A 57,671-nucleotide genomic window follows, 5' to 3' on the forward strand; every position below is an offset into this window, starting at 1 on the left:
GATGCCAGGATTGCCGTGCTGGATATCCTGGAGGATAGATACGGGAATGGGGCTACAATCATTACTTCACAGCTTCCGGTGGATACATGGTATGCTTTTATTGATGAACCAACATTGGCCGACGCAATTATGGACAGGCTGTCAGCTTCTGCGCACAGAATAGCCCTTACGGGAAAATCTTTACGAAATAAAAAAAATCATTAAGTTTGAAAAATACCACTCTTGTTTAGTGGGTATAATGCATAGTTAGTGTATTTTATGCCGCTCAAAGAAGTGGTGTACTTTGCCGTGGAACACTGGTGTACTTTGTTCGGAATATCCAATTGTGACGCTTGGTAGTGTTTTAGCTTCCACTGGAATGTATTTTGGTTTTACAGAGAATAAAGGGAAAAGGTACATCAATTTCGTATGGATGGCACCCAGCGGACAAAATGGTGCTTTCAACAATGGTAACATAAGAGATTTAAGTTTGCTAATGAAAATGGATATAGATACCATACTTAAGTTTAAGGCAGATACATCTTTATCAAAAATTGGTAATGTTACAAATTCCAGTATAATAAATATAAGTGCTCCTATTACGGATCGAGAAATCTCTTATTTTTCGTTACACGAAATCAGTTTGTTACGTGTCGGTATAAAGGATGATGTAGGCGTAGATTTACAGTCAACCTTATTTACTAGCAAAAATAAAAAGCAAATACTGAAGGCAGCAAAATTCATATTGGAAAAATAGGTGCGATCTGAATTTTTGAATCCATTATCAGTCAGCATATTGATAATTCAGGATTTATCTCTATAATAGGTCATAAATTTTCTATTTACTGCAACTTTATATTTGATTTGCTTTGGAGATAATTTCTTCCTTTTCTTCATTACATCGCTGTAGAATTCATATTCCCATGCAGTGATCTTACCTGTCTCATTGAACATATCCAATGCTACACCTGTAATATTGCTCTCAATATCATGCTTTAATTTATTCAGGCTGATGAATACAGCCTCACCTTCATCCATATCCATAAATTTCTTAACGCAGCAATTTCCTACTTCAGTTTCATTGTCATTTATAAAATTAGTGATGATACATACATTGATAATACTCTTTTTTCCGCACAAACAAGCACTTTCAGGACGTTGGAATGCATGAGTGAATATCCACTCCCTTTTGGCACCTTCCCAAGTGCTCGATTCCGATAAGGCGATAATTTCTGATGTTAGTGTAAATGCGTTGTTCATAAATTTCTTGTTCTTTAGTATAAATATTATGTTATCTATTACTATAGATAAAAAAGTCAGATTTCATCTTGATGAAGGGATGGACAGTTTTCCACCCTCTAATTTGTATATCTACCTTACTTATCCCTTAACACATTACTAATGTATATCAGGATCAGAAAAAATCAAGTCCTGGCTTAAAATTTATGCTGATAATAATATCATCGTTTCATTCCCACTTTTATATTTGATAAAATCATATTTACGCCCATTGAAAAGCAGGTCTGCATCATTATATGGAGCTGACATCGACTGATTCCGTAAACGATAATTATCTACATCATCCTTTACTGTAGACTCTATAACTGTATAATTACCGAAATGATACTGCTGGTCACCTATGTACCAGGTTAATGTGTCTAATTCTTTTATATATTCCTCTGTTAGAATCGGTTGTTGTTTATTTATCATAATTGTTTTTTCTTTTATTTTTTTTATTGCTGGTGCTGGTTTAAGCAGACTATTTAAATCCGCAACGAATGATTTAAATTCAGGCCAATATTTTTCTACCGTTTTGCTACTGATGCTATAATTATTATAAATTTTTGCCTGGGTGATCTTTCCATGCTGGACAAGATCCCAGGATTCTATAATTGAATTAAGTTTATCTTTAGAATCTGTAGTTTTCTTTTTTGCATTTTCATTGCGGCACACTTCCAGCTTGTCTTCACGAGACAATCCAGCCTCTTTATTAAATATTATCTTACGATCAGTAACGATAGGCTGTAACCTGTTTTCATTCCTTTGTTGAATAACTGATTTTACTATACCATCCAAAACCTTAAATTCGAGTGGCTCCAGGCATACCAGCTTATTGACATTCCTCATAATATTTAAAGCAGTTCCATGCGGTAACCACTGATTTAAATAAACAAGATTGGTACAATATGAAATCAGGGACATTTTTCTACCATCTGAGATCTTATGAATTGGAATGAAACATTCAATAACCTTATATGGATTAATCCAATTGACTTGATAATTACCTTCAATCTGGAAATCATGCTTATTGGTATATTTAATTCCTTTATCTTTTTCCCCCCACTCTATTGTATATGTTTCTTTTCTTTCTTCTTCGATAGACAGGGGGGAATTTTCATTGATGAAAGGTTCAATAGCATCAAAAATGAATGAATCAGGATTGTATATTACATTTGGATCATAAGACAATACAGAATACTGAGTAGGTTTTTTTGCACCTTTATCAAAGAATTCAATTAATCCCAAATCGTTACATATAGATAAGTATGTGGTTGAAAAGTTGTTTAAGGTTAAACCCTCCACCTGCACTAATAGAGTGTATCCCTGACCACCAAAAGATTTGGCTGCCATGAGTATTTTAGTGAGGTCTAATGAATCGAAATCAAACGTTGGAACATCTATGTCAATCATCATGATACCTGTATTAGAAGTAATTGTTTTATTCGTTTTAATTCTATTAAAAAGGAAATTATAGGTTACGCATGGCATCGCTTCTTTGATGTCATCATATTCTTTGTCCCCTTTATCGTATTGCCTGGCTGCCAGTATTTGTACAGTATAGTCAGATTGTCTAATTAATTCAATCCATGCAGGAAGTGATATTGTGTTTTTTACTCTTTTGAACTTAAGGCACTCATAAGTGTTAATTTGTAGCATTTAATTTATTCATTTCAATTTCTCTTAATAATCGTAGGGGGCTTTAAGAGAGGGTGGGAGTTGCTTCCCACCCTTTTGAAACAATTAATGCTTATCACTAAGATTGATATGTATAACCTGAGTTACATATATAAATAGTCTTCAATTTCATATTTGATAACTTTTTAATAAAATATATTTTCTTCCTGTTATGTATACTAAAATAACTTATAATGATTTTTTTTCAAGGTTATAATGTAAATAGTTGAATATTTATTCCCCCCACTCTATCATAAAAAGAAAGAGAAAACATATACAACAGACAGGGGGGAATTTTGCTATATTGCATAAACCAGAATACTGAACCATGAGATCGGATTATAAAAAAATCGAAGAAGTAGCTGAAAATTTTCAGCATTATCTTACTTATACAGGTAATGAATCATCAGTAGCGGTGTACCTTAATGGTAAAAGACTTTTTTTAAACATAGATTACTCAATCACTGAAAGAATGGTAACGCTGAACGTTCCAGTCAAACCAGGTGATCTTTTCATATTATCTCATAGCTAATATCTAACTAATATGGAAAGAACATCTGAAGAAATAATGATTGCGGAAATTAACCAATACCTGTTGTCTAAAACAGAAAACACATACCGCCATACAAGTGGTAAGTCGGTATTCAAGACCGCTGGTAGAGAATATACTAGGTATCAATATGAAGTGGCTAACCACACTAATCGTGGCATAATTGACCTATTAGTTAGCATAGTTAAAAGTGATGAACCGAATCTAAGGATTTCTGGGTTTAAAATAGTTATAAGTCCTGAGCAGGTGTTTAACAACGAGTTCTACAATCTCAACCGTGATAGCGTAGATAAGGATATCCAAGTATTAGAGACTTATATTAACACCAAGCGATGATCCATAGTTATAAGAGTAATGGCACTAGTATCCTATATCTGTGCTATAGCAAATAACCTATTTATGGTAATTTTGCTATAACCCAACTCAATCTTGCTGTATGCATTTTGAGAAATAGCTAGTCTTTTAGCTAGGTAAATTTGAGTATAATTTTTGTGCTCCCTTATTTTTTTGATATTAAATGCAACATTTTTTGCGTTTAATTCTGTGTGGTTTTGCATGAGTGTAGATTTAGATATACTCAAAACATCATTCAAGAGAATTAAATGCCATAGAATTGTCATTATTAAAATGAATTTCCATTTGACCTCCTTTCACTTATCTAATAAGAAAATTGCATCTTTTTTCTAACTTCTGGAAATCACTCTCCAAAAATCAACCTTTAAAATATCATTATCGCAGATTATTATTCCCTAATCTGTAAATAAATCCTTATTTCAACATCCCGCTTTGACTTATAAATAAATGTTAACCTATAATATCAAGTATATCTTTTTATGATATTCTAGGAGATTAACAAATTTGTATTAGGCTAATTTTGCTTTTATATTTGCATTACAATAATTCAAACAATATAATAAATAATAATATGGAAATTAAAATGAAAAATAAACTTTTAACAGCTATCAGTACAGCCCTGATTACAAACCTTGATTATCACCTTAAATTTGACCTTGTCATAGGGGGAATGGCATCCCTTGAACTAGAAAAAACTACCAATCCACAAGAGGGTAATCACTTGATTATTTTCGATCTGGAAAATGAAAGCTCATTAGAATATATAGTTGCACTACCTAGAGAATCTGACTCATTTCAACAAGAAATCAGGAAAATGTTAATTGAAACGAATGTAAATGATCAAATAACAAAAGTACTTAACACCTTCGATTTGAATTAATATGATAGATAAAAAGAAACTCCAAAATTTATACGACTATTTTCAATCTCCTGCTATGGTGGAATTCACAAAGGATAATAATTTAGTGCTAACCCATGATCGGAAAGATCAATTTACATCTATTTATACATTACAGAATATTTTTATAGAAATTGATATTACACCATTACCCGAATATGGTATAACCGTTGTTGTCCTATGCAAATCTATAGAAGCCAAAAAATCCAATCTAGCACATATCTTAAAGAAAAGGTTGGAAGAGCTATACACGTTATTTAGAGCATCAATTATCCTTGACAATGAATAAACGCATACAAACCTGGTCAACAATTAAAGATGGCAAAAGAGTGCCCTATACTGGCAAAGTAAAATCATTCAATGAATACCAAGCTGAAGTAAGGACAGAAAAACTGCTGCAAAAGGCATTTACAGACCACCTTTTGCAGCAACTAGCCGAAGCAAGGCAAATACCTTTGAAAGAAGATAAAGCTGTGATAGAGGCTTTAAATGAGTTGAAGGAAATGGTAGTTCCGCTTACTGACAATATAGAATTTATTAAAAATAAGTATACTAAACCAGTACATAAACCATCAAAAAAGACTATCAGTAAAGCTGAAAAACAGGCAGCAATTATAAACAAAATAGTTACTAGGGGTAAGAAGCTGGATTAAAACCGCTTCTTATCCCCTAACTTGATGACATCTCTTTTTCGCTTACCGATGTAAGCGTTGATTTGGGCAGGGTCTTCGTGCCTGGCAATAAGTGACAATTGATCAGGTGACATATTATCAAGACTATTATAATTTCCAGTATGCTTTAATGCATACATTTTTAGCTTTTTTGATAATTCATATTTCGTCCTAAACGCATCCCACCTGAGAGTTAAAAAACTATCAGACATTCGTTTTAGGCTTGGTCTGCCATGACCACCAAACAGATAATTTTCATCTGCATCCCTTTCCCCGATATATCCAGTAATTAAATCCAAATGTTCTGTTTCTAATTGAAACTTCGCTGACAAGCCATTTTTGGTAGCATTTACTAGGACACCATTTTCCAACGTTTTTTCAGGAAGCGATAAAATGCCTGTTTTAAAATCAATCCATCCAAGTTGAATTCGAAGTTGCTCCACTTCTCTTATACTAAAGTCAAAAAGCAATTTGCTGGCAATATATAGATCAGCAAATTTCTGGTCTGAGCTTAGAAGAGATTGAATTTTTGATAATGTCGTATCATCAAATTCCTCATATCTGGTTTTCAGCTTCTTAGTGCTATATCTAAATGCCTTATGCACTGGATTATAAACTATGACTCTTTCCTGAATTAGAAAATCATAAAAATAAGTCAGACGTGATTGATAACTGTTGTATGTGAAGGGAGATAACTTACGTTTTTTCTCTATGTGCCGCATAAATGCGGTAATATCATTCACTGTAAATGATCCTGGCTTCTCATGCAAATGATTATTTTTTTTCAAATAAGCTTTATAGTAATCGAAAACATAACCAGTTGTATCTAGCTCTGCTTTTTTGATTTTTCCATTTTCAACATCAGTTTCTCTGTGCTGAAGCCAAGATTTGATGCAATCGGATATATTGCTATTTGGATTCAACTTAACATATTCTGGGTAAGAATTTGTGATAAAATTGTAGCCACCTTGGATCATAATTATAAGGGAATCTATCAAATCATTGGCTTGTTTAGTGTAAACATTCTCTTTCGCATACCTATCTATTCCAGTACTTTTCTTGATTTGTTTATTTTTTCCTGTCTCCTGATTAAAAAAATTAAAATGCACCTCTATCTTGTTGTTTTCGTTTACATTAGTGGGTCTATAGAGTTTAAACACATATTCGTTCCAAATCTTTAAAATTTTAGCCTTTCTCATAAAATTATCCCCTGTTTTATCCCCTATGGTTTTACAAACATACATAATACGATTTAAATTACTAAATAAGCTCATTTTTCAAATGTGTATAACTTTAAACTGTTTAAACCTTGTTTTTGGTTTTTTAGGCAAAATATGCCCTAAACTTGTTATTCAGGGGCATTTTACTAAATTTGGATAAACCAAAATATAAGAATTATGTACCAACTTACTGTAGCTCCTGATCAGGTCAATGAAATTTTAAGTCAGCACGTTTTAGCTGACGGATTTGATTTGACCTACGATATGGGACAAAGCCAGGGAGCATACATTTACGACTCAAAGTACAAGCGGACATTACTGGATTTCTTTACTTGTTTCGCATCTGTTCCCCTTGGATATAATCATCCGAAAATGGTTAATGATGCTGTTTTTACACAAAATCTGTTGCAGGCTGCAATGGCAAACCCTTCAAATTCTGATGTGTATACGCAGCAGTATGCAGAATTTGTAAAAACTTTTGGTGCGATTGGCATTCCTTCTTATCTTCCTCATGCTTTTTTTATTGCAGGTGGCGGGTTAGCTATTGAAAATGCGATTAAGGTTGCAATGGACTGGAAGGTTCAGAAAAACTTTGCCAAGGGTCATAAAGAAGAAAAAGGATTTAAAGTACTCCATTTCGAAAAGGCCTTCCATGGCAGAACTGGTTATACTTTAAGTTTAACAAATACGTCACCGGACAAAACTAAATGGTTCGCCAAGTTTGACTGGCCAAGGGTTTCTATTCCTACGGTAAAGTTCCCGCTGGAACATGATAATTTAGCAACAGCAATCAGCACGGAAGAGCTTTCTATTGCGCAGGTGAAACAGGCTTTTGCTGATTATAAGGATGATATTTGCGCAATTATTATTGAGCCAATCCAGTCTGAGGGTGGTGATAATCATTTACGTGAAGAGTTTTTAATCCAGCTCCGCAGCATTGCTGATGAGAATGATGCTTTCCTGATTTATGATGAGGTACAAACGGGCGTTGGTTTAACAGGCAAGTTCTGGTGCCATCAGCATTATAGTGAAAAGGCACGTCCTGATATTCTTGCTTTTGGTAAGAAAATGCAGGTTTGCGGAATATTAGTCGGAGATAAGGTGGATCAGATAGAAAACAATGTTTTCCGCGTCCCTTCAAGGATTAATTCTACGTGGGGTGGAAATCTGGTTGACATGGTAAGAGCAACAAAGATTCTTCAGATTATTGAGGAGGATCAGTTGTGTGAGCATGCGGCCGTTGTTGGCGGGTATTTGAAGGAGAATCTGGAAGGGTTAGCGCAGAGGTATGATAAGATCAGTAATGTAAGGGGCAAGGGCCTGCTTTGTGCTTTTGATTTCCCGAATGGCGATATGCGTAATGCGTTTATTCAAAAGGGCCTGGAGCATAATGTAATGTTCCTGGGCTGTGGTGCACAAACGGTTCGTTTCCGCCCTGCACTGATTATGGAGAAAAGCCATATTGATCTGGGTTTAGAGGTTATGGAGAAAGTGTTAGCTGGTTTATAAGATAGAATGCGAAATAGAAAGATTAATATTTTCCTGGGGGTACTGGTAGTGGTTTTAGTGGGATGGATGTTGAAGGGTACGTTTTTTCAACCTGGTGCGGGCGATCTTAAGGCTGGTTTCAAGGAGGTTGCTCAGTATAGAAATGAGAACAATACGGGCCCGGTTCAATATGTGTTCGCGGTAACGGTGAAGGATACGATCTGGTCGGAAATGGAAACTTATGGAAATTATAAGCCGCATCATAAGGGTGGAAATACAAAGGTTTATTATTTTCTGGAAGGAAGTAAGGTGCCGACGGAGTTAGGGGCTGGAAAGGTGAATTTTGATAGTTCGTTTGATGGGAGTTGTGTGGGGTTGTATGAGAAAAGCGCCATGGGGAACACGAGTATTACCAAACGGCCATTTAACTAGTTTTTCTTCTAAGATAGAAACAAAAAAACCAGTAAGCTATTTGCAGACGGATTTAACCGCGAAAAGCGATTAAACATGTCTGCAAATAGCTTACTGGTTTTTTTGTTTTCCACAGGGTTTCTCCTTACTTGGAAAATGTTGTTAAATGGATGGATTTGGGTTGTTTCGTGTTTGGTTGAGAAGAAAGAAAGAAAGAAATAGAAGGAGCTTAGAGAAGAAACTATAAGAAAGATTTTTGATGAACCTATGGGTCCATGGGTTCATCAAAATCTATTTGTAAGGATTTGGTGTTTGGGTAAAATTCAAGTTCGTTGTCTGATAACCGTTTGCCTGCTTTGTAGGGTTCGTACCCGAGTTCCTGGATGCAGCGCTGAGGCATAATATCACTGATATACATGCTTTGCGATTTAGTAGTTACGACAAGGGCGGGCTGTTCCATTGGGATGTGGTAACGGTAAATTAACCTGGAGGCGTTACGCAGGTTGGTTGTAGTATGCCTGGCGTGTGGTTCCATCAGAATAGCATTTTCAGGGATGTGTAAGGTTTGCATAAGAAATTTCTTCATTTCGCAGGCTTCGCTATATTTTGTTTTATAGGGGTGCACCCTCCCACCGGAAACCATGATGTATGGTGCTGCTTTTTTTTCGTATTGTTCTGCTGCGAGGCGGCAACGGAGCATCCCTCCTGCGCTGAGTTCTGTGTCGTGTTCTTCGGGGCCTTCTCCGGGCACAAGGATTAGGGTGTAGGGATAGGCTTTGAAATTTGTGTTTTTAATGGAGGTAAGGGCGGCTTTGTTTACGGTGCTGATCATGGGCTCGTAATCGGCTGCGTCATTTCTTTCATTGATTTCCAGCGCTGTCAGGGCAAATTGCAGGGAGGGTTCAAAGTATAGGGTGTTTTTTTTGGTCAGGCTTAGTTTTGCATTGGTGTTGACGAGCTCTGGATAGTTTTTGTCTTTAAGGTCAAAGCTGATGGAGTCTATGTTTGGGTAATTAGGCTTTTGACCGTTGACGTAGACGTTGATGGTATGGTTTATGGCGTTAGCGTCTTGTTCCCAGGCTTTGGTTAGCATTTCTACGGGTTTCAGGTTTTCATAGCTATTGTAACAGCCGGATGGGATGAGGTCATGGCTGATCAGAAGTGCGAGTGGATTGCCTGGTTTAAAGAGGGCTTGCAGACGGTTACTTACTGCAGCTATTTCTTCGGGACTGAATTTGATTGTTTGAGTGAGACAGGGGATGTCGCTGCCGCAGTTTTTTAGTGCGGCGCTGATGTTGGTGGTTTTGTTTTTTAGGAGATTGCTGAATATGGGGTCTTTTTGGATCAGGTTTTTTACCGCCGGATCTTTTTGTAAGAGGGTGAGCAGGTAGTAGTTTTTATATTGGACCGGGTTAGCTGTGTTTTGAAGGATGTATTGGTTGGATGGCCCATGATTTTGAGTTTGGGCAATGGCTGTTATTGTGATGAGCCAACCGCAAAATAGCAGGAAAGAAGCTTTCATAGTTTTTTTAGTAAAGTTGTTAAAATCGTAGCAGTTATTGTAGTAACTGCTACGATTTTTGTTTTTCTAATAACCGGAGTTCTGCCAGCCGTCTTTTTTGTTGATGTTGTCAATTTCTACTTGTGGTACTGGATAAAGACTTCTGAAGGTTGGAATACCAGGGAAGATTGTGGCCATTTGATTGGTTCTCACAATGTCAAACCAGCGGTCTGCTTCCAGAGCCAGTTCTAGTCTTCTTTCCAGGTACAGGGCTGTTCTGAAGTCGTTTTGTGTGGTGAGCATTGCAGGGGTTTTCTGGGTAATGCCTGCATTGGTACGTACGGCGTTCAGGGCTTTGAATGCGTCTGGGTTTCCGTAAGCGGCTTCGTTCAGGGCTTCTGCGTACATCAACAGGACTTCAGCACAACGGAGTACTGGGAAGTCACTACTGGTTTCATTGTTCACCTGAGGGGTATTAAATTTCCCCGGACGGCCGCCGGTGCCGGTTACAGCAAGGAGCGCTTTACGGTTATCACCGGCTTCAAAGAGGCTTTGTGGCAGGTTAATGATGTTGGTGTTGTTGTTATTTCTGTAGCGGTTGTCTTGGTTTACAAACTCTTTAACGCCTCCTGAAAGGTACTGAACGGCAAAGATGATGTCTTTACTGGTTTTTAATGTGTTAGGAAAGGTAGTGGTTTGTGGTACGGTCGCTAAAGTGGTCCCGGCATAAATGGCAGCGACTACGGGTTGCAGGGTTGAGGCTGCCAGCGTGTAATTCTTTTGATAGAGATAGACTTTACCTAAAAGGGCCGAGGCAGCGTAATTGGTTGCTCTTCCTCTTTGAGCATCAGCCCATGTGGCAGGAAGTTTTGCTGCTGCATCAGTCAGATCACCTATAATTTGCTGGTAAATTTGTGCGGGTGTGGAACGGCTGTTTTCACGGGCTTCTTCGGTTTTTTGAACTTTAGTAACCAATGGGACATTTCCCCAGAGTCTGGTGAGGTTGAAGTAGCTTAGGGCACGGATAAATTTAGCTTGTGCGATGATCTGGTTTTTTGTAGTTTCATTCATGGCGATGGCGGGTGCTCTGTCCAGAATAATATTACAGCGGTAGATAGCTTTGTAGTGTCCTTGCCAGCTGCCGGACAGGATATTGTTGGCCGAGGTTTCCGCAAATACTTCAATTTGATTCCGGACACCTGCTCCTGAACCGGGATCATTGTCTGTAACATTATCTCCCCGGATTTCGCCAAGGGTCAATAGGTTATTTCCGTAAAGGCTATCTGTTTGTAAAGCATCGTAGCAACTGATCAGGCCTCCCTGAAGTCCTTTTTCATCTACGTAAAAGGTGTTTTCTGTGTAGGAATCCAGTGGCTTTAAATCCAGGAATTTCTTGCAGGAAGTGGCTGTCAGCATTAAACCACCAATAAGAATGTATATATAATTTTTCATGGTTCTGATTTTATAAAGTGATGTTGATACCTAAGGATATTGTTTTTGAGGTTGGATAAACGCCGTAGTCTTCGCCGTTTGTGGTAGCGTCAGGGCGGTTGGTTACCTCTGGATTGTATCCTGAGTACTTCGTGAAAGTAAAAGGGTTTTGTACCGAGAGATATACTCTGAGTTTGGTTAGGGTCATCTTCTTCACCAGGTCAGCAGGGAAAGTATAGCCTAAGGCGATGTTACGGATTCTTAAGTAGGACCCATCTTCTACATGCCAGGTAGAGGTTGTACCGTTACTGCCTTTTGCGGCACGGTTAGCGCGTACGTCCTGACCGCTTCCAGGGTTGCTTTCTGACATCCAGCGGTCCAGAGAGCTGACCATATTGTTCATGTTCCCTTCTTTGTTCGCAAAATATCTGCGGGAAAGATTCAGGATTTTATTGCCATAAACCCCTTGCATAGAGATATTCAGGTCCACGCCTTTATATTCTGCTGAGGTTGCGAAGCCGTAAGTGAATTTAGGCAGGTAATTTCCAACAATCTCTCTGTCTTTTGTTAAGTCAATTACACCATCGCCATCCACGTCTTTAAATTTAAAATCACCAGGTTTTGAGGTATTCAGGTCATAGTTTCCTTGTGTGTCTGTGTAATGAGGGTAAGCGTTAACTTCTGCCTGGTTTTTGAATACACCCAAAACCACTGGCAGGTAATAAGAACCAATAGGCTCACCAACCCTGGTAATGAAATAGGCATTCGCAACAGATCCAGTCTTGATAATGTCTGCATTACCAGGGCCGAGTTCTACAACTTTATTGATGTTCTTCGAGAAATTCGCGTTTGCTGTCCACCTCACGCCGCCAAATTGCTGTTGTGTACCTAAATTAATATCAATTCCCTTGTTGTTGACCTTACCGATATTCTTAAGCTCAGTAGAAAAACCTGTAGAGATAGGGACTGGTACATTCAGGAGTAAGTTATTGGTATTACTGTTATAAACGTCAACGGATAAGGTCAGCTTGTTTTTGAAAAAAGAAGCATCAAACCCAAGATTCAACTGGGCCGTTTTTTCCCATTTCAAGTCATCGTTAGGTTGCGCAAATGGTGCAGCACCGTTAACAACCGATGGCGTTGCGCCCCCGAATACATAACCGTAATTGGTCATGGCTCCTTGTGAGCCATAATTCGGGATATTAAAGTTACCGGTCAACCCGTAACTTGCCCTTAATTTTAAGTCAGAAATTGCTTCTGAGTTTTTCAGGAAGTCTTCTTCTGATAACCTCCAGCCAAGGGATGCTGATGGGAAATAGCCCCATTTATTGTTCTTTCCGAATTTGGATGATCCGTCTGCTCTTACTGAACCGGTAAACAGGTATTTCCCTTTATAACTATACTGCAATCTTGCAATGCCGGAAGCTAAAGCCCATTGGGTACGGGTAGAAGTTCCATTAGTCACCAGACCTGCGCTGAGGTATTCTACCTGATCGCTGATAAAACCTTTGGAAGCAAAAGCGTAATTTCCACTTAAGTCATCTTTCTGGTTAGACCAGCCCAATAAAGCATTGAGGCTGTGATCGCCAATTGTTTTGGAATAGTTTAAGGTGTGTTCTAATAACCAGTTGGTTTCTTTAATCGTTCTGGATGAACCTGTAGCCTCAGATAGCGGATTTCCAGCGGTATTGGATTGAGGAAGTGTAGAAGGTCTGAAGGTATCTTCTGAGCTGTTGAAAATATCAGCCCCCAGCTGAAGTTTATATTTCAGGTCTTTGAATATTTCGGCTTCTATAAATGCACTTCCTGTCATTCGGTGTGAGCTTACGTCATCCTTTTGCAGATTCGCCAAAGCAACGGGGTTCCAGGCTTGTGTTTCACCGTTACCGCTTGCAACCGTATTGTTAGGCAAAGTGGTTATAGTGCCGGGACTCCAGGAGTTTTGTGCGAAACTATAAGTTCCATCTGTATTATATACGGGGAAAATAGGGGAATAATGTAAAGCCGATGCAACGATTCCGCCGCCATTAGAATTGTAAGCGCCATTTGCATTTACCCTTTTCTCGTTGATGACAGATGGATTGAAGTTAACGCCATATCTTACTTTGCCTTTTTTTCCTTCGAGGTTTAATCTACCGCTATAGCGCTTGAAACCGCTGTTGATAATGATACCGTCCTGATTAAAATATTCCAGAGAGGCATAATATTTAAGGAGTTCACTCCCGCCGGCAGCAGAGATAGAGTGATTTTGTATGGGTGCTACTCTAAAGATTTCATCCTGCCAGTCGGTATTGGTTAAACCTTGCTGGCCTTGAAGATAAGGTAGAATTTCTTGTGGGATTACTGTATTGGTATTGTTCGAAGTATTAAATAAGCGGATACCATTGCTGTCATTGATATTGTAATTTACAGCAGGTGAACCTAAAGCATTGTTTTTTCTGTTGATAGCGTCCATCGCATCCGTATAGGAGTTGTTTCTTGAATCGAGCACCATTTGAGAATATTGATACGCATCCATCATTTTGATTTTGTGCGACAGGGTTTGCCAGCCGGTATAACTGTTTACGTTAATTGTGGATACGCCGTTCTTACCTTGTTTGGTTGTAATCAAAACGACACCGTTAGAGCCTCTTGAACCATAAATGGCGGCCGAGGATGCGTCTTTCAGCACTTCAATAGAAGCAATGTCATTGGTGTTTAAAGTATTGATATTATCATTAGAAATAGGTACGCCGTCAATAACATACAAAGGGCCCGACCCCGCAGTGATGGTTCCCACTCCCCTGACTTTAATGGATAAGGGTCCTCCTGGTGTACCAGATCCCTGTGAAACCTGAACGCCCGCCATTTTACCGACCATAGCTTCTGCAGCATTACTGATAGGCTGATTTTCGATGTCAGCGGCTTTAATACTGGCGATTGAAGTGGTGACATCCTTGGCCTTCTGAGTTCCATAACCAACAATCACCACATCAGACAAGGCTTTGGAATCAGGGTTCAGCTGAATCAGCAGCGTGGCCTGCTCCCCTGCTTTAAGCAGATAATTACTGATTGTTTTTGTCGCATAACCGATGTAAGAAGCACTGATGGTGTAGGGTACGTTCGCCGACAGCCCGCTGATCTGGAACTTACCGTCTTTATTCACCATGATACCTTTCTTATCATTGGTTTTCATATTCTGTAAAAGTATGGTGGCTCCAATCAAGGGCTCCCCCATTTCATCTTTTACAATCCCGGTAATCTCAGAGGTCTGAGCCCAGGCTTTTACCGAAACTGCAAGCAGCAGCAGGCAAAAGAACAGATGTTTGGTAAATTTTCTAAGCATAATCTATGGTTTTTGGTGGTTTGTTTTTTGGCAAAAGGCTTCCCTTCACGCTTATTTAGCGGGTTATTTAGGTAAATGATATGGGTTGATTTTTACTTGCTGATCAGGTAACCTTTGATTGTTTTGGTTTGACTTAATTTATTGAGTTCGGTTATTTCTTCCAGTATGGTTGCTATGGGTTGTGATAATTTTAAACTGCCTGTAAAGGACATTTCCGATACATCAGCCGGGTTATAAATAATTTTTACCTGGTAGTGCTTTTCTAAACTTGCAAAAACATCGGCTAAAGGAGCCTGTGTAAAGTTTAATACGGCTGGCTTATCTTGTGGTCTGCCCGCAGGTAGTTTAGCATCCGTCAGCTTTACTTTATTCAGTAGAGCGTTATAAACTAATTGATCGCCTGGTTTTAAGATTTCACTAAATGGTTTGATGTGATGGGCAGAGTCAATGTTTTTAACCCATACCTTTCCCGTATGCAGTTGTACTTTAACCAGTTTGTTTTTCTCTAAAGCGGTAATGGTAAAAGAAGTACCTAAAGCAGTGGTAGAAATACCTTTTGCGTAAACGATAAAGGGGTGTTTTTTATCTTTGGTAACCTGGAAAAATCCTTTCCCCTTCAAATAGATTTCCCTTTTATTTTGCATAAAGGGCACGGTATACCTTAATTCTCCACCCGGGTATATTTTCACAGTAGAATTATCTGGTAAGGTTAACAATTGATCTTGTTCTGTATAATTGACTACAGACTTCCAGTTGACAACGTTTTTGAGTTTAGCAGTAAGGTTTTCCTGGTTAGCCAGGTTAGGTTTTGGCTGATTGCGGTTCAAACTTAAAAATCCAATCCCCAGTATAGTCAGCACAACTGCCGCCGCAGCAGTAATTTTAAGCCAGCTTACCCGGTGTACTGGAGTAGTTGTCTGTTCGGTTATGGCCTCAAACATCTGGAGGCTTTCGGCTTCAGAAAGCGCCGCATCCTGAGTTTCATCCCATTCCTCTTTACTGAATGTGTTTGCTGGCAGGTCGTTGATTTCATTCAAATACTTAGCCACCAGAATTTTCTCTTCTGGTGTACAAGTTCCTTTAAAATATTTATTCAGCAGCTCCTCTGACATACTCATAATACTAATACGATTTGATTTAAGAAAAACCCGTAATGCCTGAAAAATAAATTTTAATTCAGCTTACTGTTTTCAGATACCGGTTCTAATTGTCCAAAATTCAGCTATTGAAAAAACCTGATCAGGAAAATAATGGCGGGGATTGAGGAATAACCGTGAAGTTGTTTCATGGCCAATGAGATATGTTTTTCTACCGTTCTGGGTGAGATAGAAAGTTGTTCAGAAATTTCTTTGTAAGAGTAACCCTGAAGCCTGTTTAATACAAAAACCTTTTTGCGTGTGGGCGGCAGAACATTTAAGACCAGATCCAGTTGCTGCCTGGTTTCAAAACTTTGATCCTGCTCAACAGTTTCTTCGGATGCTTTATGATAATATAGTTTCAGGTTACGTTCCTCGTTTGCCTGTTTTCTAAAATAATCCAGTAAGGTTGTTTTTGCGATTTTAAACAACTGAAGGTCCATCGGATGTTCTTCAGATAAAGTATGTTTAAAGTTCCATAGCTTAATAAAAGCCAATTGGGTAAGTTCCTTCGCCTGATCTTCGGAAGCTGTCTTTTTAAAGAAATAAGCGTAGACCTTTTTATGGCATAGTTTAAAAACTACCTCAAAAGATATATGGTCGCCCTTTTTTATATTTTGAATATAGTTTAACATTTTTCCCAAAACTAACTGGTCAATGTTAGCTGTACCTAAATATAGTATTAATTCTATCAGAAAAAACAATTTAACATAGCCAGAAAAGCCGGATAAAAAAAAAGCACTAAACCTTTCAAAGGGCTTAGTGCTTTTTAATGTCAAAAAAGAGCTGATTAAATAGCTCCGTTCTGATGTTCTATTTCAGGAGTTCCGCAAGTTTAGCATGCAGTTCTTCTCCTCTTAAATTAGTGGCAACGATTTTACCCGCCGGATCAACTAAGAAGTTTTGAGGAATGCCTCTTACGCCGTAAAGTTCAGCTACTGCGTTATTCCAGAACTTAAGGTCAGAAACCTGCGTCCATACTAAACCATCTTTTTTAATTGCCGCTACCCAGGCATCTTTTTTACCCGGCTGATCTAAGGATACGCCAAGGATAGTGAACTTTTTGTCTTTGAACTTATTGTAAGCAGCAACCACATTAGGGTTCTCTGCTCTGCATGGCCCGCACCAGGAAGCCCAGAAATCAATCAGGACATATTTACCGCGGAAACTTGATAAGGTAACTGGTTTACCATTTACGTCATTCTGAGTAAAATCAGGTGCCGGTACACCTACTGAAGTTGAACGTGAGGCATCAATAGCTTTTGCGAGTTCAAGACCTGCATCCGAAGTGCGTACTCTTTCAGAAAGCCCTTTAAATGCTGGCTCTATTACAGCCACATCCATAGATTGACCTGCAAGTTCACGTAAGGCTAAAACACTGAAGTAAGAGTCAGGATTACCTTTAATGAAAGTCGCCTGAAGGTTTTTCATTTCTGCTTCTGCTTGTTCGTATTTATCTCCCAATGCTTTTTTAAATGCTTCATCTTTTTGTTTCGCTTCAGGCGCTTCACTGTATTCCTTATTGATAGCCATTAATTTAGCTAAGGGTAAAGCGATATGTTTCATATAAACTGCGTTCTCGTCATTCAATTTTGAACCTGTAACGACACCGCGCGCGATAGAATCTTTAGTAGTCAGGGTAATGTTTGCAGGCTCAAGATAAACCACAGCATTATCTGCTGATCTTGCCAATTTCCTCAAACTTTCACCTTTATGGGCAACAATAACCCTGGCCATAGTTGGCCCGGCTACTTTTCCTTTAAATACGAATGCACCTTGATTAACTACTGCCGAGTCCATTACCACACTTTCTCCGCTTCTATAAGTCAGGTAAGCTTTTGCCGGAGCATTCAGTGTACCAATTTTTCCGTTTAATGTAAAATCCCCTTGCTGTGCGAACACAAAAGCAGGAGTAGTCAGTAATAGTGACAGCACTAATCTCTTCATTTATTCTATTTTTAATTGTTTTATTTACTGTATATCCAAAATTAAGGGTAATATGTTGGCGGACGTTACATGTAACCAAAATATAACGAACTATTTCTGCTTAACGTATGTATTAAACAAAAGCAGAAAATCCTGTAATGGCACGGCCAACGATTAGCGAATTAATTTCTTTAGTTCCTTCGTAAGAATAGATGGCTTCGGCATCAGCCACAAAACGAGCCACATCATATTCAAGCAGAATTCCATTACCCCCCATCACTTCTCTTGCCCTGCTCACCACATCGCGGGTGCGCAAAGAACAAAATACTTTAGCCAGTGAGGCATGCTCATCGGTTAACAGTCCCTGATCTTGTAATTGAGATAAACGGAAACATAAAGTTTGCATCGCTGTCAGATTAGACAACATTTCTACGAGGTGATTCTGGATGAGCTGAAAAGAAGCAATAGGTTTACCAAACTGTTTACGGGTCCTGGTATAGGCCAATGCACTTTCATAAGCACCACGGGCACAACCTACAGCTTGCCAGGCTACTCCTGCCCTTGTCATCCTTAATACTTTAGCGGTATCTTTAAAGGAATTGGCATTTTGTAAACGGTCTTCTTCATCTACTTCACAATTGGTCAGCGTAATCAAACCGTTCTGGACAATCCTTAAGGCCATCTTATCCTGCATTTTCTCTACCGCAAAACCTTTATTCCCTTTTCTGACCAGAAATCCTTTGACCTGGTTGTCATCTACATCCCTTGCCCAGATAATCGTTACGTCCGAAAAAGTAGAATTACCTATCCATTTTTTCTGACCGTTCAGAATCCATTTACTCCCTTGCCTTTTAGCTGTAGTGGTCAGACCTCCCGCAGCTGCAGAGCCGACTTCGGGTTCCGTTAAGCCAAAAGCACCAATGATCTTCATCTTCTGCATATCAGGCAGCCATTCCTGCTTTTGAGCTTCTGAGCCTAAAAGATAGATAGAACCCATCGCCAGGCCACTTTGAACGCCAAAAAAGGTAGACATGGAAGTATCTATCCTGGCCATTTCCATTGCTAACATCCCTTCCATGACATTTGATTTACCGGGGCAGCCATACCCCTGGTAAGTCAGCCCGCAAATATTCAGTTCTGCAATTTTAGGGATCAGCTCAAACGGAAACTCTGCCTTCAGCCAGTATTCATTGACCAGCGGTTTAACTTCTTTCTCTAAAAATGCACGGACTTTTAATTGTAATGCGCGATCTTCTTCGTTTAATGCGGTATCTCCCAAATGATAGAAATCTCCGTTAATAGGTGGAAGCTCTTTCTTTTTATGCGGAGTCCCCAGCATTTTCATTAAGCCGGAAAGCTGGGTTTCATCCAGGCCGGCTACTGAATCCACTATCTTTTTAAGATCTACTTTTTTTGATAACGCATCCAGTTTTTCGAGATCCACACTCTGAAATAGTGTGTACGCATTTTTTATTTTAGAGAATATACCGGCCATAGTTAAAGCTGTGTTAGGTTGAGTTTAAAAATTGCTTAAATTCAGGAGGCTAAACAATTTACCATGCTGAATTTAAACAACTTATTAACAGAACAACAGCTAACAGCCGATTTTGTTCCCTAACGCAGTTCGAAAAGGTTATCTACGCCCAGAAGTTTGTGTGAAGTAAAGCCTTCAGCATAAGTCGCACCGATAGGTTTTCCCATTTCTCTGGCTCTTGCAATTACACTTTCAAAAAATTCAGGAGAGGAAATGTAAGTTGCAGGGCCGTCAAGCTCTGGATTTTTATTAAGCTCAGGACTATGGAACTGAGTTTTAAAAGCTTTGATCGAATTGATCTTCGTTTCTATATAGGGTGTAATATCTATAATCACATCAGGCTTGATATAGGTATCCTGGATGTACTGAAGAAATAAACGTGGTCGCCATGCTTGTTGAGCCACGCCGTTGTCTATGGTTTCCACTTTAGGCAAACCAGACAGGAAACAAGAATCGCTTGCTAAAGAGGCGGCTCTTCCATGGTCAGGATGGCGGTCACGTATCGCATTACCTAAAACAATCTCAGGCTGATATTTACGGATCATCCGGATCACTTCCAGTTGATGTGCTTCATCATTTTTGAAAAACCCGTCTTTGAACCTTAAGTTTTCCCGGGCATGCAAACCTAATATTTTTGCGGAATCTGCAGCTTCCTGATCACGGGTTTCCGCTGTTCCGCGGGTTCCTAATTCTCCCCTGGTAAAATCAACTATCCCTACTTTTTTGCCTTGGGCAATATGTTTTAAAATTGTTCCTGAACAGCCTAGTTCTGCATCATCAGGGTGTACAGCTAATACTAATATATCTAACTTCATTGTTTTGTTTTATGATTGATGAGCGTTTGCTCACCGCTTTAAAGCAGGCGTTGAATTTTCTTTCTGACCTTGGAAGATAACGGTTTGGTAAACGGGAAAAAGTAATCCACTACTTCACCGTTTTTATTGATCAGGTATTTATGAAAATTCCACCTTGGTGTAGATTTAATATGACCATTGAGGTCTTTATTACTCAGAAATTTATAGATTGGGTTTGCTTGTGAGCCTCTGACCATGATTTTTTCAAATACAGGGAATTTCACGCCGTAGTTGACTTCACAAAATTCATAGATTGCGGTTCCAACTAAGGGTTCCTGCCCGCCGAAGTCATTGGAAGGGAAACCCAGAACTTCAAATTCTTCGTGATTTAATGAGTCTCTGAGTTCCTGAAGTTCTTTTAATTGAGGCGCGAATCCACAGGCCGAAGCAATATTTACGATCAGAAGTACTTTACCTTTATAGTCTGCTAATTTTTTATCTTTTCCATCGATTAGTTTTGCATTAAACTGGTAAATACTTTGAGGGTTTTCTTCCATGTTTATTGATGATAAAACCCTGAAGACTGAATAATAGACTCTATATCTCTTTCTTCTTCAGCGTTATAAGTGCTTTTTAAATTATGGCCTACTACTCTTGCAACAGACTGGTAAATAAAGGCTTTTACACCTCCTTGTGTTTCTTTAACAATTTCGTAAGTGGTACGCCCTACTTCTCTGTCAATTAACTTGGTGAGAATCTGTCCCTGTGTAATAGTCAGTTCTTTGATCTCTGTATTAAACATTTTTTTGATTTCTGCATCGCAGGCTTTTACGAGCTTTTTATGCTCTTTGCGATCCGTGGTTACGGCAAGGTCACGCTCCAGTTGCTCATATCTTCTTTTTGCAAAAAGGGCATAAGGCATAACTTTTAGTACATTGTAACGGAGCCTGTTATAGGCGGCACGGTCTGCCGGAGTTTTAAAAATTCTGGCACCGTATATAACTACCTCATTCAGAGGTATCCACGGTATCATTTCACCGTCTTCGTTCGTAGAAGCTACTCTGATGGTATCATTTTTGCCTTTGACAGGAAACTTCACGGGCACAGAACTTTCCTGCGCCTTTAGTTCACCTACGGCAATAATGACAAATAACAGAATAAATAAACTGCAAAATTTCATAAATTTATACTCCCACGAAGTTAAAGCAAATTTAATACATTAGGTTTATAACTAAATCTAATATATTCTTAAACGATAAACAAGCTATAATTATTACGAAAATAATACAAATGAAGAATACCTTAGTGATTGATTTAGAAGCGGAAAAGCAAGAAATCCTGAAGAGATACCGTGCCCTCTTGCGTGCCTGTAAGCCAACATTACAAAAAGGAGATAAAAAAGAAATCAGAAAAGCATTCGATATGGCCCTTGAAAGTCATAAAGATATGCGCAGAAAATCTGGTGAACCTTATATTTATCACCCAATTGCTGTGGCCCAAATCGCTGCTGAGGAAATCGGGCTCGGAACTACATCCATCGTCTGTGCGCTATTGCATGACGTGGTTGAAGATACAGAGATTACACTCGAAGATATTGAGAGAGAGTTTGGAAAGAAAACTGCCAAGATCATTGATGGCCTGACTAAAATAGCAGGTGTTTTTGATTATAACAGCTCTTTACAAGCCGAAAACTTCAGGAAAATGCTGCTGACCCTGGCGGATGATGTAAGGGTAATTTTAATAAAACTGGCAGATCGCCTGCATAATATGCGGACGATGGACTTCATGCCAAGGCACAAGCAGCTCAAAATTGCCTCTGAGACAATTTACCTGTATGCTCCTTTAGCACACAGGCTGGGCCTGTATGCCATAAAATCTGAGCTGGAAGATCTTTCCATGAAATATCTCGAGCCGGATACTTATAAATTTATTGCAACCAAACTGAATGAGAAAAAGGCAGAACGCACGCTGTTTGTGAAACATTTCGTTGATCCGATCAATGAAATATTAGCGGAACAGGGTTTTGTGGCGAGTATTTATGGCCGGCCAAAGTCTATCCATTCGATCTGGAATAAAATGAAAAAGAAGAACATTCCTTTTGAGGAAGTGTATGATCTTTTTGCCATCCGGATTATTCTGGACAGCTCCCCTGAACATGAGAAAGCTGATTGCTGGAAGGCTTATTCTATCGTGACCGATTTATACCGCCCCAATCCGGACCGTTTACGCGACTGGGTATCTTCTCCAAAAGGAAACGGGTATGAATCTTTACATACTACAGTGATGGGGCCAAAAGGCCAGTGGGTTGAGGTACAGATCCGTACGCAGCGCATGAATGAAATTGCTGAGAAAGGTTTTGCAGCACACTGGAAATATAAAGAGTCGAGCAATGACAACGGGCTTGATCAGTGGATTTTGAAAGTGAGAGAAATGCTGAACAATCCGGAGGCTAATGCACTGGATTTCCTGGACGATTTCAAGATGAACCTATTTTCGGATGAGATCTTCATCTTTACCCCAAAGGGAGCATTGATCCAATTACCACTGGGTGCAACTGCGCTGGATTTTGCTTTTGAGATCCATACCGATGTAGGTGCCAAATGTATTGGTGCGAAGGTAAACCATAAACTCGTACCGCTTTCTTATAAACTGCAAAATGGTGACCAGGTAGAGATCATAACTTCTGGTAAACAGGTTCCTAAGGAAGACTGGCTGAACATTGTAGTGACCGCAAAAGCGAAATCAAAAATCAAGTCTTCCCTTAAAGAAGAGAAAAGAAAGATTGCTGAGGGCGGTAAAGAAACACTGGAACGCAAACTGAAATCTTTAAAGATTACCTACAATACCGATAACCTGAATAAGCTGAGTTATTTTTTCAAGCTGACTTCTACGCAGGAACTTTTTATTGCTGTGGCTACCGGAAAGATCGAATTGAAGGATCTGAAGGAATATGTGGCGAGCGAAAAGGAAATTGAAAACAGGGGTATTGAGCGCAATGACGGACAGCAGATTGAAGCTTTACTGAGTAAGGTAAAAGGCCCTGAGTCTGATATTTTACTGATTGGTGAAGATCTGCAGAAAATCGATTATACGCTTGCTGCTTGTTGTAATCCTATTCCTGGTGATGATGTGTTTGGTTTTGTTACCGTTAGTGAGGGAATTAAAATACACCGGACCAATTGTCCGAATGCTGCACAGCTGATGGCCAATTATGGTTACCGTGTTGTGAAGGCAAAATGGAACAAACAACAGGAACTGACCTTTTTGACCGGGCTGCATATTATCGGAATTGATGATGTAGGGCTGATTAACAATATTACCAAAGTAATTTCTGGTGATTTTAAGGTGAATATGCGTTCTATTACCGTGGACACGGATAATGGTATTTTTGATGGTTCGATTATGATCTTTGTGAATGATAAAGAGCATCTGGATAACCTGATTAAAAATCTTTTGGAAGTCAAAGGGGTAACGGGTGTAACACGTTTCGACGCTTAAAATTGATTATACTATAAAAACTGTTTTAAGTTTATCTGTTTAAATTGCTTATGAGTCAAAATGAAGCAATAAACAGATAAATTTTAAACAGTTTCATCGCGTTCTATATAAAAAATGATACCTTTGAGAGGAGTTTTAAAACTATGTCTACAAACCATAACAGCGAGTTGGTTAGAAAAATATTCGAAGCTTATCTCGAAAATAAAAGTCTGAGAAAAACGCCTGAGCGTTTTGCCATCTTAGAAGAAATCTATTCCAGGGATGATCATTTCGATGTAGAGACGCTCTACATCCATATGAAAAATCAGAAATACAGAGTGAGCAGGGCTACCGTGTACAATACACTGGAGTTGCTTGTTTCCTGTGATCTGGTGACTAAACATCAGTTTGGGAAAAACATGGCCCAGTTCGAAAAATCGTACGGCTACCATCAGCATGATCATGTAATTTGTATTGATTGTGGTAAAGTTGTTGAATTCTGTGATCCAAGGATCCACCAGATTCAGAGCATGGTAGGTGACCTGCTGAAATTCGAAATCAAACATCACTCTTTAAACTTATATGGCAGCTGCTTTGACTGTTCAGCTAAAGCATCCATTAAACAAAAAGAGGATATTAAACACGCAAGTTAAACAACACAATTATAATCTTTTCTTAAATTAAAATAATGACGCAAGTAGACGTGCTTCTTGGCCTGCAATGGGGCGATGAGGGCAAAGGAAAAATTGTTGACGTATTATGTCCGCAATATGATTTGATAGCTCGTTTTCAAGGCGGACCGAATGCCGGCCACACCTTAGAGTTTGATGGCAAAAAGTTTGTTTTAAATACTATTCCATCTGGTATTTTCAACAAAGACACCATGAATTTGATTGGTAATGGTGTGGTGGTCGATCCCATCATTTTAAAAAGAGAATTAGATAACCTGAAAACTGCTGGTCATGATCCTGTTGCCAATGGCAAACTGGTGATCGCACGTAAAGCACATCTGATTCTTCCTACTCACCAGCTTTTAGACGCTGCAAATGAGCAGAAAATGGGTAAAGATAAAATCGGTTCTACCCTTAAAGGTATTGGCCCGACTTATATGGATAAAACCGGACGTAATGGTTTACGTGTTGGGGATACTACTTTACCTGATTTCAAAGAGCGTTACAATAAACTGGTTACTAAACACAAGGAATTACTTTCTCATTATAACTTTGAGTATGACCTGACAGAAAAAGAAGCTGCTTTCTTCGAGGCTATTGAGTTTATCAAAACTATTCCTCATGTAGACAGCGAGCACTTTGTAAACGGTTACCTTAAGGAAGGCAAAAAAGTTCTTGCTGAAGGTGCACAGGGAACATTACTGGATATTGATTTCGGTTCTTATCCTTTCGTAACTTCTTCCAATACAACAACTGCCGGTGCTTGTACTGGTTTAGGTATTGCGCCAAACAAAATCGGAAGTGTGATCGGAATTTTCAAAGCTTACTGCACACGTGTAGGAAGCGGCCCGTTCCCTACTGAACTGGAAGATGAAGTAGGTGAAAACCTGCGTCAGGTAGGACACGAATTCGGTGCAACTACTGGAAGACCACGCCGTTGCGGATGGATCGACCTTCCTGCTTTAAAATATGCAATCATGTTGAATGGTGTGACTGAAATGGTCATGACTAAAGCTGATGTATTGAGTGGATTTGATACTATTTATGCTTGTACGCATTATGAGCACAATGGCGAAAAGATTGATTACATGCCGTATGACATCATCACGATCAAACCAAACCCGGTTCTGAAAGAAATTGAAGGATGGAAAACTGACATTACTAAAATCACTGAAGTTGATCAGATTCCTGCTCAGCTTGCTTCTTATATCGCTTTCTTAGAAAAAGAATTAGAAGTACCGGTAAGATACCTTTCTGTAGGTCCGGACAGAGTACAAACATTGATTCTTCCTTAAGAAATCAATTCATATATAAAAGGCGGCCTGGTGCCGCCTTTTTTTATTTAGGCATGATTTAATACCAATTTTTAATCCCATGAACTCCCAGGAACTAATTTCATTTAAACAGAAAGCTTTACAATGGGCAAATCAATTTGAGGTCTGCTGTTGTTTTGATTCAAATGAATACACTGATCCTTATTCCAAATATGACTTTCTGCTTGCCGCAGGTACTGAGCACCAGCTGAACGTCCCAACAGGAAACGCTTTTAAGGCGCTGAAAACATTTGCTCAGGCTCATCCGGGCTGGTTGTTCGGTTTATTAAGCTATGACCTTAAAAACGAGATAGAAGAGCTGAATTCCGGCAAAGAAAACAAACTTGATTTTCCGGATCTTTTCTTTTTTGCACCAAAATATCTGATTGCGGTTAGCAATGGCCGTATTGAAGTACTGGCAGGGCCATCCGATTTACTGGAAACCATTCATGGAATTAAGCAACATGCCGTAACTTCTGCTCCTGTTTTGCAACTGGAACCCAAAATGGACAGGGTGACTTATCTGGCTAAGGTTAATGAATTGAGAGATCACATTGCAAGGGGTGATATTTATGAGGTTAATTTCTGCCAGGAGTTCTTTGCGGAAAATGCCGCTATTGACCCTTATGAGGTCTACCTCAATTTAAATAAACTATCCCCTACCCCATTTTCAGGCTTCTTTAAAGTGGATCACAAGTATATCCTTTCGGCAAGTCCTGAGCGGTTTTTATGCAAACGCGGAAACGTGTTAACTTCCCAGCCGATCAAAGGGACTGCCAAACGCAGCCCCGATGTTCAGGAAGACGAGCAGATTAAGATTGCTTTAAAAAACAACATTAAAGAACAAGCTGAAAATGTAATGATCGTAGATCTGGTCAGAAATGATCTAACTAAAAGTGCAGTATCGGGAACAGTTAAAGTAAAAGAGCTTTTTGGAATTTACAGTTTCCCACAGCTGCATCAGATGATTTCGACCATAAGCTGCCAGCTTAAACCAGAACTGCATCCGGTAGAGGCTATAGAAAATGCTTTTCCGATGGGTTCTATGACAGGCGCTCCGAAAGTAAGGGCAATGGAATTGATAGAGGATACAGAGTGCAGCAGAAGAGGGATTTACTCTGGTGCTTTTGGATATTTTGATCCTGAAGGGGATTTTGATTTCAATGTGGTGATCCGCAGCATCCTGTACAATGAGCAAAAGAAATATTTATCTTTTCAAGTGGGCGGAGCAATAACTTTCGCTTCTTCTGCAGAGGCTGAATATGAAGAATGTATGCTGAAAGCTTCAGCAATGATTAAAACGTTAAAAGGATCGCATTAGCGATCCTTTTATAGAACTTGACAAGAAGATTGCCCTTCTGATTACCTGATTGGCTTTCCCGTAGGAGAGTTAAAATATCTTTGTGCTTCAGGCAAATCTCTTTGAATCTGTGCAATCCTTGTGCCATCGGCAGGGTGTGTACTTAAAAATTCAGGTGGTTTCTGTGAACTCTGACTTACAGCAGCCATTCTCTGCCAGAAACTAACTGCGCTTGATGGATTATAACCGGCCATAGACATAAAAATAAGGCCTAAGTGATCGGCTTCTAATTCCTGAGTTCTTGAATTAGGCAGCAAGTAAAACCCTTGTGCACTCACACCATAGATTTTGCTGATTGCAGCTTGTGTAACCTCAGACTGACTACCAGCCGCAGCACCTACTAAACCTCCTAAGCCTTGTGCTAATGCCGCTTTTGAAGCGCGTTCAGAAGAGTGTTGTGCAATTGCATGTGCAATCTCATGGCCCATTACTGTGGCCAGACCTGCATCGTCTTTGGTTACAGGCAAAATACCCGAGTAAACAGCAACTTTACCACCAGGCATACACCATGCGTTTACTTCTTTACTATCAATCAGGTTAAATTCCCAGCGAAAACCCTGGATCTGCGCAGCATAACCATTGGCATTCATATATTTCGTTACTGCTGCCGCGATCTTCTGTCCGATCTGTTTGACCCGCTGGGCATCAGCATTATTTAATATTTTTGTTTTTGGATCTTTTAAAAGTGTAGTATAACTCTGTGCAGCGGCAGTCTGCATTTCACTTTCATTGACAAAACTTATTCTGTTTCTCCCTGACAAGGGAACTGTAGAGCATGCGTAAGTCATAGATACTACAGCAGCAATACCCAGTAACGTTAATTTCTTCATTGGTTTTTAGTTAGTATTTGTTTTCTTTTTAAACAGATACACTTTAGATTCTTTGCCTTTAAGTAAGCGTTCCAGGTTTTTCTGGTGCGTAACCAATATCAGGATGCAAACACACATCCCATACAGAACTTCAGACTTAATTGTGGAATGCAGCACAAAAACAATTCCTAACGGAAAGGTAAATCCTGCACATATAGAGCTTAGAGATACATATTTTGTAACCAGCAGCACGACCACAAAAACAAGAACACAAAGCATAGCAGCCGGGAAGTTAACTGCTAAAATCATTCCAAAAAGCGTAGCGACCCCCTTACCACCCCTGAAACCGGCAAAGATTGGGAACAAATGTCCCATCACAGCAGTTACACCCAGTGCAAGTTCATAATTAACAAATTGCGAAGAGTTGTGTGGCCCGGTTACCGATAGCCCTATAAAATAGGCAAGCTTGGTTGCAGTGTACCCTTTCGCAATATCAATGGTCATGACGGCCATACCTGCTTTTTTACCCAGTACACGGAAAGTATTAGTCGCCCCAGCATTACCGCTGCCGTATTCTCTTACGTCAATACCATAAAATGCCTGCCCGATCCAAACTGCCGTAGGTATAGACCCGCAGAGATAGGCTAAAATAACCGCAGAAATAGAGTAGATAGATATCATACCTTAATAGGCTTTTAAACTCATGTCTAAACTTTTAACTGAGTGGGTCAATGCGCCCATGGAGATAAAATCAACCCCACACGCTGCATATTCAGTTATATTCTCTTCGGTAATCCCACCAGATGCTTCTGTAGTAAATTGATGATCAATCAATTTCACAGCCTGTTTAAGGTCAGCAAAGCTGAAATTATCCAGCATAATCCTATTTACCTTACCTGTATTTAATACCTGGCTCAACTCTTCCAGATTTCTTACTTCAATCTCTATTTCAAGTTTTTTACCGTTAGCTGCAAGATACTGATTTGCGGCCGTAATTGCATTTGAAATTCCACCAGCATAATCCACGTGATTATCTTTGATCAGAATCATATCATACAGACCTATCCGGTGATTTACTCCGCCACCTATTCTAACTGCCCATTTCTCAAGATACCTCATACCAGGGGTAGTTTTTCTGGTGTCCAGAATTTTAGTCTGATAAGGGGAAAGTAATTGCACTACATGGTTAGTCTTAGTTGCAATTCCGCTCATTCGCTGCATGCAGTTCAAAACCAGTCTTTCGGCCAGTAAAATAGAATGAGAGCTGCCAGATACCGTGAAGGCAATATCCCCGTATTTTACTTCGGCCCCATCGTTTAAAAAAACTTCCGTCTGAAGTGTGGAGTCTACTTGCTTGAAAATTTCAAGCGCAAGTTCTATGCCTGCAAGTATACCATCTTCTTTAACCAATAGCTTGGCTTTCCCGGTTGTTCCGGCAGGGATGGTAGACATAGAAGTATGATCGCCATCACCAAGGTCCTCAGTGATCGCATTTTTTATAAATAGGTCTATTAATTTCTTATCCAAAACATGTATTTTAGATCAAAAATAGCATTTTTACCTAAATTTGCATTACTATTTATCGGGTTCAATCCGTAATTCGGTGATAAAAAAGGTGTTAGCTGTTTTTTTCAGCGTAATTGCCACTCTGAATTTCCCGCTTTTTGTGCTCAGGGACAGGATGCCAAACCGATAATTAGGATTGGTATTAATCAGATGCACCACCGTTGAATTCACAGGTGTATTTTTAGTGAAAAAATCCCTGAGTATCTGTTCAGCCTGTGCTTTGGTGTATACATCCTCCTCCTCATTTATAGTCAATTCTACAGATGGAGAGAAATTTTTACTGATCTCTTTTGAATTCGCAGATTTGAATAAGGTCGATATAGCATCAACAATATCTCCTTGAATTAATCCAGGATGGAATAACTGGGTCAAAAAAATCACTGCCGAAAGTATGGGTCTAATCATATTCTAAAGATAACAATTATTCCGCACACAAATTATGCCATTAAAGATTAGTAATTAGCCAATAAGCTATACAAGAGTTTCAAACATCGCAGTAACTTAGTTATTGACCTTTAACCAAATACATATTCAGATGTTAAAAAAATCAGCGATCTTAATTTTCTTTACCCTCACGCTGTTGACGACCACAAAAGCACAAACCAGCAATGCAGCGCGCGGCCAATGGTTTAAAGAGGCCAAATTCGGAATGATGGTGCATTGGGGCCTTTATAGCATTCTTGAAGGAAGCTATAACGGACATACCTTACCAGATACGACTTTAAAACATGCAAACGGATGGTATGCAGAGTGGGCACAGCAAAGACTGGAAGTCCCTGCCAAAGAATACCAGGCATTGGTTAAACAATTTAACCCGGTTAATTTTGATGCGGACAAATGGATATTTGAAGCTAAAAATGCAGGTATGAAATACTTTGTCATCACCGCTAAACATCATGATGGGTTTGCGCTTTGGGATTCGAAGGTTTCGACTTATGATATTGGTAGCACGCCCTATAAAAAAGACATCCTGGGAGAACTGGCCAAAGCCTGTAAAAAGTATGGGCTAAAATTCGGATTTTACTATTCACATTGCGAAGATTGGGAACATCCCGGAGGTGCAACCCCCGAATGGCTGCCACGAAAAACAGACGCACAATTCGAGAAATACTGGAACGAGAAATGTTTACCACAGGTTGCTGAACTTATTCACAACTACAATCCGGACATGTTCTGGTTTGACACCTGGGGTGATGAACAGGAAAAGATATTTATTTCGGATAAAAGACGGGATCAGCTCATTGCCTTAATCAGAAAAGAAAGTCCAAAATGCTTAATTAATGGCCGTATTTCTTACCTCAACCCTGGAGACGATATTGATTTCCTGGAAATGATGGACAATACTTACCCGGAAAAATTACAGACCAGGCCCTGGCAAACTGCCGCGACAATGGTTAATTCCTGGGGATGGCATGCCAAAGATTACAACTGGAAACCTGCGAATGAAATGCTTGGTTATTTAGTGAGTAATGTAGCTAAAGGAGGTAATTACCTGTTAAATGTTGGCCCTAAACCCAATGGAGAAATCCCACTGGCAGCTATTCAGCGCCTGCGTGAAATGGGTGGCTGGCTCACTGCAAACGGAGAAGCAGTTTATGGGGCTTCCCACGTGGATGCTCCGGTTATTCAGGATGTTTACCTGACTCAGAAAACAGGAACTCATGGAGAAAATTATATTTATGCCAGTATTGCAAAACCACTAAGCCAGCTTGTTTTACCCTTCCCTGCATCAGCAATCAAAGACTGTAAATTACTGGAATCGGATATGCCTGTTCAGTTCAGTGCAGCAGCAAATAACCAGGTTTCCCTGCAATTGCCTAAAATACTAGCTGAGCCATGCACAGGAATACAGGTGATAAAAATAACCATGAAGAACTAAATTTCAGGAACGAAGATCAGACGAGTGTATAAATTACAATTAGATGCCGCATCAAAATCAATAAGAGTTATATTTGTTTGACATTATTTATCAGCGAAATATCAATTCAATTTAAATGAATAATAAAAAAGTGATGCTCCTCATTCTTGATGGATGGGGTTACGGAAAACAAGACAACTCAGACGCGGCATATGCAGCAAATACACCTTTCTTTGATTCTTTACTGAAAAACTACCCGAATTCTAAACTGGAAGCATCCGGTGAGGCCGTAGGCTTACCTGCCGGACAAATGGGAAATTCTGAAGTCGGACACATGAATCTTGGTGCAGGAAGAGTAGTTTACCAGGAACTGGGAAGAATTAACAAAGCAATCAGCGATGGCTCTATTAAAACTAATCAGACTTTAGTTGATGCTTTTGATTACGCTAAGAAAAACAACAAAGCTGTTCATTTTATCGGATTAGTGTCTGATGGTGGTGTGCATGCACATATCAATCATTTAAAAGGATTATGTGATGCTGCAAATGATCAGGGGCTGAAAGATGTCTTTATTCATGGCTTTTTAGATGGCAGGGATACAGACCCGAATTCAGGTTTAGGTTTTATTAAAGAACTGGATGCACATTTAAAAACATCTACGGGTAAAATAGCCAGCCTGATTGGCCGTTACTATGCGATGGACAGAGATTCTCGCTGGGAACGTGTTAAACAGGCTTATGATGTAATGACTAAAGGGATTGGTTTGCATACTCAGGAGCCTTTAAAAGCGATTGAACAGTCTTATGCTGAAGGCATTACTGACGAATTTGTGAAACCAATCGTTGTTACCGGAGCAGATCAGCAGCCATTGGCCGTTATTGCCCCTGACGATGTAGTAATCTGTTTCAATTACAGAACAGACCGTGGCAGAGAAATTACTGCTGCCCTGACTCAGAACGACTACCCTGAATTCGAAATGCACAAATTGCCATTGTACTACGTAACAATGACTACTTATGATGAGAATTTTGAAGGTGTAAAAGTTATTTTCACCAAAGATGACCTGACAGAAACTTTAGGAGAAATCTTAGAGAAAAATCATAAAAACCAGATCCGTATTGCGGAAACAGAAAAATATCCTCACGTTACCTTCTTCTTCTCTGGTGGCAGAGAGCTTGCCTTCGAAAACGAAAAGAGACTCATGGTGCCTTCTCCAAAGGTAGCCACTTATGATCTTCAACCAGAAATGAGTGCACAGGGAATTACAGATGCCATTACAAAGGAGCTGGAAACAGGCTGGGCAGATTTTATTTGCCTGAATTTTGCAAACCCGGATATGGTAGGTCATACCGGTGTATTTGAAGCCGTTATTAAAGCTGTGGAAACTGCAGACCGCTGTGCACAGGAAGTAGTTACCAAAGGTCTTGAAAATGGTTACTCTTTCATTATCCTGGCAGATCATGGTAATTCAGAATATATGGTGAACAGAGACGGTTCTGTAAATACTGCGCATACCACTAACCTTGTTCCTTGTATCCTGGTAGGTACTGAATATACTTCCATTGCAGATGGTAAACTAGGTGATATTGCACCTACAATCCTGAAATTAATGGGAATTGAGAAACCTGCGATCATGACAGGAAATTATTTGATATAAATGAAGAAACTGTCATTCCTTTCTTTAAGCATTTTAGTTTTTGCGGCCTGTACTCCTGCAGCGCCCAAAAACCACAATGCGTCTTTGGCTTATTTCGATCTGAAGGATTATATAGCGAAAGAGGCCAAACGTTTAACGGCATTAAACCCTGAGATCGACAAGACAGTTATTGTGAATCAGGCTGCAGAGCGTAAAAAACTGAAGATTGCGGATTGGCCAAAAGAGTTATCCTCTTTTTCTGATGCAGACATTAATAAATCTGCCTGGCAGGGATTGTTTACAGCAGCGAAGGCAAAGGATTCAGAGACGTACCTTTCTGACAATGAGAAAGTGCCTGTAAAGTCACTTACTGTGAGTTACAGGAACGGCAAGATCCATGGCATAAAGCTGCTGATCAGCAATACTAATTCACTGTACACCTCAAATGATACGCTTTCTTATTTTCCTGATAGCTTGTATGAGGTGAAGAAAACCCAGAACATCAAGTTGCTTAAAGGTAAAAGTTATGCAATTACAGGAAGGTTCAAATAGAAACTGCTGAACTTCAAAATAAGTTATCCATAAAAAAAGCCAGAGTATGATGCTCTGGCTTTTTTTATGGATAACTTATTTGTTTTATTTCAAACTTGCCACCTGTGCTTTCACATAGTCTATCAAAGAAATAATATCCTTACGTAATGGCTGCACAGTTAAGACTTTCTGGAAATCTGCAACTGAATTGTTAAACAATACGATACAGGCATCTTTATCTACGCGTTTCTTAATTTTATAAGATTTATAAATTGCATAATCCTTATAAGCTAAACCTCTGTTTTGCAACAATTGGGTATCTTCTTCTCCGTTGATCTCGATTGCTTTACTGAAATCTTTAATTGCTGATTGATAAAATGTCTCCCGCATCTGGTTCAAAGATTCCTTTGGATCGTTGGCCACATTCTGTCTTGCTTTACCTCTATAGTAATAAGCTGAATAGTCAGAAGGTTTTACCGTGATCAGCCTGCTATAGGTTTCAATAGAACTCTCAAAATTACCACATTGAAAATAAGAATATCCGAGCATCTTTAATACGCTTGGATTATTTGGGGTTTTGGCATCAGCTTTTTCTAATTGAGCAACGGCTCCTTTATAATCGCCTTTCATCATTGCCTGCATTCCTAATTTATCGTAACTTCCGCTTTGAGCGAAAGCGGCATTGGCAGAAACAACCAAAAATAGTATAAGCGCTTTTTTAATGTAGTTCATCAAATTTTATTTAATAAAGAATAAAGATATAAAATGATAGGTATTAAGTACCCATAATTTACGTATCATTTATTGATATTTAAAGGGTAAACGTTCAAAAATGGAAAATATGATACACCAGTCAAATAATTTTGCATATTCTGACTTTTTAACAGATAAAAAGCGATATTCAATCTTTGGCACAGGAGTTGAAATTATACCCACCAATATATAATTATAATTTTTATAAGCGGCAGACTGTCACATTGTCGTTTTTTTATTCTAGAAAGGCCTATTAATGAGTATAAAAGATCAGTTTGATTTTGGCAATGCACTACCCATCATAAATGAAGATACGGAATTTTTCCCTTTGATGTCCCAACAGGATGAAGATGAGATGAATAACGAAGAAACCCCTGAGATACTTGCCATACTTCCATTGAGAAATACGGTATTATTTCCTGGAGTTGTCATCCCAATTACCGTTGGAAGAGACAAGTCTATAAAACTGATAAAAGAAGCCTATAAAGGTGACAAAATTATTGGTGTGGTTTCCCAGCTTGATGTATCCATTGAAGATCCAACCTTTGAGCAGTTAAATAAAGTCGGTACTGTAGCACATATTATTAAAATGCTGCAAATGCCTGACGGGAATACAACTGTCATCATCCAGGGAAAACAACGCTTCCGATTAATTGAAGAGGTACAGTCCGAGCCCTATATTAAAGTTACTATCAGTAAATTTAATGAGGCAAAGCATAAAAAAGATAAAGAATTTAAAGCACTGGTAGCTTCTATCAGGGAAATGTCTTCACAGATCATTCAGCTGTCTCCAAATATTCCGAGTGAAGCCGCAATGGCGCTGAAGAATATTGAAAGCACTTCGTTCCTGATCAATTTCATATCTTCTAATATGAATGCAGATGTCAAAGACAAGCAGAAAATGCTTGAAATGGACAATCTCCGGGCAAGGGCTTTAATGGTGATGGAATTATTGACACTCGAACTGCAGATGCTGGAATTGAAAAACCAGATCCAATCTAAAGTACGTGTTGATTTAGATAAACAACAAAGAGACTACTTCTTAAACCAGCAGCTGAAAACAATTCAGGAAGAATTGGGAGGAAACTCTTCAGATCTGGAATATGAAGCCCTTGAAGTCCGTGCGAAGAAGAAAAAATGGTCAGTACAGGTCAAAGATCATTTTGGTAAAGAACTGGAAAAGCTGGGAAGAATGAATCCTGCTGCCCCGGATTATTCTGTACAGATCAACTATCTTGAATTATTGCTTGATTTACCATGGAATGATTTCACTAAAGATAATTTCGATCTTAAACGTGCACAAAGAGTATTAGATAAAGATCACTTCGGACTGGAGAAAGTAAAACAGCGTATTATCGAATATTTAGCTGTTCTAAAGCTGAAACGTGATATGAAAGCACCAATTATCTGTTTGGTAGGCCCTCCGGGAGTTGGTAAAACTTCACTGGGTAAATCAATCGCGAAAGCGCTGAACCGTAAATATGTCCGTATGGCATTAGGTGGTATCAGGGATGAAGCTGAAATCCGCGGACACAGAAAAACTTATATTGGTGCGATGCCAGGCCGTATTATTCAGTCTATCAAAAAAGCAGGTGCTGCTAATCCGGTATTTGTATTGGATGAAATTGACAAAGTAGGTTCTGACTTCAGAGGAGATCCATCTTCTGCCCTGCTTGAAGTATTAGATCCTGAACAAAACAGTGCTTTCAATGATCACTATGTTGAAACTGATTACGATTTGTCCAATGTATTGTTTATCGCTACAGCTAATTCACTAAGTAATATTCAGCCTGCCTTACTGGACCGTATGGAAATCATTGAGGTGAATGGCTATACGATTGAAGAAAAAATAGAGATTGCTAAAAAATATCTTTTACCAAAACAAAAAGAACAGCACGGCATTAAAACAAAAGATATTGTTTTAAAACCAAGTCTGATTGAAAAGGTAATCGAAGACTATACCCGTGAATCAGGTGTTCGTGGATTAGAGAAAAAGATTGGTTCACTGGTTCGTGGCGTAGCAACTAAAATTGCGATGGAAGAAACTTATGATCCGGCCTTAAGCCTGGAAGATGTGGAACGCATTTTAGGTGCGCCTATCTACGACAAAGACTTATACGAAGGGAATGAAGTTGCTGGTGTAGTTACCGGACTGGCCTGGACACAAGTTGGTGGGGACATTCTGTTTATAGAAGCAAGCCTTAGCCCTGGAAAAGGAAAATTAACTTTGACTGGTAACTTAGGTGATGTCATGAAAGAATCGGCTGTTATTGCACTTGCTTACCTCAGGGCACACGCTTCTGTGTTTGGCATAGACAACCAGTTGTTTGATCTTTGGGATATTCATGTACACGTTCCGGCGGGTGCGACCCCTAAAGATGGTCCTTCGGCAGGTATTACCATGCTGACTGCTTTGACTTCTGCATTTACACAACGTAAAGTGAAATCTAATTTAGCGATGACCGGTGAAATTACCCTTCGTGGTAAAGTATTACCAGTTGGTGGAATTAAAGAAAAGATTCTTGCAGCGAAAAGAGCAAATATCAAAGACATTATCTTATGTAAGTCTAACCGCAAAGATATTCTGGAAATTAAAGAAAGTTACATCAAGGATCTTAATTTCCATTACGTAACAGAAATGAAGGAAGTCATTGAACTGGCACTGATGAAAGATCAGGTTAAAGATCCTCAGGACCTGACCATCAAAGTCAAACCAGTAGTTGCAAACTAATTGCGCAGATAAATTTTAACTCTTATATTTAAAGCTCCGGAATAACCGGGGCTTTATTTTTTTATAATCCACATGAAGTACACCGGATATTCAATCCTATTCATTTTATTGTTCTGCTCTTCCTTTGCTTATTCACAATCTTTTAAAAATGAGGTTGGTTTCAAAAGTGATAACGATTCTTACCTGGGGCAAGGCTCCGACCGTTATTATACGAACGGATTGTTTCTATACTTCCGTCACGCCACAGACCAGTCAAAGTTAAAAGCCGGACTGGAAAAGAAAACCTATGAAATCAGTGTTGGACAAATGATGTTTAATCCTTATTCCGGATATGCACCCGATCCCGCTACACAAGATCGTCCTTTTGCAGGATACTTATATGTTGGCGGAACCATGAACTGGTTTTATAGCGACGAAAGCATCATCACTGCAAGCGCACAGATCGGAACAACCGGGAAGAATTCTCTGGGTGAAGCCGGTCAGAAATTATTACATAAAACATTCGGCTTCTATGACGTTGGCGGATGGGATTACCAGATTAAAAACGAGCTGGCTATTAACCTTTCTGCACAGTATACGAAACTACTGACACGTACCGCAGGAAATGCAGTTGAATTATCTTTTGAGGGTTATGCAAACCTGGGAACAACTTTTAGTGGTGCAGGTGCAGGATTACTATTCAGAACAGGTAACCTGAACCAGCTCTTTAATTCTGCTTATACACATGCAGCTATCGGCAACAATGCCAAAACAAAATCACTGGTTAAAAGAGAAATGTTTTTCTATGCTAAACCCCAGTTAAATGTGGTGGCTTATGATGCGACTATCGAAGGAAGTATGTTTAACAACAACAGCCCGGTAACTTTTGGTCAGAAACCTGTTGTATTTGCACAGCAATTGGGAATAGATTACAGTGTGGATCGTTTCACTGCAGATTTTGGTGTGATCTTTAAAACGAAGGAAGTTAAAAGTGTGGCCAGAGCACATCAGTGGGGATCAGTTACGGTGTCTTACAGGTTCAGGTAGTACAAGTATTATTTAACCTTCACCGAACGTATTATAAACTAATTGAGCCAGGCATCCATACCTGGCTTTTTTCTGTTCTCTTTTTTCACAGCAATTGATTTCTTGTCACTTTTCCTTCTCAGGATTACACTTTTCGGCGTGTGTGTCGGTTTCCTTTTCTTATCTACATGAAGACCGGTTTTCAACAGCGTCATCAATTTGATAATGCTTTGCTCTTTATTCACCAGCTGGCTTCTGTCTTCCTGAGACACTACATGCAGATTACCTTCCGTGTCAATCCGGTTAGCAAGGCGTTCTGCAAGCAATAGCTTCTCTGCGGCAGTGAAAAATTCCGCAGACTCCACATGAAGAATTACCTCTACCTTACTGGAAACCTTGTTAACATTCTGCCCGCCCTTGCCTCCACTCCTGGAAGTTTTAAAGGTGAGCGATTTAACGAGTTCTTTTTTATCTTTATACATAAGCGCAAAAATAATTCTTTTTCTGTAATAGTATTTTAAAAAACCCTCAAAACAGTATATTTGCATCCATATGAGAAAAAATGTAGTTGTGGCCATTGATGGTTATTCTTCATGCGGTAAAAGTACGCTGGCAAAAGCACTGGCTAAAACATTTGGTTTTATCTATATTGATAGTGGTGCAATGTACAGAGCGGTAACTTTATATTTTATACGCAATCATACCAATGTGAATGATGAAGCAGCAGTTGTTGATGCCCTTCAGCACATTGAACTGAACTTCCATTCCAGAGATTATGAATCGCACATTACTTTAAATGGCGAAGAAGTTTCGGAGGAAATCAGGCAAATGCCGGTTTCTGAAACTGTCAGTGAAATCTCAGCACTGAAACAGGTCCGTAAGGAAATGGTGAAGCAGCAGCAGCGCATGGGCAAGTCTAAAAACATCGTGATGGATGGACGTGATATAGGGACAACAGTATTTCCTGATGCACAGGTTAAACTTTTCATGACAGCAGATCCTAAAGTCAGAGCAGAAAGAAGATTCAAAGAATTACAAAGTAAAGGTGATACAACAACGTCTCTGGAAGATGTTTTTGAGAATCTTGCACACCGTGATTATGCGGATACGACAAGAAAAGAAAGTCCGCTCATCCGTGCTGAAGATGCTATTATTCTGGACAATACGGAAATCACCCCGGCAGAACAGCTTGAATTCGCATTAAATAAAGTTACCCCATACATTCCGCAACTGGCCTGAAAGCGGAATCCGGGGAATTAATGCCCGATTGTCATTCAAAATACATATTAAACAAGGCAAACTGTTCAAAATCAACAACATTTATTAAAAAATTCTTTCTTTAAAAATATTAATTTCTATCTTTGCAATCCCTAAAGGGAAAAGGAGATTAAATGATTAATGGCAAAAAAACAAGTAGCAGAAAAAGAATTAGAGGCTAAAAAAGCCGAATTACAAGGTGCAGACGCTCGTCTGACTGAAAAAGAAACCATTGAATCTGAAGCAGATTCATTGTCGATCGAACAGATCAAATCATCACTAGCAACACCAGATCAGGATTTTGACTGGGATGCAGACGATAAAGCTTTCGGAAAATACTCTGACGAAGACCGTAAAAAGTTTGAAGACATGTATACCGATACTTTCAATCAAATCAACCAGGGTGAAATTATCAGCGGTATTGTTGTATCTATCAACAATAAAGACGTTGTATTAAACGTAGGATTTAAATCTGACGGTTTAGTATCAACTTCTGAATTCCGTGATACACCTGATTTGAAAATCGGTGACACAGTTGATGTATTTGTTGAAGCTCCGGAAGACGCAAATGGTCAATTGATTTTATCTCGTAAAAGAGCTAAAACTCAGAGATCTTGGGAATCTATCAACGAAGCCCTTGACAATGACAGAATCATCAACGGATTTGTTAAAAGCCGTACTAAAGGTGGTCTTATCGTTGACATCATGGGTGTTGAAGCTTTCTTACCTGGTTCTCAGATCGACATCAAACCGATCCGTGATTACGATGTTTATGTAGGTAAAACAATGGAATTCAAAGTTGTGAAAATCAACCACGAATTTAAAAACGTTGTCGTATCACACAAAATCTTAATCGAAGACGATTTAGAAAGTCAAAAAGTTGAGATCGTATCTAAACTTGAAAAAGGTCAGGTATTAGAAGGTACTGTTAAAAACATTACTGACTTCGGTGTATTCATCGATTTAGGTGGTGTTGACGGTTTACTTCACATTACTGATATTTCCTGGGGCCGCATAGAGCATCCAAAAGAAGTATTGAGCTTAGATGAGAAAATCAACGTTGTTGTTCTTGACTTTGATGACGAGAAAAAACGTATCGCATTAGGCTTAAAACAATTAACTCCACACCCATGGGAAAGTTTAGATACTAACCTTGTTGTTGGATCTAAAGTTAAAGGTAAAATCGTTACTGTAGCTGATTACGGTGCATTCTTAGAAATCATTCCTGGCGTTGAAGGTTTAATTCACGTTTCAGAAATGTCTTGGTCACAAAACTTACGCAGCCCACAGGAATTCTTGAAAGTTAGCGATGAAATCGAAGCTGAAGTATTAACTTTAGACAGAGACGAACGCAAAATGAGCTTAGGTATTAAGCAATTAACGCAAGATCCATGGCAAAATGTTGCTGAAAGATACCCTATCGGAAGCAAACATACTGCTGTAGTTAAAAACATGACTAACTTCGGTGTATTCGTGGAAATTGAAGAAGGTATTGATGGATTAATCCATATCTCTGATCTTTCATGGTCTAAAAAAGTTAACCACCCTAACGAATTCACTAAAGTTGGTGATACATTAGACGTAGTTGTTTTAGAATTAGACGTTGATAGCCGTAAATTAAGCTTAGGTCATAAACAATTAGAAGAAAACCCTTGGGATACTTTTGAAACTATCTTTACGTTAGATTCAATTCACCAGGGAACTGTTGTTAAAGTAACTGATAAAGGCGCTGTTATTGCTTTACCATATGGTGTAGAAGGATTCGTTCCAACTAAACACATGGCTAAAGAAGATGGTACTACTATCAAAGCTGAAGAAACTAATGATTTCAAAATCATTGAGTTTAACAAAGATGCTAAACGTATCGTTGTTTCTCACGCCCGTATCTGGGAAGAGGCTAAAGCTGAAGTTGCTGCTGAAGAAAGAGCTACTAAGAAAAAAGATGCTAAAGCTTCAAGCAATGCAGTTAAAAAAGTTAAAGATTCAGTTGAGAAATCAACTCTTGGTGATCTAGGTGTTCTTGCACAATTGAAAGAGCAAATGGAAGGCGAAGAAAGCAAAAACAAAGCTAAATAATCTTCAGGCTTATATAATAGAAAGAGGGTGTCCAAAAGGCACCCTCTTTTTTTATGCGGTAAATTTTTGAGGTCAAATCTTAGAATAGGGTTCCCTGGTATAAATTACAGGAACTTAGCTTTCAATTCAGCGGTAGGCACCATACAGCTCTCCTCTCTGCCCCAGATGGAATACCTGCGCTTTGCGATCTGATTGTAAACGAAGTCGCGGATAAAAGCTGGAACAAGTATAAAAACATATAACAATGGCCAGCCGCCACTCAAATGCCTCGCAATACGCAGCGCAGCTGTGGAGCGTTGATAAACCCTCCCATTCTCTAACAGAATAATACTGCTGAGCTCACTGAGGGATAAACCAAATGGTCCGAGGTATTGCTGTGTAATATCGCTCTGTAAGGCAGCAAACCTGAACCTGTCTTTTTTATCTCTCTTGATGACGAATTTAACAGAGCCTGCACATAAATTACAAACACCGTCAAAGAATATTATAGCATGCTGCATAGTGCAATTTAGTGAATTAGCGAGGGGTTTAAGCACTTTCTTGCTTCTAATTAATAGTAACGGAAATTCGCGTTAATAATTGCGAAATTCTTAGTCAGATAAATTATATTCCCGATTCATTTTAACAAATACCTCAAATTATCCAGAAAAAGAACGTTCTGAAATAATCTCATGAAAATAATAGGCATCCGCAAATAATTTCCTCATAGCAATCAGGCAATTAGCATTATTTTACAATTAAAACGCCGAAGCTCATTGAAATTAATTAAAATTGCGGGTATATAATTCAATCCGATTTTTTATATTTGCCTAATCAATTTGTCAATGCAAAAGAGAACCCTGCTAGACGGTAAAAAATTCCAAATCACAATTAAGAGACTTTGTCATCAATTAATTGAGAATCACAACGATTTTTCTAATACCGTACTCATTGGTATACAGCCCCGCGGCAGTTACTTCGCAGACAGAATCAAACAGGAACTTTCAGAAACCCTTAAAAACAAGAATATCAGAAAAGGTAATCTTGACATCACTTTCTTCAGAGACGACTTCAGAAGAAAGGACGGGCTTGTTTCCGCCAACAGCAATACTATAGATTTTATCATTGAAGACTGTAATGTCATTCTGATCGATGATGTGCTCTGGACAGGCCGGACCATCAGGGCTGCACTGGATGCGTTGCTTGCTTTTGGCAGGCCGGCCAAAGTGGAACTACTGGTACTCATTGACAGAAGGTTTTCAAGACATGTACCTATTGAACCTGATTATATCGGGCAGCAGGTAGACAGTCTGGATTCCCAGATGGTAAAAGTGAGCTGGAAAGAAACAGAAGGAGAAGACAAAGTAATATTATTATCAGACCGAAATAAATAAGAAATGGCAGCAGAAAAACTATCAACACGACATCTTTTAGGCATTAAAGATATTACCCTGAATGATATTGAATTGATTTTTGAGACTGCAGATAATTTCAAGGGAGTGATTAACAGAACAATCAAAAAAGTCCCTTCACTGCGTGATATTACCATTGCGAATATCTTCTTCGAGAACTCAACAAGAACCAAACTATCCTTCGAACTGGCAGAAAAGAGACTTTCTGCAGATGTGATCAATTTCGCAGCTTCCTCCTCTTCGGTGAGCAAAGGAGAAACCCTGATTGATACTGTAAACAATATCCTGGCCATGAAAGTGGATATGGTAGTCATGAGACATCCATACGCAGGCGCAGGAGTTTTTCTGAGCAAACATATCAACGCACAGATTGTAAACGCCGGAGACGGTGCGCATGAGCACCCTACACAGGCATTACTGGACGCTTACTCGATCCGCGAGAAATTAGGTGAGGTAAGAGGTAAGAAAGTTGTGATTGTCGGAGACATCCTGCACTCCAGAGTTGCGATCTCTAATATCCTGTGCCTGCAAAAGCTGGGCGCGGAAGTGATGGTTTGCGGACCGACTACCTTAATCCCGAAACATATTGCCAGCCTGGGCGTAAAAGTTGAACATGATCTGATCAAAGCACTGAACTGGTGCGATGTGGCCAATATGCTGCGTATTCAGCTGGAAAGACAAGACATCAAATACTTCCCTTCTTTAAGAGAATATGCGATGATGTACGGCCTGAACAAACAGATTCTGGACAACCTGGATAAAGAAATCATTGTGATGCACCCGGGCCCTATTAACCGGGGTGTGGAGATTACAAGTGATGTCGCTGACAGTAAACAATCGATCATTTTAGACCAGGTAGAAAATGGAGTGGCCATCCGGATGGCTGTACTTTATCTGCTTGCTTCTCAGAGAGATTAGTCTTCAGATCCTTTCTTTTATAACATTCCTGCTGAATTAACGTTAAACAGTGTTATCAACACTTGTTAACTTCTTATGTTAATAAGACACGTTACAATAATTATATTAGCAGCAACCATATTTGAAATCATTGCAACCATCATGAGTTTATCGCGCTTTAAATCGTGGTAGCCCATGGTAGTTTCATAACCGCTTAAAGAAATAAAACACCAATGAAGAAAAAATACTTTTTTATTCCGCTTTTATTAGCTGGTAACCTTACCGCAGGTTATGCGCAGGTAAGTGCGTTAGTAAACCTCAATAAAAACTATCAGACGGGCCTTGAATTGCTTCAAAACGAAAAGTATGTCGCAGCAGCCCAGCAATTCAGATTGGTTGAACAGCTAAGACAAAAACCCGGAACAGCTCAGGAAAGCAACGCTGAACTTTCTTTACTGAAAGAGAACGCAAAGTTTTATGCCGCTGTCTGTGCTTTGGAATTGGGTAACCGCGACGCAGAAAGCCTGTTTCAAACCTTCATTAAAGATTATCCTTTAAACCCGAATACTAAATTAGCTTACTTCCACGTAGGTAAATCTTACTTCGCACAAAAGAACTATCAGAAAGCATTGGACTGGTTTGAAAAAACTGACCCTTCTACCCTTTCTCAGAAACAAAGAACAGAATACCAGTTCAAACAAGCTTATTCTTATTTCGAACTGAAAAACACAGAAAAAGCAGAGCCTTTATTTGAAGCAGTAAAAAAAGTGGACGGTCCTTTCCAGGAAAGTGCAACTTATTATTTCGCTTATATCAATTACCTGAATAAAGAATATAAAACAGCCCTGAGTAATTTTGAAAAACTGAAAGGTTCTAAAACTTACGAAGCAAGTTATCCTTATTATATCACTTCGATGTATTACCTGGATGAGCGTTATGATGATGTCATCAGTTACGCTGTTCCCATCTTAAAAAATACGAAACAACAATTTGAAGCAGAAATGCTGAGTTTGATTGCGGCTTCCTATTTTGCGAAATCTGACTATAAAAATGCAGCACTGTATTTCAGTGATTTTTATACCAAAAGCGGCAATACTAAAACTAAAAACAATCTCTTTATCTATCAGTACGGTTACTCCCTGTTTGAATTAGGGATGTACAGAGAATCTGTAGGTATATTAGAGCAGTTAACTACGGATGATGTGTATCTGCAAAGCGGAATGCACACTTTAGGACGTGCTTTCATTAAACTGGGCGACAAATCAAAAGCAAGAAGCGCTTTCTTCAGGGCATCACGTCTTGAATTTGATAAAGTAACTCAGGAAGATGCCTGGATCAATTATGCAAGATTAAGTTATGAACTTGATTTCAATCAGCAGGCACTGGAATCTACACAGAGCTTCTTAAAGCAATTCCCTTCTTCCCGCAAAATCAACGATGCTAAAACTTTATTGGGTGAGATTCTTTTGACCAGTAAAAACTACCAGGCAGCGATTGATATTTTAGAACCTATTCAGAATAAATCACCAGAAGCACTGGAAGCTTACCAGAAGGTATTATACTTCAGAGGTCTGGAATTCTATAATGAACGTGCTTTCCCGAACGGACTTTCGATGTTTCAGCGTTCCAATGCAATCCCTAATGATGCTGAAATTCACGCATTGAGTACTTACTGGATGGCAGAAGCGATGTATGAATTACGCAAGTATGGAGAAGCAGTCAGAACATTTGAGAAGTTCCTTGCGATGCCTGATGCAGAGAAAACCAAAGTATACAACTTTGCAAATTATGCTTTGGCTTATGCAGCCTTCGAAGATGAGAAATATGCAAAAGCGGCTACTTATTTCGAGCGCTTCCTGAATGGAAATGATAAAGACAAAAACACCGTAGTTGATGCGACTATGCGTTTAGCGGATTCTTATTTCGTGAGCAAAAGTTACGGCAATGCTTTAACGTACTATAACAGAATCATCACCAACAGATCTACTGGTGAAGATTATGCTTTGTTCCAGAGAGGAATGATCCAGGGACTACAGGGACAGGATGATACCAAGATTGCTACAATGGGCAGCTTGTTACAACAATTCCCTTCTTCAAACTATGCGGATGATGCAGGTTTTGAAATTGCCTATACTTACTTCAATAAAGGTGATCTGGACAAATCAAAAACTGACCTGACTGCATTAATCAGTAAATATCCAAACAGCAGTTATGTGCCAAGGGCATTGGTTACCATCGGACTGGTACAATATAACCAGGATAAAGATGAAGAAGCATTAGCATCCTTCAAGAAAGTAATCAATGATTACGCGAGTACTGAAGAAGCTAAACAAGCTTTGGAATCTATCAAAAACATCTATGTGGACCGTGGTGATGCCAATGGCTTTATTGCTTATGCCAACACTACGCCTATTGGTAATTACACGGTAGCAGAGCAGGACAATATCGTTTTCTCAGCAGCTAAGAACACATACCTGAAAGGTGACGCACAGGGAACTGTAGAAAGTGTGAATGCTTACTTTGATAAATATCCGAAATCGATACATTCCAAAGAAGCGAAGTTTATCAGAGCAGAATCGCTGGTTAAACTGAACCGTCCGGATGAGGCAATTGCAGATTACGAATTCATTCTGAATGACTGGACCAGTGATTACACAGAGCGTTCACTGGTTAGTATTTCTAAATTATTTTTGGCACAGAAGAAATACAACGAGGCTATCGTTTATCTGAAAAGACTGGAAACATCAGCAGATTACAAGTCGCATTATTCCTTCGCCATCAATAACCTGCTTCAGGCTTATACTGCCCTGAATATGCCGGATGATATGTTAAAGTATGTATTGCTGACTAAAGAATCTGACAAAGCTTCTGAAGAAGAAGTAAACAGTGCAGATCTGTACGCTGGTAAAGCTTACCTGTTAAAAGCCGATACCACAATGGCTGTAAAATCATTTGCTAACGTAGTTGCTAAAACAAAAACACTGGCAGCTGCAGAAGCAAAATATACCTTGGCACAAATTCAATATAATAAACATGACTATAAAACATCTCAGAAAACTTGTTTTGATTTAGTCAATAACATGCCTTCTTACGATTATTGGGTGGCAAAAGCGTTTATCCTGCTGGCAGATAACTATGTCGCATTAAAAGACAAACTGCAGGCGAAAAGTACGCTCTTAAGTATTATTGATAACTATGACGGTAAAGATGAAATTGTCGCTACTGCCAAAGAGAAATTAGAAAAAATTAAATAAGACAAAGCACCATGAGATTCAACAAATTATTATATACTACTGTTTTTTTACTGACCGCTGGCACACTGACCATTCAGGCTCAGGATAAAAAACCGATCGAGAAAAAACCTACTGAAAAGAAGACTGCAGAAAAAAAGGCTGCAGAAAAAAAGGTCACTGATAAAAAGGTAGCCGATAAAAACGATGACGATAAACAAGTAACAGAAGAAATTGAAGTAGTAAGACCCTATAAGCCAATTTTAGCTGAAGCGGTTAAACTAAGAAGAAGCCCGGATTTGAACGATGTTAAAACTTATAAAGCACGTTTCAATTACAGCTTAACTGATAGAAAGCTGGAACTTAATTCAGACATTGATAAGTTATATGCACAAGAGGTTGCGGCAGAAAAACAGACAGAAATTATCAATAACTATGTAAAAGGGGCTTTCGGTTCAGCCAGCACAGTTTTAGGAGAAGCCTATATTAATATGGGACGTTCTGAAGACTTTCAGGCAGGTGGTTTTTTCAGACACTTTAGTCAGTCGGGAAAATTAAACGGACAGAAATTCAACCAGCAGCAATTAAGTGTTTTCGGACGCAGCATCGGTGAGCAGGCGATATTCAGCGGTCGTATTAATTACGAAAGAAAAGGTCTTTATTTCTACGGTTACGACGATAGTAATCCATTAAGAAATCCAAATCCTGGAAAACAGTCTTTCAACTTTATTGAAGCTGAAGCTGAAGTTGTCAACAAGCACAGTGAAGATGAAGATGCGTTAAGTTATGCCGCTAAAATAAATGGTTATATCTGGGGTGACCAGTTATCTGCCAGTGAAAACTCGGTTGTGATTAACGGTTATTTAAATAAAAGAATCAGCAGTTTCAACTTCGGTCTGGCTGCTTCAGGAGAGTTTGGAAATACGAAGGACGTATCTACAAGTGTAACCAATAATTTATTACGTTTAAATCCATATATCCGTTTACAGGCTAATGGGATTAAGATCACTGCAGGAATTAACTTTGTTCAGGAATTTGGTACGGTATCTAAATCAAGAATCTTCCCTGCTGTAACTGCAGATTTCACTATTATTCCTGATTACCTTCAGATCTTTGGAGAGATTAAAGGAGACGTGAACAGAAATTCTATGAAAGAATTCTCGGATGAAAACCCATTCCTGAATAGCAATATCGCCATTAAAAACTCTATTGAAAAGTTAAGTTTCAGTGCAGGTATTAAAGGTACTGGAGGCCCTGGTTTTGGTTACAAAGCAAGAGTATACCGTAAGGAAATTACTGACATGCCGCTTTTTGTCAACAACTTTACTGACTTCAATAAATTTGATGTGATCTATGATTTCGGAACGATGAAGTTATTAGGTTTAGAAGGTGAAGTTTCTGTACAGGTGAGTGATCAGTTAAAATGGACTGGTAAAATCAATGTAGAAGATTACAAACCAGCTTCAGAACAATATAGCTGGTTCAAACCTCAATTGCGTATAAGTTCAGACCTTTTATACAATGTAACAGACAAATTAGGTTTTACTGCTGCTGTAGCTATCCAGGATGCCTCTAATGCAAAAATTTATACTGCTGCTCCAGCTACTCCTTACATCATCCCTAACCCTGCTATCGAACAAGTAGTGAATGTGAAAGGTTTTGTAGACCTTGGACTTGGTGCTAACTATAAGATCAACAACAAATTCTCAGCATTCGTTAAAGCGAATAACCTGTTAAATAAAGAATACAGCAGATACTTATACTACCAGGCAATTGGTGTGAATGTATTTGGCGGAATCAGCTATTCGTTCTAAGAGCTTGCCTGGATTTATCCAGGCAATTACAATTATAATTGGTTGATACGGAATTTAAATTTATTTTTACCAGAATGGATATCTTATCTTACCTCTCAGAACTTATTCAAACCCGTAAAGCTGTAGGAGTTTCCGGATTGGGAACTGTCTACAAAAAGAAATTACCGGGAAGGTATGATGCTGAAACGCATTCATTCGTACCTCCCAGTTATGTAATTGACTTTACGCCTGAAGTTAAAGAAGAGATTATATTAGCCGAATTTATCAGTAAAAAAAGGAATGTATCAATTGATACTGCCAACTACTTTATTGATGAATTCAGCACTGGTATTCTGCAGCAGTTAAATGATCAGCAGGAAGCCGGCTTTGGTGAACTTGGAAAATTATATAAAGCTGATGATGAAGTACACTTTGAACCAGCTGAGAAACTGAATTACGGTTTCGATTTTTATGGTTTGCCAGTTGTAAAAGCAGAGCAGGAACCTTCAGCTGAAGAGATCATGCCTGAAACCCCATCGGTCGAAGAAAACCAACCCAATACGGAAGAAACAATATCAGCTGAGACTCCGGCTGAAGAAGAAGTTTTACCTTTTGAAACTCCTGTTGTTCCCGATCAGATAGAAACTCCTGAAGAGGAAGAATCACTTGAAGAGCCCGTTGTTGCAGCAGCACCAGTAGTTGTTCCTGCAGAAGAAACGGTTGATCCTGTTGAAGAACCAGCATCGCCGGAAGAAGAAGCAACAGCTCCTGCTCAGGAAGTTGAAATTCCTGTGGAAGAAGTACCAGTAGCTGTGGAAGAAGCACCAGCTCCTGAGGAAGAAGCACCTGTAGCCGTTCCTGTAGAGGAAACAGTACCTCCGGTTACTTCTTTACAAGAACCAGCCATCGAAACTGTTGTTCCTGATCACGAGAACTTTATTCCTGACAGTCCGGTTCCGCCACGTAAAGATGAAAAACAACTTCGTGCAGAAATTGAAGCCTTAAACTTCTACCGTTCTAAATCTCCGGTTGAAAAAACTACGATCACTGAACAGGAAGAAGTAATCTGGAATATCAAAGACAATGTCAAAACACCAGAGCCAGCTCCGTTTTACAATAAGAACGAAGAAGTTTACATCCCTGAACAAGAGGAAGAAAAAGCTAAAACAACCCCATTATATTTAAAAATTATCCTTGGCCTGCTAATTTTGGTGATCATGATGATTGTCGCTTATATGGTTAAACCAGAATGGTTTAGTGGAATATTAGCAAACAGTCCTTTTGCAACTCCAAAAACTGAAGAACCAGTTAAAAGACCAATACAGGAAAGATATAAATCTGAGGCTGTGCCCACTCCTGTTGATACCCTTAAAAATACAACACCTGCCGCTGCTGCAGTCACTTCAAAGAAAGACTCAGTACTGAAAAAAGCAGTAGCCCCGGCACGTGATACCGCTGTAGTTTATGAAATTATAGGCGCTTCCATGCACGATCAGAAAGAAGCCGACAGGTTTATTGAGCTGATGAAAAGAAGCGGTATTACTGCGAAAGTTGTCACCAATATGTCGGGAAAAAGACTAAAGATGAGTATTGCAACGTTAAAAGATGAGGAATCAGCCAAGCTTGAACTGGAGAAACTATCAAAAAAACTAAAGATACCCGGAATATACATTTATAAAAACAAACAATAAATATGATCACTTTGCTACAGGTTGCTACAGATACAGTACACCATTTAACAGATACCGCCAACGCCGCAAACCAGGCTGTAGCTGCTGTACCTCAGGAACTTCACTTCTTTGATTTACTGATGAAGGGTGGCTGGGTTATGCTTCCGCTTGCATTTCTTGCTTTTGCCGGTTTGATAATCTTCGTTGAACGTTATCTGACTATCAGAAAATCTTCTAAAACAGAATCGAACCTGATGCTTCAGATTAAACAATATATCCATGAAGGCCGGTTGGAAAATGCGATCGCTTTATGCAGAAATACGAACTCTCCTTTGGGACGTATGCTGGAAAAAGGGCTTAGACGTATCGGTCGTCCGATCAAGGATATTGAAGCTGCAATTGAAAATGTAGGAAAACTGGAAGTCTCTAAATTAGAGAAGAACATCAGTATCTTAGGTATTATTGCTGGTATAGCGCCGATGCTTGGTTTCGTAGGAACGATTATCGGGGTAATTACAATTTTCCATGATGTATCCGTAAAAGGTGCTATTGAGATCGGAACCATATCTGGTGGTTTGTATACTAAAATGATTACTTCAGCAACAGGACTGATCGTAGGTATTATCGCTTATGTTTTATACCACATCCTGAATGCAATGGTAGAAAGGATCATCCTGAGAATGGAAACCGACGCATTAGAATTTATTGATCTATTAGAGGAACCAGGTAAATAATGAATCTACGCAAAAGAAATAAAGGAACTGTTGAGGTACATACTTCTGCGCTGAATGACATCATGTTTTTCCTGATGCTGTTCTTCCTGCTTGCTTCGGCAGCAGTGAACCCGCAGGTCGTTAAACTACTTCTTCCACGTTCTGAATCCGGACAACAATCTGCCGCTCAAAAAACAGTCACTGTCTCTATCAATGATAATCTGACTTATTTTGTAGAGAAACAGCCTGTTACCCTTGATCAGATGAAAGCAAGTATTGAAACTTATCAAAAAGCGTCTCCGGATCTGACAATTGTATTGTATGTTGCCAGAGGAGTATCTATCGAGAATACTATGGCAGTGTTTGATGTAGCCAATCAGTTGAAACTGAAAGTTGTATTAGCTGTAGAACCAAAAAAATAATGACTTACCATAAAGAAGAAAATAACTATCCTAAAGCCGTAGCAATATCCACCGCGATTATGGCTGGTTTATTGATATTAAGCTTTTTTATTGCTATCGGGACTTTCAAACCTGTTGAAGAAGCAGGTATGGGTGGAATGGTAGTTAATTATGGTACTTCTGTAGAGGGGATGGGTACAGATTATACCAGTATCGAAGAACCATCTGCTGACCCGGATGCGAACAAGCAGCTTCCTGACAAAGTAGTTCCGGAAAAAGTGGTTACGCCTGTCAAATCAGTAGAAAGTACAGATAAGGAAATCACTACACAAGACAATGAAGAAGCAGTAAGTATCAGTACCAAGAAAAACACTAAACCTTCTACGCCTGCTGTCGCGACTAAGGTTGTTGACAAACCAGCCAAACCTGCAGTGAATCAAAATGCACTTTATAAAGGTAAAGCCAATAAAGGGAATGGACAAGGAGACGGAACCGGCACAACACCTGGTAATCAGGGATCAGTAAACGGAGATCCGCTTGCCAATAACTATGGAGAAGGTGGCTCTGGTTTTGGAGGTACACCGATTGCTTTAAGACGCTTTACCAACCTCGTTACCCCACAGGATAACGGACAAAAAACAGGTAAAATAGCAGTGAGGATCAGCATTAATAAACAAGGAATAGTTGTTGATGCCACTCCCGGTGTGAGAGGAACAACCCTGCAGGATTTAGACCTTTGGGCCAAATGTAAAGCAGCCGTAATGGGTGCACGGCTCAATCAATCTGAATCAGCACCCGACCTTCAGGTAGGCGTGGTAGTTTTTAATTTTAAAGTGAAATAAAATCCGGTTTCTTTGATACTTTTGTACGCTTAGCAAATCATTTCAATGACTTATTTAGAAACCCTGGACTACCTGTACAGCAGACTTCCAATGTTTACGCGTATCGGTGCAGCAGCAATGAAAAAGGATTTACACAACACGATTGTGATGTGTGAAAACCTGGGAAACCCTCAGGATAAATTTAAGACCATACATGTCGGCGGTACAAATGGGAAAGGTTCGACCTCCCATATGCTGGCTGCTATTTTGCAGAAAGCTGGTTATAAAACCGGCTTATATACCTCCCCCCATTTAAAAGACTTCAGAGAAAGGATCAGGGTAAACGGCGAAATGATTACTGAAAGTTTCGTCACTGATTTTACCGCACAGGAAAAAGACCTGATTGAATCTATCAGCCCTTCTTTTTTCGAGGTAACTGTTGCGATGGCATTCGCTTACTTCGAAGCAGAAAAAGTAGACGTGGCTATTGTTGAAGTTGGCCTGGGCGGTAGAAAAGATTCGACGAATATCATTCATCCCGAGTTATCTGTCATTACGAATATCAGCTTCGACCACACCAATTTATTAGGCAACACACTGTTTGAAATTGCTGGTCAGAAAGCAGGGATTATCAAACCGGGCGTACCCGCTGTGATTGGAGAAAGACAAGAAGAAATTGCACAGGTATTTATAGATGAAGCTAAAGAAACAGTAAGTGAGCTGATTTTTGCCAATACAGGACTCCGTGTTCAGGATACCAAACGCGAAGGCAGACTGCTAAAAACATCAGTGTACAAAAAAGACACCTGCCTGTTTAAAGATCTTGTACTGGATCTGAGCGGATTCTATCAGCTAAAGAACGTATTAACAGTCATACAATCCGTATTAACTTTAAATCAGCATGGCTTTGATATTTCTGATGAAGCCGTATACAACGGTCTGGCCCATACCGTTGAAATTACTGGTTTACAAGGCAGATGGCAGACCATTCAGGAAAACCCATTAGTAATTTGTGATACCGGGCATAATATTGCAGGTATACAGGAAGTACTGGAAAACATCCATGCCACCGAATATCACAACCTACATATCGTAATCGGGATGCTGGGCGATAAAGATGTGACCAGTGTATTGGAAATGCTGCCTGTAAATGCAAAATACTACTTCTGTCAGCCCGATCTGGAACGCGCCATGCCCGCACATGAATTAGCAGAACAAGCGGCAAAATTTATGTTACAAGGCCCTGTTTTCGAAACGGTAACGTTAGCTTTGAATGCAGCTAAAGCGAATGCTGAAACCGATGATCTGATTTTTGTTGGCGGAAGTACATTCGTAGTAGCGGAAGTTCTTTAAAGCTTATTCAAGCTTCATAACCTTACTAAATAATGTAATAGATATACCTGATGAAGAAAACGTACCTGTTATTCACTGCACTTTGTTGTTTGTGCACAGTGACTTTAGCACAAAAAAAAACAAAGAGCGCGGGAACTTATCCTGCAACCATTGACCGACCTAAACTCGTGATCGGATTAGTTGTCGATCAAATGCGCTGGGATTACCTTTACCGTTACTATGACAGATATTCAAACGGAGGTTTCAAACGTCTGATCAATGACGGATTTTCAGCTGAAAACACATTTATCCCTTATACCCCTACTTATACAGCCGTTGGACACTCCAGTATCTATACAGGTTCTGTACCCGCAATTACCGGAATTGTTGGTAATGACTGGTATGATCCGCAATTGAGAAGGAACGTTTACTGTACAGAAGATACAACTGTAGTTTCTGTAGGCTCAACTACCAGGGCAGGGATGATGTCGCCTAAAAATTTACTAAGCAGTACTATTACAGATGAACTGCGCCTGGCTACAAACTTCAAAGGTAAAGTAATCGGTATCTCTTTAAAAGACCGCGGATCAATCCTGCCAGCTGGCCATACGCCAAACGGTGCTTACTGGTACGACGGACAAACCGGCGACTGGATTACCAGTACTTATTATATGTCTCAGCTTCCAGCCTGGGTACAAGATTATAATAAGCTGAAAATGGCCAATAAATATTATGAGCAGAACTGGAATACGCTTTATCCTATTGAAAGCTATACACAAAGCACAGCCGATAATAAAGACTACGAAGGCAAAACCAGAGGAGAAGCAACACCAACTTTCCCACACCCTTTAAAACTTTATGCAGGGAAAAACTATGACATGATCAGAAGTACTCCTTACGGAAATACAATTACACTTGACCTTGCAAAAGTAGCCATCAAAGCAGAAGAGCTGGGTCAGGATAACATTACAGATTTCTTAGCGGTAAGCTGCTCTTCGACTGATTACATCGGTCACCAGTACGGTCCTAATTCAATCGAAGCAGAAGATACTTACCTGCGATTAGACAAAGATTTGGAAGACTTCTTCAATTACCTGGATAAAACTGTAGGCAAAGGAAATTATCTTTTATTCCTTTCGGCAGATCACGGCGCAGCACACGTTCCCGGATTTATGAAAGAGAATAAACTTCCTGGTGGCGTGGTAGACAATAAAGCTATTGTAGCCAGCCTGAACACCTATCTGGAAAGCAGATTTAAGATTAAAAAACCTGTGTTGTTAGCGATGAACAATCAGATTATCTTTAACCATGACAACCCGGATTTCAAGCAGGTTGATTTCACAGCGATGAAATCTGCTTCAATTGAATACTTAAGAACACAGGAAGGGTTTGCTGATGCAGTAGATTTAGCCCGTATTTCGGAAAGTACATTGACCGCTATACAAAAACAAATGATTACCAACGGATACAATGCCCGTCGCAGCGGAGATATTTATTTCATTTTACAACCAAACTGGTTTGATGGTGGAAAAACAGGAACTACACATGGAGCCTGGAATCCATACGATGCCCATATTCCGCTTGTTTTTATGGGATGGAATGTTAAGCCCGGTAAAACCAATCAAACACATCACATGACAGATATTGCAGCTACTATAGCAGCAATGCTTCATATTCAAATGCCGAGCGGCTGTGTAGGGGAACCTATTACAGAGCTTACGCACCAATAAAATAACAAGACAAACGCTCTCCGTACTCATAATTTGAAAAAATTGTGTAAGTCCAGACAGGGTTTGTCTTTTTTTATGCCTTATGTTTTTTAAAAATTACGCAATCAGTAGTTATATATTATTTTGACTTTCAATAATCAAACTTGCTATATAGTTTTTATTAACTTTACTGACCAAATATAATTTCTTCAATGGAACCAATTAAGAGCTACGTACCCAAAAATAAAATTCGTTTTGTAACAGCAGCGGCCCTTTTCGACGGACACGATGCCACTATAAATATCATGCGCCGTATTCTGCAATCTTCAGGAGCGGAAGTTATTCACCTCGGTCACAACAGATCTGTAGAGGAAGTTGTCAATTGTGCGATTCAGGAAGATGTACAAGGTATAGCCATGACCTCCTACCAGGGCGGACACCTTGAATATTTCAAATACATGTATGACCTGCTTCAGGAAAAAGGAGCTACAAAAATCAAAATATTTGCAGGTGGTGGTGGTGTAATTTTACCGGTTGAAATTGCCGAATTACAAGCTTACGGGATTACCCGGATTTACTCTCCTGATGATGGCCGGACCATGGGCTTACAGGGCATGATCAATAACATGCTGGAGCAAACTGATTTTATCACGACCAGATCAATTACGAATGAACTGGAAATGATCCCCCGAAAAGAGGTCAGAAGTATTGCTTCTGCAATTACAGTTGCAGAAAATGATCCTGCAGGTGCACAAGCATTCGTGAATGAACTGAAAGTACTGACCAGTAAAAGTCAGGCTCCGGTTTTGGGGATTACCGGTACAGGTGGTTCCGGAAAGTCTTCGCTGGTAGATGAACTGGTGAGGCGTTTCCTGATGGAAGTCAAGGACAAAACACTGGCAATTATCTCTGTTGACCCTTCAAAGAGAAAAACAGGCGGCGCATTGTTAGGTGACCGGATCAGGATGAATGCGATTAATAATCCAAGAATTTATATGCGTTCGCTGGCTACAAGACAAGCGAATTTAGCTTTGTCTGTCAATGTGCAGGAAAGTATCGACATCTGTAAAGCTGCCGGTTATGATATGATTATTGTCGAAACCTCAGGTATTGGTCAGTCAGATACAGAAATTACAGAGCATTGCGACGTTTCCCTATATGTAATGACCCCGGAATTTGGTGCGGCAACACAACTGGAGAAAATCGACATGCTTGATTTTGCTGATTTAGTAGCGATCAATAAGTTTGATAAACGCGGAGCCTTAGATGCTTTACGCGATGTCCGCAAACAATACAAAAGAAATCATAACCTGTTTGATGCCAAAGATGATACCATTCCGGTATTTGGTACAATGGCTTCTCAATTCAATGATCCTGGAATGAATAACCTGTTTACTGCGCTGATGGCGAAGATCAAAGAACGCACAGGAACAGATTTCAAAGCAAGGATGCTGATGACAGCAGGTCAGTCGGAGAAAATCTATATCATTCCACCAGACCGTTCCAGATACCTTGCCGAAATTGCAGAATCAAGCCAGGCTTACAATGAATGGGTTGACCTTCAAAGTGGTATCGCCAGAAAACTTTATCAGCTAAGTGGCGTACTGGAGCTTTGTGAAGACGAAAAGTCTGCAAAGAGTGTGGAAGCTGCAGTTTCCTTAAAAACGTCTCTGAAGGACATCTATAATCACTTAGAAGAACAATTAGATGGACAATGCCGCAGATTATTGCGAGAATGGCCAGAAACAATTCAAAAATATAAAGAAGAGTACTTTGTTTATAAAGTCAGGGATAAGGAAATTAAACAACCTTTATTCTATGAATCTTTATCACAGCTTAAAATACCAAAAGTTTCGCTGCCAAGATATAAAGACTGGGGAGACATCCTGCGCTGGTTATTGACAGAAAATGTACCGGGCGAATTCCCTTATGCAGCAGGCGTATTTCCACTGAAACGTGACGGAGAAGATCCAACAAGAATGTTTGCCGGAGAAGGCGGGCCGGAAAGAACCAACAAGCGTTTCCATTATGTATCCATGGGACAGCCTGCACACCGTTTATCGACTGCATTTGACTCGGTAACCCTATATGGTGAAGATCCGCATATCAGACCAGATATTTATGGTAAAATAGGGAATTCAGGTGTGAGTATTGCGACACTGGATGATGCGAAGAAATTATATTCAGGTTTCGATCTGTGTGCTTCTTCCACTTCAGTTTCCATGACAATCAACGGCCCTGCTCCTATGTTATTAGGCTTTTTTATGAATGTGGCTATTGATCAGCAATGTGAGAAATACATTATTGAACACGAGCTTTTAGATGAGGTTAAAGAGAAGATAGCTCAGCTCTATAAGGAAAAGAAAACTAAAAAACCAGTTTACAGTGGCGCTTTACCAGAAGGTAATAACGGACTTGGTTTATTACTGCTGGGCGTAACCGGCGACCAGGTTTTACCAGCTGATGTTTATGCTAAAATTCGTGCCTATGCCATCAGT

General features: G+C 39.4%; 51 protein-coding genes (1 of these 51 running past the window's edge). 30 read left to right on the forward strand and 21 right to left on the reverse strand.

Annotated features, from left to right (window positions below):
- Positions 1 to 204 (forward strand): ATP-binding protein (locus LY11_RS22695; protein WP_170132758.1); only part of this gene is annotated, 204 nt, incomplete at its 5' end.
- A gap of 79 nt (positions 205 to 283) precedes the next feature.
- Positions 284 to 736: a hypothetical protein gene (locus LY11_RS22700; protein WP_146610900.1), complete on the forward strand. Its 453-nt coding sequence runs from the start codon at positions 284 to 286 to the stop codon at positions 734 to 736.
- 47 nt (positions 737 to 783) lie between these two features.
- Here the strand turns inward: LY11_RS22700 and LY11_RS22705 are convergent, their stop codons facing one another.
- A complete protein-coding gene (locus tag LY11_RS22705; protein ID WP_111635911.1) occupies positions 784 to 1,239 on the reverse strand; it encodes a hypothetical protein in 456 nt (151 codons plus the stop codon).
- 183 nt (positions 1,240 to 1,422) lie between these two features.
- Entirely contained in the window at positions 1,423 to 2,916 is a 1,494-nt protein-coding gene (locus tag LY11_RS22710) for a hypothetical protein (RefSeq protein ID WP_111635912.1), read from the reverse strand.
- 562 nt (positions 2,917 to 3,478) lie between these two features.
- Between LY11_RS22710 and LY11_RS22720 the strand changes: the two genes are divergently transcribed.
- A complete protein-coding gene (locus LY11_RS22720; RefSeq protein ID WP_111635914.1) occupies positions 3,479 to 3,820 on the forward strand; it encodes a hypothetical protein in 342 nt (113 codons plus the stop codon).
- A gap of 32 nt (positions 3,821 to 3,852) precedes the next feature.
- Here LY11_RS22720 and LY11_RS22725 read toward each other — a convergent pair whose 3' ends face one another.
- On the reverse strand, positions 3,853 to 4,104 hold the full coding sequence (locus LY11_RS22725; protein ID WP_317048012.1) for a helix-turn-helix domain-containing protein: 252 nt from the start codon (positions 4,102 to 4,104) through the stop codon (positions 3,853 to 3,855).
- A gap of 305 nt (positions 4,105 to 4,409) precedes the next feature.
- On the opposite strand from LY11_RS22725, the gene LY11_RS22730 reads away from it, so the two are divergent.
- The 3 genes from LY11_RS22730 to LY11_RS22740 are packed head-to-tail and all read left to right on the forward strand — an operon-like array spanning position 4,410 to position 5,389.
- A complete protein-coding gene (locus tag LY11_RS22730; protein ID WP_111635915.1) occupies positions 4,410 to 4,718 on the forward strand; it encodes a hypothetical protein in 309 nt (102 codons plus the stop codon).
- A 1-nt stretch (position 4,719) separates the two neighbouring features.
- A complete protein-coding gene (locus LY11_RS22735; RefSeq protein ID WP_111635916.1) occupies positions 4,720 to 5,025 on the forward strand; it encodes a hypothetical protein in 306 nt (101 codons plus the stop codon).
- Entirely contained in the window at positions 5,018 to 5,389 is a 372-nt protein-coding gene (locus LY11_RS22740; protein ID WP_111635917.1) for a hypothetical protein, read from the forward strand. Before LY11_RS22735 ends, LY11_RS22740 begins: the two co-directional genes overlap by 8 nt.
- Here the strand turns inward: LY11_RS22740 and LY11_RS22745 are convergent.
- Entirely contained in the window at positions 5,386 to 6,681 is a 1,296-nt protein-coding gene (locus tag LY11_RS22745) for a hypothetical protein (protein ID WP_146610901.1), read from the reverse strand. The genes LY11_RS22740 and LY11_RS22745 overlap by 4 nt on opposite strands.
- Positions 6,682 to 6,804: 123 nt before the next feature.
- Here LY11_RS22745 and lat point away from each other — a divergent pair, with 123 nt between their 5' ends.
- Together lat and LY11_RS22755 are read left to right on the forward strand one after the other, a co-directional pair.
- Positions 6,805 to 8,136, forward strand: coding sequence for an L-lysine 6-transaminase (lat, locus tag LY11_RS22750; protein ID WP_111635919.1), 1,332 nt, complete (start codon positions 6,805 to 6,807; stop codon positions 8,134 to 8,136).
- A 6-nt stretch (positions 8,137 to 8,142) separates the two neighbouring features.
- Positions 8,143 to 8,547 carry a hypothetical protein gene (locus LY11_RS22755; protein WP_111635920.1) on the forward strand — a complete coding sequence of 135 codons (405 nt, stop codon included), beginning with the start codon at positions 8,143 to 8,145 and terminating at the stop codon, positions 8,545 to 8,547.
- Positions 8,548 to 8,791: 244 nt separating this feature from the next.
- On the opposite strand, the gene LY11_RS22760 is transcribed toward LY11_RS22755, so the two are convergent.
- The 10 genes from LY11_RS22760 to LY11_RS22805 all read right to left on the reverse strand — a co-directional run bounded on the left by LY11_RS22760 (position 8,792) and on the right by LY11_RS22805 (position 21,353).
- Positions 8,792 to 10,048, reverse strand: a complete 1,257-nt coding sequence (locus LY11_RS22760) for a YdcF family protein (protein WP_111635921.1) — start codon at positions 10,046 to 10,048, stop codon at positions 8,792 to 8,794.
- Positions 10,049 to 10,114: 66 nt separating this feature from the next.
- The gene (locus LY11_RS22765) at positions 10,115 to 11,479 is read right to left on the reverse strand and encodes a RagB/SusD family nutrient uptake outer membrane protein (RefSeq protein WP_111635922.1); all 1,365 of its coding nucleotides are present in this window, start codon (positions 11,477 to 11,479) and stop codon (positions 10,115 to 10,117) included.
- 10 nt (positions 11,480 to 11,489) lie between these two features.
- Positions 11,490 to 14,783, reverse strand: coding sequence for a SusC/RagA family TonB-linked outer membrane protein (locus LY11_RS22770; RefSeq protein WP_111635923.1), 3,294 nt, complete (start codon positions 14,781 to 14,783; stop codon positions 11,490 to 11,492).
- A gap of 92 nt (positions 14,784 to 14,875) precedes the next feature.
- Entirely contained in the window at positions 14,876 to 15,901 is a 1,026-nt protein-coding gene (locus tag LY11_RS22775) for a FecR family protein (RefSeq protein ID WP_111635924.1), read from the reverse strand.
- A 104-nt stretch (positions 15,902 to 16,005) separates the two neighbouring features.
- Entirely contained in the window at positions 16,006 to 16,554 is a 549-nt protein-coding gene (locus LY11_RS22780) for an RNA polymerase sigma factor (RefSeq protein WP_146610902.1), read from the reverse strand.
- A gap of 178 nt (positions 16,555 to 16,732) precedes the next feature.
- On the reverse strand, positions 16,733 to 17,866 hold the full coding sequence (locus LY11_RS22785; RefSeq protein WP_111635926.1) for a TlpA disulfide reductase family protein: 1,134 nt from the start codon (positions 17,864 to 17,866) through the stop codon (positions 16,733 to 16,735).
- 112 nt (positions 17,867 to 17,978) lie between these two features.
- Positions 17,979 to 19,340 carry an acyl-CoA dehydrogenase family protein gene (locus LY11_RS22790; RefSeq protein ID WP_111635927.1) on the reverse strand — a complete coding sequence of 454 codons (1,362 nt, stop codon included), beginning with the start codon at positions 19,338 to 19,340 and terminating at the stop codon, positions 17,979 to 17,981.
- A 119-nt stretch (positions 19,341 to 19,459) separates the two neighbouring features.
- On the reverse strand, positions 19,460 to 20,194 hold the full coding sequence (gene bshB1 / locus LY11_RS22795; protein ID WP_111635928.1) for a bacillithiol biosynthesis deacetylase BshB1: 735 nt from the start codon (positions 20,192 to 20,194) through the stop codon (positions 19,460 to 19,462).
- Between the two features lie 38 nt (positions 20,195 to 20,232).
- Positions 20,233 to 20,730: a glutathione peroxidase gene (locus LY11_RS22800; RefSeq protein ID WP_111635929.1), complete on the reverse strand. Its 498-nt coding sequence runs from the start codon at positions 20,728 to 20,730 to the stop codon at positions 20,233 to 20,235.
- 2 nt (positions 20,731 to 20,732) lie between these two features.
- The gene (locus LY11_RS22805) at positions 20,733 to 21,353 is read right to left on the reverse strand and encodes a DUF4294 domain-containing protein (RefSeq protein WP_111635930.1); all 621 of its coding nucleotides are present in this window, start codon (positions 21,351 to 21,353) and stop codon (positions 20,733 to 20,735) included.
- A 110-nt stretch (positions 21,354 to 21,463) separates the two neighbouring features.
- Between LY11_RS22805 and LY11_RS22810 the strand changes: the two genes are divergently transcribed.
- The 4 genes from LY11_RS22810 to LY11_RS22825 all read left to right on the forward strand — a co-directional run bounded on the left by LY11_RS22810 (position 21,464) and on the right by LY11_RS22825 (position 26,955).
- Positions 21,464 to 23,671 carry a RelA/SpoT family protein gene (locus LY11_RS22810; protein WP_111635931.1) on the forward strand — a complete coding sequence of 736 codons (2,208 nt, stop codon included), beginning with the start codon at positions 21,464 to 21,466 and terminating at the stop codon, positions 23,669 to 23,671.
- Positions 23,672 to 23,814: 143 nt separating this feature from the next.
- Entirely contained in the window at positions 23,815 to 24,303 is a 489-nt protein-coding gene (locus tag LY11_RS22815) for a Fur family transcriptional regulator (protein WP_068402925.1), read from the forward strand.
- Positions 24,304 to 24,338: 35 nt separating this feature from the next.
- Complete coding sequence (locus LY11_RS22820; protein ID WP_111635932.1) at positions 24,339 to 25,616, forward strand: adenylosuccinate synthase; 1,278 nt, start codon at positions 24,339 to 24,341, stop codon at positions 25,614 to 25,616.
- A gap of 79 nt (positions 25,617 to 25,695) precedes the next feature.
- On the forward strand, positions 25,696 to 26,955 hold the full coding sequence (locus LY11_RS22825) for an anthranilate synthase component I family protein (RefSeq protein WP_111635933.1): 1,260 nt from the start codon (positions 25,696 to 25,698) through the stop codon (positions 26,953 to 26,955).
- A gap of 41 nt (positions 26,956 to 26,996) precedes the next feature.
- On the opposite strand, the gene LY11_RS22830 is transcribed toward LY11_RS22825, so the two are convergent.
- Genes LY11_RS22830 through LY11_RS22845 form a run of 4 tightly spaced genes read right to left on the reverse strand, consistent with a single transcriptional unit; the run spans position 26,997 to position 29,774 of the window.
- Positions 26,997 to 27,824, reverse strand: a complete 828-nt coding sequence (locus tag LY11_RS22830; RefSeq protein WP_111635934.1) for a M48 family metallopeptidase — start codon at positions 27,822 to 27,824, stop codon at positions 26,997 to 26,999.
- A 6-nt stretch (positions 27,825 to 27,830) separates the two neighbouring features.
- Positions 27,831 to 28,484: a glycerol-3-phosphate 1-O-acyltransferase PlsY gene (gene plsY, locus LY11_RS22835; RefSeq protein ID WP_111635935.1), complete on the reverse strand. Its 654-nt coding sequence runs from the start codon at positions 28,482 to 28,484 to the stop codon at positions 27,831 to 27,833.
- 3 nt (positions 28,485 to 28,487) lie between these two features.
- The gene (nadC, locus tag LY11_RS22840; RefSeq protein ID WP_111635936.1) at positions 28,488 to 29,330 is read right to left on the reverse strand and encodes a carboxylating nicotinate-nucleotide diphosphorylase; all 843 of its coding nucleotides are present in this window, start codon (positions 29,328 to 29,330) and stop codon (positions 28,488 to 28,490) included.
- Between the two features lie 48 nt (positions 29,331 to 29,378).
- Positions 29,379 to 29,774 carry a DUF4783 domain-containing protein gene (locus LY11_RS22845; RefSeq protein ID WP_111635937.1) on the reverse strand — a complete coding sequence of 132 codons (396 nt, stop codon included), beginning with the start codon at positions 29,772 to 29,774 and terminating at the stop codon, positions 29,379 to 29,381.
- A 130-nt stretch (positions 29,775 to 29,904) separates the two neighbouring features.
- Here LY11_RS22845 and LY11_RS22850 point away from each other — a divergent pair, with 130 nt between their 5' ends.
- The 3 genes from LY11_RS22850 (at position 29,905) to LY11_RS22860 (ending at position 33,415) form a co-directional block, all read left to right on the forward strand.
- Positions 29,905 to 31,248 (forward strand): alpha-L-fucosidase, encoded by a 1,344-nt coding sequence (locus LY11_RS22850; RefSeq protein WP_111635938.1) that lies wholly within the window; start codon positions 29,905 to 29,907, stop codon positions 31,246 to 31,248.
- A 115-nt stretch (positions 31,249 to 31,363) separates the two neighbouring features.
- A complete protein-coding gene (gpmI, locus tag LY11_RS22855) occupies positions 31,364 to 32,884 on the forward strand; it encodes a 2,3-bisphosphoglycerate-independent phosphoglycerate mutase (RefSeq protein ID WP_111635939.1) in 1,521 nt (506 codons plus the stop codon).
- Positions 32,885 to 33,415 carry a hypothetical protein gene (locus tag LY11_RS22860; RefSeq protein WP_111635940.1) on the forward strand — a complete coding sequence of 177 codons (531 nt, stop codon included), beginning with the start codon at positions 32,885 to 32,887 and terminating at the stop codon, positions 33,413 to 33,415.
- 84 nt (positions 33,416 to 33,499) lie between these two features.
- Here the strand turns inward: LY11_RS22860 and LY11_RS22865 are convergent, their stop codons facing one another.
- Positions 33,500 to 34,126, reverse strand: coding sequence for a tetratricopeptide repeat protein (locus tag LY11_RS22865; RefSeq protein ID WP_111635941.1), 627 nt, complete (start codon positions 34,124 to 34,126; stop codon positions 33,500 to 33,502).
- Positions 34,127 to 34,403: 277 nt separating this feature from the next.
- Here LY11_RS22865 and lon point away from each other — a divergent pair, with 277 nt between their 5' ends.
- Together lon and LY11_RS22875 are read left to right on the forward strand one after the other, a co-directional pair.
- Positions 34,404 to 36,878, forward strand: coding sequence for an endopeptidase La (gene lon / locus LY11_RS22870; RefSeq protein WP_111635942.1), 2,475 nt, complete (start codon positions 34,404 to 34,406; stop codon positions 36,876 to 36,878).
- A 72-nt stretch (positions 36,879 to 36,950) separates the two neighbouring features.
- Positions 36,951 to 37,904 carry a lipid A deacylase LpxR family protein gene (locus LY11_RS22875; protein ID WP_111635943.1) on the forward strand — a complete coding sequence of 318 codons (954 nt, stop codon included), beginning with the start codon at positions 36,951 to 36,953 and terminating at the stop codon, positions 37,902 to 37,904.
- A gap of 38 nt (positions 37,905 to 37,942) precedes the next feature.
- Here the strand turns inward: LY11_RS22875 and LY11_RS22880 are convergent, their stop codons facing one another.
- Entirely contained in the window at positions 37,943 to 38,365 is a 423-nt protein-coding gene (locus LY11_RS22880) for a peptide chain release factor-like protein (RefSeq protein WP_111635958.1), read from the reverse strand.
- Between the two features lie 70 nt (positions 38,366 to 38,435).
- Here LY11_RS22880 and cmk point away from each other — a divergent pair, with 70 nt between their 5' ends.
- Positions 38,436 to 39,122: a (d)CMP kinase gene (cmk, locus tag LY11_RS22885; protein WP_211321638.1), complete on the forward strand. Its 687-nt coding sequence runs from the start codon at positions 38,436 to 38,438 to the stop codon at positions 39,120 to 39,122.
- 159 nt (positions 39,123 to 39,281) lie between these two features.
- Complete coding sequence (gene rpsA, locus LY11_RS22890) at positions 39,282 to 41,216, forward strand: 30S ribosomal protein S1 (RefSeq protein ID WP_111635945.1); 1,935 nt, start codon at positions 39,282 to 39,284, stop codon at positions 41,214 to 41,216.
- A gap of 104 nt (positions 41,217 to 41,320) precedes the next feature.
- Here rpsA and LY11_RS22895 read toward each other — a convergent pair whose 3' ends face one another.
- Positions 41,321 to 41,716 (reverse strand): thiol-disulfide oxidoreductase DCC family protein, encoded by a 396-nt coding sequence (locus LY11_RS22895; RefSeq protein WP_111635946.1) that lies wholly within the window; start codon positions 41,714 to 41,716, stop codon positions 41,321 to 41,323.
- A 324-nt stretch (positions 41,717 to 42,040) separates the two neighbouring features.
- On the opposite strand from LY11_RS22895, the gene pyrR reads away from it, so the two are divergent.
- From pyrR to LY11_RS22950, 11 genes are all read left to right on the forward strand, one after another.
- The gene (gene pyrR, locus LY11_RS22900) at positions 42,041 to 42,589 is read left to right on the forward strand and encodes a bifunctional pyr operon transcriptional regulator/uracil phosphoribosyltransferase PyrR (RefSeq protein ID WP_068402950.1); all 549 of its coding nucleotides are present in this window, start codon (positions 42,041 to 42,043) and stop codon (positions 42,587 to 42,589) included.
- Positions 42,590 to 42,592: 3 nt separating this feature from the next.
- Complete coding sequence (locus tag LY11_RS22905) at positions 42,593 to 43,525, forward strand: aspartate carbamoyltransferase catalytic subunit (protein WP_111635947.1); 933 nt, start codon at positions 42,593 to 42,595, stop codon at positions 43,523 to 43,525.
- Positions 43,526 to 43,737: 212 nt separating this feature from the next.
- The gene (locus LY11_RS22910) at positions 43,738 to 46,758 is read left to right on the forward strand and encodes a tetratricopeptide repeat protein (protein ID WP_111635948.1); all 3,021 of its coding nucleotides are present in this window, start codon (positions 43,738 to 43,740) and stop codon (positions 46,756 to 46,758) included.
- An 11-nt stretch (positions 46,759 to 46,769) separates the two neighbouring features.
- The gene (locus tag LY11_RS22915) at positions 46,770 to 48,548 is read left to right on the forward strand and encodes a TonB-dependent receptor (RefSeq protein ID WP_111635949.1); all 1,779 of its coding nucleotides are present in this window, start codon (positions 46,770 to 46,772) and stop codon (positions 48,546 to 48,548) included.
- 74 nt (positions 48,549 to 48,622) lie between these two features.
- Complete coding sequence (locus LY11_RS22920; protein WP_146610903.1) at positions 48,623 to 50,218, forward strand: hypothetical protein; 1,596 nt, start codon at positions 48,623 to 48,625, stop codon at positions 50,216 to 50,218.
- Positions 50,219 to 50,220: 2 nt separating this feature from the next.
- Complete coding sequence (locus tag LY11_RS22925) at positions 50,221 to 50,931, forward strand: MotA/TolQ/ExbB proton channel family protein (RefSeq protein WP_111635951.1); 711 nt, start codon at positions 50,221 to 50,223, stop codon at positions 50,929 to 50,931.
- A complete protein-coding gene (locus LY11_RS22930) occupies positions 50,931 to 51,332 on the forward strand; it encodes an ExbD/TolR family protein (protein ID WP_068402964.1) in 402 nt (133 codons plus the stop codon). Before LY11_RS22925 ends, LY11_RS22930 begins: the two co-directional genes overlap by 1 nt.
- Positions 51,332 to 52,153, forward strand: a complete 822-nt coding sequence (locus LY11_RS22935) for an energy transducer TonB (RefSeq protein ID WP_111635952.1) — start codon at positions 51,332 to 51,334, stop codon at positions 52,151 to 52,153. The genes LY11_RS22930 and LY11_RS22935 overlap by 1 nt, the downstream gene beginning before the upstream one ends.
- A gap of 45 nt (positions 52,154 to 52,198) precedes the next feature.
- The gene (locus LY11_RS22940) at positions 52,199 to 53,485 is read left to right on the forward strand and encodes a bifunctional folylpolyglutamate synthase/dihydrofolate synthase (RefSeq protein WP_111635953.1); all 1,287 of its coding nucleotides are present in this window, start codon (positions 52,199 to 52,201) and stop codon (positions 53,483 to 53,485) included.
- A 50-nt stretch (positions 53,486 to 53,535) separates the two neighbouring features.
- Positions 53,536 to 55,194: an alkaline phosphatase PafA gene (gene pafA / locus LY11_RS22945; protein WP_111635954.1), complete on the forward strand. Its 1,659-nt coding sequence runs from the start codon at positions 53,536 to 53,538 to the stop codon at positions 55,192 to 55,194.
- Between the two features lie 191 nt (positions 55,195 to 55,385).
- Positions 55,386 to 57,671 carry the 5' portion of a methylmalonyl-CoA mutase family protein gene (locus LY11_RS22950; RefSeq protein ID WP_111635955.1) on the forward strand. It continues 1,107 nt past the right edge of the window, so the window shows 2,286 of its 3,393 coding nt (coding positions 1–2,286); it begins with the start codon at positions 55,386 to 55,388; the stop codon falls past the right edge of the window.

The sequence above is a fragment of the Pedobacter cryoconitis genome (assembly GCF_003259615.1).
Classification (GTDB): Bacteria; Bacteroidota; Bacteroidia; order Sphingobacteriales; family Sphingobacteriaceae; genus Pedobacter; species Pedobacter cryoconitis.

Bases quoted from the DNA above. Each gene is read 5' to 3' on its own strand.
- LY11_RS22705 (WP_111635911.1), bottom strand. From the start codon at position 1,239: ATGAACAACGCATTTACACTAACATCAGAAATTATCGCCTTATCGGAA.
- LY11_RS22710 (WP_111635912.1), bottom strand. From the start codon at position 2,916: ATGCTACAAATTAACACTTATGAGTGCCTTAAGTTCAAAAGAGTAAAA.
- LY11_RS22720 (WP_111635914.1), top strand. From the start codon at position 3,479: ATGGAAAGAACATCTGAAGAAATAATGATTGCGGAAATTAACCAATAC.
- LY11_RS22725 (WP_317048012.1), bottom strand. From the start codon at position 4,104: ATGACAATTCTATGGCATTTAATTCTCTTGAATGATGTTTTGAGTATA.
- LY11_RS22730 (WP_111635915.1), top strand. From the start codon at position 4,410: ATGGAAATTAAAATGAAAAATAAACTTTTAACAGCTATCAGTACAGCC.
- LY11_RS22735 (WP_111635916.1), top strand. From the start codon at position 4,720: ATGATAGATAAAAAGAAACTCCAAAATTTATACGACTATTTTCAATCT.
- LY11_RS22740 (WP_111635917.1), top strand. From the start codon at position 5,018: ATGAATAAACGCATACAAACCTGGTCAACAATTAAAGATGGCAAAAGA.
- LY11_RS22745 (WP_146610901.1), bottom strand. From the start codon at position 6,681: ATGAGCTTATTTAGTAATTTAAATCGTATTATGTATGTTTGTAAAACC.
- lat (WP_111635919.1), top strand. From the start codon at position 6,805: ATGTACCAACTTACTGTAGCTCCTGATCAGGTCAATGAAATTTTAAGT.
- LY11_RS22755 (WP_111635920.1), top strand. From the start codon at position 8,143: ATGCGAAATAGAAAGATTAATATTTTCCTGGGGGTACTGGTAGTGGTT.
- LY11_RS22760 (WP_111635921.1), bottom strand. From the start codon at position 10,048: ATGAAAGCTTCTTTCCTGCTATTTTGCGGTTGGCTCATCACAATAACA.
- LY11_RS22765 (WP_111635922.1), bottom strand. From the start codon at position 11,479: ATGAAAAATTATATATACATTCTTATTGGTGGTTTAATGCTGACAGCC.
- LY11_RS22770 (WP_111635923.1), bottom strand. From the start codon at position 14,783: ATGCTTAGAAAATTTACCAAACATCTGTTCTTTTGCCTGCTGCTGCTT.
- LY11_RS22775 (WP_111635924.1), bottom strand. From the start codon at position 15,901: ATGAGTATGTCAGAGGAGCTGCTGAATAAATATTTTAAAGGAACTTGT.
- LY11_RS22780 (WP_146610902.1), bottom strand. From the start codon at position 16,554: ATGTTAAACTATATTCAAAATATAAAAAAGGGCGACCATATATCTTTT.
- LY11_RS22785 (WP_111635926.1), bottom strand. From the start codon at position 17,866: ATGAAGAGATTAGTGCTGTCACTATTACTGACTACTCCTGCTTTTGTG.
- LY11_RS22790 (WP_111635927.1), bottom strand. From the start codon at position 19,340: ATGGCCGGTATATTCTCTAAAATAAAAAATGCGTACACACTATTTCAG.
- bshB1 (WP_111635928.1), bottom strand. From the start codon at position 20,194: ATGAAGTTAGATATATTAGTATTAGCTGTACACCCTGATGATGCAGAA.
- LY11_RS22800 (WP_111635929.1), bottom strand. From the start codon at position 20,730: ATGGAAGAAAACCCTCAAAGTATTTACCAGTTTAATGCAAAACTAATC.
- LY11_RS22805 (WP_111635930.1), bottom strand. From the start codon at position 21,353: ATGAAATTTTGCAGTTTATTTATTCTGTTATTTGTCATTATTGCCGTA.
- LY11_RS22810 (WP_111635931.1), top strand. From the start codon at position 21,464: ATGAAGAATACCTTAGTGATTGATTTAGAAGCGGAAAAGCAAGAAATC.
- LY11_RS22815 (WP_068402925.1), top strand. From the start codon at position 23,815: ATGTCTACAAACCATAACAGCGAGTTGGTTAGAAAAATATTCGAAGCT.
- LY11_RS22820 (WP_111635932.1), top strand. From the start codon at position 24,339: ATGACGCAAGTAGACGTGCTTCTTGGCCTGCAATGGGGCGATGAGGGC.
- LY11_RS22825 (WP_111635933.1), top strand. From the start codon at position 25,696: ATGAACTCCCAGGAACTAATTTCATTTAAACAGAAAGCTTTACAATGG.
- LY11_RS22830 (WP_111635934.1), bottom strand. From the start codon at position 27,824: ATGAAGAAATTAACGTTACTGGGTATTGCTGCTGTAGTATCTATGACT.
- plsY (WP_111635935.1), bottom strand. From the start codon at position 28,484: ATGATATCTATCTACTCTATTTCTGCGGTTATTTTAGCCTATCTCTGC.
- LY11_RS22845 (WP_111635937.1), bottom strand. From the start codon at position 29,774: ATGATTAGACCCATACTTTCGGCAGTGATTTTTTTGACCCAGTTATTC.
- LY11_RS22850 (WP_111635938.1), top strand. From the start codon at position 29,905: ATGTTAAAAAAATCAGCGATCTTAATTTTCTTTACCCTCACGCTGTTG.
- gpmI (WP_111635939.1), top strand. From the start codon at position 31,364: ATGAATAATAAAAAAGTGATGCTCCTCATTCTTGATGGATGGGGTTAC.
- LY11_RS22860 (WP_111635940.1), top strand. From the start codon at position 32,885: ATGAAGAAACTGTCATTCCTTTCTTTAAGCATTTTAGTTTTTGCGGCC.
- LY11_RS22865 (WP_111635941.1), bottom strand. From the start codon at position 34,126: ATGAACTACATTAAAAAAGCGCTTATACTATTTTTGGTTGTTTCTGCC.
- lon (WP_111635942.1), top strand. From the start codon at position 34,404: ATGAGTATAAAAGATCAGTTTGATTTTGGCAATGCACTACCCATCATA.
- LY11_RS22875 (WP_111635943.1), top strand. From the start codon at position 36,951: ATGAAGTACACCGGATATTCAATCCTATTCATTTTATTGTTCTGCTCT.
- LY11_RS22880 (WP_111635958.1), bottom strand. From the start codon at position 38,365: ATGTATAAAGATAAAAAAGAACTCGTTAAATCGCTCACCTTTAAAACT.
- cmk (WP_211321638.1), top strand. From the start codon at position 38,436: ATGAGAAAAAATGTAGTTGTGGCCATTGATGGTTATTCTTCATGCGGT.
- rpsA (WP_111635945.1), top strand. From the start codon at position 39,282: ATGGCAAAAAAACAAGTAGCAGAAAAAGAATTAGAGGCTAAAAAAGCC.
- LY11_RS22895 (WP_111635946.1), bottom strand. From the start codon at position 41,716: ATGCAGCATGCTATAATATTCTTTGACGGTGTTTGTAATTTATGTGCA.
- pyrR (WP_068402950.1), top strand. From the start codon at position 42,041: ATGCAAAAGAGAACCCTGCTAGACGGTAAAAAATTCCAAATCACAATT.
- LY11_RS22905 (WP_111635947.1), top strand. From the start codon at position 42,593: ATGGCAGCAGAAAAACTATCAACACGACATCTTTTAGGCATTAAAGAT.
- LY11_RS22910 (WP_111635948.1), top strand. From the start codon at position 43,738: ATGAAGAAAAAATACTTTTTTATTCCGCTTTTATTAGCTGGTAACCTT.
- LY11_RS22915 (WP_111635949.1), top strand. From the start codon at position 46,770: ATGAGATTCAACAAATTATTATATACTACTGTTTTTTTACTGACCGCT.
- LY11_RS22920 (WP_146610903.1), top strand. From the start codon at position 48,623: ATGGATATCTTATCTTACCTCTCAGAACTTATTCAAACCCGTAAAGCT.
- LY11_RS22925 (WP_111635951.1), top strand. From the start codon at position 50,221: ATGATCACTTTGCTACAGGTTGCTACAGATACAGTACACCATTTAACA.
- LY11_RS22930 (WP_068402964.1), top strand. From the start codon at position 50,931: ATGAATCTACGCAAAAGAAATAAAGGAACTGTTGAGGTACATACTTCT.
- LY11_RS22935 (WP_111635952.1), top strand. From the start codon at position 51,332: ATGACTTACCATAAAGAAGAAAATAACTATCCTAAAGCCGTAGCAATA.
- LY11_RS22940 (WP_111635953.1), top strand. From the start codon at position 52,199: ATGACTTATTTAGAAACCCTGGACTACCTGTACAGCAGACTTCCAATG.
- pafA (WP_111635954.1), top strand. From the start codon at position 53,536: ATGAAGAAAACGTACCTGTTATTCACTGCACTTTGTTGTTTGTGCACA.